The organism is Paenibacillus periandrae, from assembly GCF_022458865.1.
Classification (GTDB): Bacteria; Bacillota; Bacilli; order Paenibacillales; family NBRC-103111; genus Paenibacillus_S; species Paenibacillus_S periandrae.
Genome location: NZ_JAJNMU010000002.1, coordinates 288,357 through 346,027, shown reverse-complemented (window position 1 = coordinate 346,027; position 57,671 = coordinate 288,357). Strand labels below are relative to the sequence as shown.

The 57,671-nt window shown below is 45.7% G+C and carries 49 protein-coding genes (2 of these 49 cut by a window edge); 45 read left to right on the top strand and 4 right to left on the bottom strand.

All coding sequences use genetic code 11. The features are described 5' to 3' along the window. The 36 genes from LRL21_RS04115 to LRL21_RS03930 all read left to right on the top strand — a co-directional run. A protein-coding gene (locus LRL21_RS04115) for a CgeB family protein (protein WP_240414495.1) crosses the window boundary here: on the top strand, positions 1–81 show its 3' portion. It extends 1,113 nt beyond the left edge of the window; only the last 81 of its 1,194 coding nucleotides appear in the window; its start codon lies off the left edge, out of view; the stop codon is at positions 79–81. A gap of 21 nt (positions 82–102) precedes the next feature. Continuing rightward, positions 103–1,308 carry a CgeB family protein gene (locus tag LRL21_RS04110; RefSeq protein WP_240414494.1) on the top strand — a complete coding sequence of 402 codons (1,206 nt, stop codon included), beginning with the start codon at positions 103–105 and terminating at the stop codon, positions 1,306–1,308. Between the two features lie 40 nt (positions 1,309–1,348). After that, entirely contained in the window at positions 1,349–2,497 is a 1,149-nt protein-coding gene (locus tag LRL21_RS04105; protein ID WP_240414492.1) for a GT-D fold domain-containing protein, read from the top strand. 62 nt (positions 2,498–2,559) lie between these two features. Further along, positions 2,560–4,008 carry a glycosyltransferase family 2 protein gene (locus tag LRL21_RS04100; protein WP_240414490.1) on the top strand — a complete coding sequence of 483 codons (1,449 nt, stop codon included), beginning with the start codon at positions 2,560–2,562 and terminating at the stop codon, positions 4,006–4,008. Positions 4,009–4,201: 193 nt separating this feature from the next. After that, a complete protein-coding gene (locus LRL21_RS04095; RefSeq protein ID WP_240414488.1) occupies positions 4,202–4,492 on the top strand; it encodes a hypothetical protein in 291 nt (96 codons plus the stop codon). Positions 4,493–4,541: 49 nt separating this feature from the next. Then, entirely contained in the window at positions 4,542–4,898 is a 357-nt protein-coding gene (locus LRL21_RS04090; protein ID WP_240414487.1) for an alpha-helical endospore appendage domain-containing protein, read from the top strand. Then, positions 4,895–5,257 carry a hypothetical protein gene (locus LRL21_RS04085; protein WP_240414485.1) on the top strand — a complete coding sequence of 121 codons (363 nt, stop codon included), beginning with the start codon at positions 4,895–4,897 and terminating at the stop codon, positions 5,255–5,257. Before LRL21_RS04090 ends, LRL21_RS04085 begins: the two co-directional genes overlap by 4 nt. Positions 5,258–5,308: 51 nt before the next feature. Beyond that, on the top strand, positions 5,309–5,701 hold the full coding sequence (locus LRL21_RS04080; protein WP_240414482.1) for a hypothetical protein: 393 nt from the start codon (positions 5,309–5,311) through the stop codon (positions 5,699–5,701). 211 nt (positions 5,702–5,912) lie between these two features. Next, on the top strand, positions 5,913–7,133 hold the full coding sequence (locus LRL21_RS04075) for an S-layer homology domain-containing protein (protein WP_240414480.1): 1,221 nt from the start codon (positions 5,913–5,915) through the stop codon (positions 7,131–7,133). Continuing rightward, a complete protein-coding gene (locus tag LRL21_RS04070; RefSeq protein ID WP_240414478.1) occupies positions 7,134–9,818 on the top strand; it encodes a CARDB domain-containing protein in 2,685 nt (894 codons plus the stop codon). It begins immediately after the preceding gene. Positions 9,819–9,877: 59 nt separating this feature from the next. After that, entirely contained in the window at positions 9,878–13,867 is a 3,990-nt protein-coding gene (locus tag LRL21_RS04065) for a PKD domain-containing protein (protein WP_240414475.1), read from the top strand. Positions 13,868–13,992: 125 nt separating this feature from the next. Further along, the gene (locus tag LRL21_RS04060; protein ID WP_240414473.1) at positions 13,993–15,957 is read left to right on the top strand and encodes an adenylate/guanylate cyclase domain-containing protein; all 1,965 of its coding nucleotides are present in this window, start codon (positions 13,993–13,995) and stop codon (positions 15,955–15,957) included. Positions 15,958–16,013: 56 nt separating this feature from the next. Continuing rightward, the gene (locus LRL21_RS04055) at positions 16,014–16,853 is read left to right on the top strand and encodes a sensor histidine kinase (RefSeq protein WP_240414472.1); all 840 of its coding nucleotides are present in this window, start codon (positions 16,014–16,016) and stop codon (positions 16,851–16,853) included. Continuing rightward, a complete protein-coding gene (locus tag LRL21_RS04050; protein WP_240414470.1) occupies positions 16,850–17,521 on the top strand; it encodes a response regulator in 672 nt (223 codons plus the stop codon). The genes LRL21_RS04055 and LRL21_RS04050 overlap by 4 nt, the downstream gene beginning before the upstream one ends. Before the next feature lie 82 nt (positions 17,522–17,603). Next, positions 17,604–18,257: a YcnI family copper-binding membrane protein gene (locus tag LRL21_RS04045; protein ID WP_240414655.1), complete on the top strand. Its 654-nt coding sequence runs from the start codon at positions 17,604–17,606 to the stop codon at positions 18,255–18,257. Between the two features lie 193 nt (positions 18,258–18,450). Then, positions 18,451–18,927 (top strand): large-conductance mechanosensitive channel protein MscL, encoded by a 477-nt coding sequence (mscL, locus tag LRL21_RS04040; protein WP_240414654.1) that lies wholly within the window; start codon positions 18,451–18,453, stop codon positions 18,925–18,927. Between the two features lie 65 nt (positions 18,928–18,992). After that, the gene (locus LRL21_RS04035; protein WP_240414467.1) at positions 18,993–19,859 is read left to right on the top strand and encodes an AraC family transcriptional regulator; all 867 of its coding nucleotides are present in this window, start codon (positions 18,993–18,995) and stop codon (positions 19,857–19,859) included. A gap of 191 nt (positions 19,860–20,050) precedes the next feature. Continuing rightward, the gene (locus tag LRL21_RS04030; protein WP_240414466.1) at positions 20,051–21,088 is read left to right on the top strand and encodes a zinc-dependent alcohol dehydrogenase; all 1,038 of its coding nucleotides are present in this window, start codon (positions 20,051–20,053) and stop codon (positions 21,086–21,088) included. A gap of 63 nt (positions 21,089–21,151) precedes the next feature. Beyond that, on the top strand, positions 21,152–22,288 hold the full coding sequence (locus tag LRL21_RS04025) for an alginate lyase family protein (protein WP_240414465.1): 1,137 nt from the start codon (positions 21,152–21,154) through the stop codon (positions 22,286–22,288). A gap of 168 nt (positions 22,289–22,456) precedes the next feature. Next, the gene (locus tag LRL21_RS04020; protein ID WP_240414464.1) at positions 22,457–23,443 is read left to right on the top strand and encodes a polysaccharide deacetylase family protein; all 987 of its coding nucleotides are present in this window, start codon (positions 22,457–22,459) and stop codon (positions 23,441–23,443) included. Between the two features lie 129 nt (positions 23,444–23,572). Beyond that, on the top strand, positions 23,573–24,112 hold the full coding sequence (locus LRL21_RS04015; RefSeq protein ID WP_275900600.1) for an RNA polymerase sigma factor: 540 nt from the start codon (positions 23,573–23,575) through the stop codon (positions 24,110–24,112). Further along, a complete protein-coding gene (locus LRL21_RS04010; protein ID WP_240414463.1) occupies positions 24,109–25,398 on the top strand; it encodes a hypothetical protein in 1,290 nt (429 codons plus the stop codon). Before LRL21_RS04015 ends, LRL21_RS04010 begins: the two co-directional genes overlap by 4 nt. A 355-nt stretch (positions 25,399–25,753) precedes the next feature. Then, complete coding sequence (locus LRL21_RS04005) at positions 25,754–26,791, top strand: LacI family DNA-binding transcriptional regulator (RefSeq protein ID WP_240414462.1); 1,038 nt, start codon at positions 25,754–25,756, stop codon at positions 26,789–26,791. A 44-nt stretch (positions 26,792–26,835) separates the two neighbouring features. Then, positions 26,836–27,717, top strand: a complete 882-nt coding sequence (locus tag LRL21_RS04000) for a carbohydrate ABC transporter permease (RefSeq protein ID WP_240414461.1) — start codon at positions 26,836–26,838, stop codon at positions 27,715–27,717. A 16-nt stretch (positions 27,718–27,733) separates the two neighbouring features. Then, a complete protein-coding gene (locus LRL21_RS03995; protein WP_240414460.1) occupies positions 27,734–28,588 on the top strand; it encodes a carbohydrate ABC transporter permease in 855 nt (284 codons plus the stop codon). Between the two features lie 84 nt (positions 28,589–28,672). Continuing rightward, complete coding sequence (locus LRL21_RS03990) at positions 28,673–30,061, top strand: extracellular solute-binding protein (RefSeq protein ID WP_240414459.1); 1,389 nt, start codon at positions 28,673–28,675, stop codon at positions 30,059–30,061. Between the two features lie 21 nt (positions 30,062–30,082). After that, positions 30,083–30,547, top strand: coding sequence for a hypothetical protein (locus LRL21_RS03985; protein ID WP_240414458.1), 465 nt, complete (start codon positions 30,083–30,085; stop codon positions 30,545–30,547). After that, a complete protein-coding gene (locus LRL21_RS03980; protein WP_240414457.1) occupies positions 30,544–31,572 on the top strand; it encodes a CehA/McbA family metallohydrolase in 1,029 nt (342 codons plus the stop codon). The genes LRL21_RS03985 and LRL21_RS03980 overlap by 4 nt, the downstream gene beginning before the upstream one ends. Before the next feature lie 18 nt (positions 31,573–31,590). Next, positions 31,591–32,331 carry a glycerophosphodiester phosphodiesterase gene (locus LRL21_RS03975; protein ID WP_240414456.1) on the top strand — a complete coding sequence of 247 codons (741 nt, stop codon included), beginning with the start codon at positions 31,591–31,593 and terminating at the stop codon, positions 32,329–32,331. A 360-nt stretch (positions 32,332–32,691) separates the two neighbouring features. After that, a complete protein-coding gene (locus tag LRL21_RS03970) occupies positions 32,692–32,916 on the top strand; it encodes a helix-turn-helix domain-containing protein (protein ID WP_076236846.1) in 225 nt (74 codons plus the stop codon). 443 nt (positions 32,917–33,359) lie between these two features. Continuing rightward, on the top strand, positions 33,360–34,619 hold the full coding sequence (locus tag LRL21_RS03965) for a glycosyltransferase family 2 protein (protein ID WP_240414455.1): 1,260 nt from the start codon (positions 33,360–33,362) through the stop codon (positions 34,617–34,619). Positions 34,620–34,713: 94 nt separating this feature from the next. Beyond that, positions 34,714–36,543, top strand: a complete 1,830-nt coding sequence (locus LRL21_RS03960; RefSeq protein WP_240414454.1) for a glycosyltransferase — start codon at positions 34,714–34,716, stop codon at positions 36,541–36,543. A 327-nt stretch (positions 36,544–36,870) separates the two neighbouring features. Then, entirely contained in the window at positions 36,871–39,261 is a 2,391-nt protein-coding gene (locus tag LRL21_RS45530) for an S-layer homology domain-containing protein (protein ID WP_338044572.1), read from the top strand. A 64-nt stretch (positions 39,262–39,325) separates the two neighbouring features. Further along, a complete protein-coding gene (locus LRL21_RS03940) occupies positions 39,326–40,717 on the top strand; it encodes an RCC1 domain-containing protein (RefSeq protein ID WP_240414453.1) in 1,392 nt (463 codons plus the stop codon). Positions 40,718–40,861: 144 nt separating this feature from the next. Continuing rightward, positions 40,862–42,220, top strand: coding sequence for a tetratricopeptide repeat protein (locus tag LRL21_RS03935; RefSeq protein WP_240414452.1), 1,359 nt, complete (start codon positions 40,862–40,864; stop codon positions 42,218–42,220). A gap of 74 nt (positions 42,221–42,294) precedes the next feature. Beyond that, positions 42,295–42,957 (top strand): class I SAM-dependent methyltransferase, encoded by a 663-nt coding sequence (locus LRL21_RS03930; protein WP_240414451.1) that lies wholly within the window; start codon positions 42,295–42,297, stop codon positions 42,955–42,957. Between the two features lie 75 nt (positions 42,958–43,032). Here LRL21_RS03930 and LRL21_RS03925 read toward each other — a convergent pair whose 3' ends face one another. Further along, on the bottom strand, positions 43,033–45,120 hold the full coding sequence (locus tag LRL21_RS03925; RefSeq protein WP_240414450.1) for a glycosyltransferase: 2,088 nt from the start codon (positions 45,118–45,120) through the stop codon (positions 43,033–43,035). A 168-nt stretch (positions 45,121–45,288) separates the two neighbouring features. Here LRL21_RS03925 and secD point away from each other — a divergent pair, with 168 nt between their 5' ends. Further along, positions 45,289–47,535 (top strand): protein translocase subunit SecD, encoded by a 2,247-nt coding sequence (secD, locus tag LRL21_RS03920; protein ID WP_240414449.1) that lies wholly within the window; start codon positions 45,289–45,291, stop codon positions 47,533–47,535. Positions 47,536–47,861: 326 nt separating this feature from the next. Next, positions 47,862–48,173 (top strand): hypothetical protein, encoded by a 312-nt coding sequence (locus LRL21_RS03915; protein WP_240414448.1) that lies wholly within the window; start codon positions 47,862–47,864, stop codon positions 48,171–48,173. Between the two features lie 460 nt (positions 48,174–48,633). Here LRL21_RS03915 and tatC read toward each other — a convergent pair whose 3' ends face one another. Next, positions 48,634–49,374, bottom strand: a complete 741-nt coding sequence (gene tatC / locus LRL21_RS03910) for a twin-arginine translocase subunit TatC (protein WP_240414447.1) — start codon at positions 49,372–49,374, stop codon at positions 48,634–48,636. Positions 49,375–49,394: 20 nt separating this feature from the next. After that, positions 49,395–49,640: a MerR family transcriptional regulator gene (locus tag LRL21_RS03905; RefSeq protein WP_076236816.1), complete on the bottom strand. Its 246-nt coding sequence runs from the start codon at positions 49,638–49,640 to the stop codon at positions 49,395–49,397. 271 nt (positions 49,641–49,911) lie between these two features. On the opposite strand from LRL21_RS03905, the gene LRL21_RS03900 reads away from it, so the two are divergent. The 4 genes from LRL21_RS03900 (at position 49,912) to LRL21_RS03885 (ending at position 54,023) form a co-directional block, all read left to right on the top strand. Then, positions 49,912–51,519, top strand: a complete 1,608-nt coding sequence (locus LRL21_RS03900) for a flavin monoamine oxidase family protein (RefSeq protein ID WP_240414445.1) — start codon at positions 49,912–49,914, stop codon at positions 51,517–51,519. Between the two features lie 38 nt (positions 51,520–51,557). Continuing rightward, positions 51,558–52,118 (top strand): RidA family protein, encoded by a 561-nt coding sequence (locus LRL21_RS03895; protein ID WP_240414443.1) that lies wholly within the window; start codon positions 51,558–51,560, stop codon positions 52,116–52,118. Positions 52,119–52,147: 29 nt separating this feature from the next. Further along, the gene (locus LRL21_RS03890) at positions 52,148–52,354 is read left to right on the top strand and encodes a twin-arginine translocase TatA/TatE family subunit (RefSeq protein ID WP_076236807.1); all 207 of its coding nucleotides are present in this window, start codon (positions 52,148–52,150) and stop codon (positions 52,352–52,354) included. A gap of 268 nt (positions 52,355–52,622) precedes the next feature. Continuing rightward, on the top strand, positions 52,623–54,023 hold the full coding sequence (locus LRL21_RS03885) for a MerR family transcriptional regulator (protein WP_240414442.1): 1,401 nt from the start codon (positions 52,623–52,625) through the stop codon (positions 54,021–54,023). 45 nt (positions 54,024–54,068) lie between these two features. Here the strand turns inward: LRL21_RS03885 and LRL21_RS03880 are convergent, their stop codons facing one another. Then, complete coding sequence (locus LRL21_RS03880) at positions 54,069–54,509, bottom strand: GNAT family N-acetyltransferase (RefSeq protein WP_240414441.1); 441 nt, start codon at positions 54,507–54,509, stop codon at positions 54,069–54,071. A 410-nt stretch (positions 54,510–54,919) separates the two neighbouring features. On the opposite strand from LRL21_RS03880, the gene LRL21_RS03875 reads away from it, so the two are divergent. The 3 genes in view from LRL21_RS03875 to LRL21_RS03865 are tightly spaced (at most 57 nt apart) and all read left to right on the top strand, a layout consistent with a single transcriptional unit that may run on beyond the window. Continuing rightward, on the top strand, positions 54,920–56,098 hold the full coding sequence (locus tag LRL21_RS03875; RefSeq protein WP_240414440.1) for an ROK family transcriptional regulator: 1,179 nt from the start codon (positions 54,920–54,922) through the stop codon (positions 56,096–56,098). A 23-nt stretch (positions 56,099–56,121) separates the two neighbouring features. Beyond that, entirely contained in the window at positions 56,122–57,234 is a 1,113-nt protein-coding gene (locus tag LRL21_RS03870) for an extracellular solute-binding protein (RefSeq protein ID WP_240414439.1), read from the top strand. A 57-nt stretch (positions 57,235–57,291) separates the two neighbouring features. Then, positions 57,292–57,671, top strand: partial view of an ABC transporter ATP-binding protein gene (locus tag LRL21_RS03865; RefSeq protein WP_240414438.1) — the 5' portion only. 703 nt of this gene lie beyond the right edge of the window; the window shows 380 of its 1,083 coding nt (coding positions 1–380); it begins with the start codon at positions 57,292–57,294; its stop codon lies beyond the right edge, outside the window.

The following is a 57,671-nucleotide window of genomic DNA, read 5'->3' as shown; positions in this document are numbered from 1 at the left end:
CGTGGGCTGCGCCGTACGATGGAGCAGCATACCTACAGCAAAAGGCTGCTGACGATGCTGCAGCTATTATTCCCATCATAGCGATCAAGGGGGGAGATGACGATGAAAGCTGCAGGAAAAGGTAAACATTCATGGAGAGTACGAAGGCGAAAGAGCCTGGGAATTACAAAAGCTGTACGGATTGTTAGGAAACACGTAGAGCGAAGGATGACCGCCGGCTTTCGCCAGGGCTGGAATACAGGCTTTCCGCTTGGTCAATCCGAGGGGTATCACCTGGGAAGCTGTGAGACGGTCATTCGCAGCAATCAGCGGAAGGAACCACTTCCAACCAGACAATGGCGAATACTGTTTGTCGTGTCCGGGCAGGGAGATCCCTATGCCACGATAGAACGAGGGCTGCTGCACAGCTTGCATGAGCTTGTCGCTGAGCTGCGGGTAGCTACACCTTTTGATGATGTGGTCTTAATCGCTCAGACGATGAAGCCGGACCTCGTGCTCGTATTTAACGGTATGGATTATGTACCCGCCGAGACTGTGCAGCTGCTCCGTCAACGAGGTCATCGCACGGCGGTCTGGTTCACGGATGATCCTTACTATGCTGATCTGTCTGGAGCCATTGCTCTGAATTACGATATTGTGTTCACGCAGGAGTTGAGCTGTGTTGAATGGTATCGCGGTCTTGGCTGTCCGAACGTGCACTTTATTCCTTTGGCGGTATCTACACACATTTACAAGCCTCAGCGAGTTGCGGCCGAGTTCCATCATGATATTTGCTTTCTGGGAAGCGGCTATCGTAATCGCATCACCTTAATGGATGCAATCGCTCCACTGCTGGCATCGAAAAAAACATGTATTGCCGGCAGATGGTGGGAACGGCTGGAGCACTATTCGATGCTGCAGCCGTTTATTCGTGGAGATGCCGCTTGGCTGACCAGCGAGGATACAGTCAACTGTTATGCGGGTGCCAAGATCGTCATTAACTGCCACCGCGCCTTTGATGATGATGAAATCAATGCCAATCAGCGGAGGGTCCCAGCACTATCACCCAATCCACGCACGTTTGAAATTAGCGCTGCTGGAACCCTTCAACTGGTTGATGCCAGAGAGGGACTCGCGGCATTTTATATACCGGGTGAAGAGATTGAGACGTTTGCTTCGCCAGAGGAGCTGGCCCATAAAATCGAGTATTACTTGCAGCATGAGCAGCAGCGCAGACGCATAGCGTTGAAGGGGCTGGCACGAACAGTGCGGGAGCATACGTATAGCTCACGGCTTCAAGAGCTGCTGCATGCGGCCTTTCAGTCATGAACAGCTGCACACAATGTGACAATGATGAGGTGTTGAAACGATGAAAATAAAGGTAAAGCGGAAGGGCAGGAAGCAGCCCACTGGGGGTAAAACTTCTTCATACGGCAAGCAGCTCCGAGGCACACATAAGTCGACTTTTAAGCTGAAGAGGAAGCTCGGTGGAAAACGTAGTAAAGATTTAAATAAAACAGGGAGAAGAACCCTGGTCAGAGGAAAAGCGGATAATACCAAACGGTTCCGTCCATCCATAGTCAATCAGATGCTGGATGAATCGCATTCCAAGGGCTATCAGTCCGGATATCAGGACGGCCAGTCCAAGAACTCCAACAGCTTGATCCACGAGCGGATTCACGAGCAGAGCTATAACCAGGGACACCGTGATGGACATAAGGAAGGCTTGTATGCAGGAGGCGACGGAATTGTAGATTCGCTGCTGCCATTCGATGCGATACTACCTGAACTATCCATCCGACATATTATTGAAGCGGGGATCGGGCAGCTGCAATCCCAATTTTTTATTTTGCAAAATGCAGAGCAAGTTACTCATCGTCTGCGGCATGCACTGGATACCAAAACCCCTTTTTCACTTGTGCGTATTGGAGATGGCGAAGTATTGACGATGGCTCAGGATACCGTGCTCACTATTGATCAGGTTAAGGAGGAAGGGAAGTTTCTCAGCTATGCTGGAGTCGATGTGCCGGATCTGGCAGCGAGAGATCAGCTTATTAGCTCCTTGAAGCAGGCAACGGTGGTAGGCATTCCGAAGCTCCGCAATTTCACATATCAGCCTATGGCTTTTCAAGCGCTGCGCGCGAACGGAATCGACTACCATAGCCTGAGTCTGACTCACTCCCTTGTCAACTATTACATTTTTAAGGAAGGGCGACTAGCAGGGCTGCTGCGTGGTAGCCGGATACTGCTTGTAGGCAATATGGCTGAAATGTTAGCTGCTGTTCTGACCGAGCAGGGTATCACGGTTAGCGGTATTGTCACTCCGGTACATGGGGTCAGGGATATTCCCCGTGTGATGGAGGAGGTATCTCGCCGTGAATTTGATCTTGCGCTTATTTCTGCAGGGGTATCAGCAGTCACAATAGCACAGCGAATCGCAACCGAGATGGGTAAGGTCGCCATCGATTTTGGCCATTTGGCAGATGAGCTGGCAACCCGAAAAGAAATCCTGCACTGAAGCAGCAGGCTGTGGAGTTCAACTACACAAGATGATACAGACGGGAAGGAGGTATACTCCGAATGACCAGAAGACGTAAAAAGGCTATAAGCAAGCGGAAAACCGTCCTTAAGAGAAGGAAATCGGGACGTTCCTCGCGCAGGCGGAAGGCTTTATCGATGAGCAGGAAACCGAAGCGTCAATCGAAGGGCGCCAAGGCATCTCGGCGATACAGCTTAGGATATCAAGCCGGTTATCAGGCAGGCTATGATACTGGTTATCCTTCAGGTGTCACTGCAGGTGCCACTTCTTTCACCGTGATGTTCGAGGGCACCAGTATTATTATCCCGAGCTTTAATCAAGGTGAGCTGCTGCGGCAGTGTATCGAAAGCATCAGTCAGTTTACACCTGAGCCTCACGAGATCATCGTGATCGATAACGCTTCAACCGATGGTACAGCAGACTATCTACGGACGATGACAGGTAAACTTCGTTACCGGATCAATCCGGATAATATCGGCTTCGCCGGTGGAGTAAATCAGGGCATGAAAATGGCCAGAGGCTCCAGGCTGCTGCTGCTTAATAATGATACGGTGGTTACACAGGGCTGGTTGACTAATCTGCATCGCTGTCTCGATAGTGATGAACGCTTTGGGCTGGTGGGTCCAATGACCAACTATATTAGCGGAGAGCAGCTGGTTGCCACCTCATATACGTCGTTGGAAGAAATGCATCGTTTTGCTGCAGAATTTAATCGACCCGATCCGCTGCGCTGGAAAAAAACGGCTCGGATCACCGGCTTTTGCCTGCTTTTTCGAAGGGAGTTGTTCGAGCGGCTTGGTTATTTTGATGAAGGCTTCCAGATCGGGAATTGTGAGGATGATGATTTTTGCCTCCGGGTTCGGCTGCTTGGCTTGGATCTTGTAATCGCAGGTGATTCTTTCATTCATCACGTTGGTAGTGTGAGCATGAAGGCGCTTGGCTCGGAGATGGGAGAGGTCTATGGACGCAATCTTGATTATTATGCTAAAAAGTGGGGAAGTGTGGACCAGCTCCTATCTGAAATGGAGGGGATGCCGGCCAATGGAGAACGACGATCGATGATTCATTACTACCCGGATCATGCTGTTGTACAGGGAAACCGGGGTGCTGTCTATGAGCTGCATGCTGGTGTACGTCGCCCTCTAACAGGAACGGACAGCTTACCGGTGTCTCCAACTCGTCTGTCACATGTGGAGCTGAGGGGCTGTCTACGTGGAGTTGAGATACATGCGGATGAGCTTCGTAATCGTACACATGCAACAGTTGATCCAAGCTCAGGCTTGCCGGAAGGAAGGGTGCTTCAAAAACGGGATGGACAATTGTTTCTTCATGAGGGTGGGCGACTGCGAAGGATTGTATCCGAGCTTGCGATATCCGTATGGGGGTTTGATCGTCAGAAACCGGCAGCTGTGAATGAATCCCAGTTAGGCAGCATACCCGTAGGACTGCCAATTATTGCTCCAATTACGCTGAGAGCGGACAATATTTAAGATTTGGGCAGTGGGAACAGTGGCTTTCCTGAACATTGTGGCATAGGCTACAGGAGAAACTGTGCGTTTATGAGAAGTCCATTTTTTAAAAGAATTGCTCAAAGCAGCTTTTGATGATATCCGATTTCCCTGTGGAAATTTTAGTAGTATAACGAAGTCAGCTTCCTACGGAAGCTTTGAGGAGGGGTAAAAGGTGCAAAATCAAATCACGGAGATGATTCATCATATGGCCAACTCGCAGGAGCAAATGGCCAATATCATTGAGGCCAAACGGCATGTGATAGTTCATTTATCCTCGCTTAATCATCAAGTCTCGACAGTAGATCCGAACCTGGGCGAAATTCAATCGTTGATGGAGCACTCTCTGCTTATTACAAAAAGCGTTACCTCCTATTTGAACAGCTTGGCCGATTTAGAGGATGCCTTGGCAGAAAATATGACCTGCGTGATGAAGGAAATGGGAGATCAGGCTGCTGACGAATAGATCGCAGACCTTCTGGTAGTAAACATTGTACAGTTAGGGAGGTAGTGCTTTGAGCAGACCGGAATCGTTTAATCGGATGATGACAGCAGCGGCCAAGTTTCAATTGAATATTGCAATCATTTTAGAAGCGAAGGCGATTGAAGCCGTGAAGTCTCGTCATTGGATATGCAATCGTCTCAACCTTTCTGCCTATGAGGATCATGCGCAGCAGGTGAAGGAAACTATGGATGTTCACGATCAATTAATCGAGCTGATAGACGGACTTACGAAGATGGAAAGTGCAATCGCCAAAAATATCACAATTATTTTAAATCAAAAAGAAGAGGAAGATATGCTGGGCGGTGGCTCAGGTTCAGGCGGCGGTGGTATGGGAGACTTGTTCAATCTGGGTGGGAGCTTCAAATGACGGATCGGCTCAACGACCCAGCATTCATGCATAGGCACCATATTCAAATGCATATGCTGACCTCGCTTGCGAGAAGCCAGCGTGCGCTTACCCAAATGCTTGAAGCTGTTGCAGAACTCACTCAAAAATCTGCAGATGCCCACATAAACGCTGAGATGATCACTACGAACCCAAAAGAAACCGTACAGCGTGTTGTCGATAATATTCAACAGATCAGCAATTACCAGCGGCAGCTTACAGCCAAAATAACAGGAATTGCGATTCATCGCAGAGTACGAGTACGAGGGCATAACGGTAAACCTTGGTTAAACCATGAATATGTAACGGAATTGCGCGAAGGTACACAGGAAAAGAGCTGAGTGAAGATGAGCAGGGAAAATAGTCTTAATTCGAGGGGAGGAACACTGGCAATGGGAATGAGTGCAACTGGGAAGCGTCGGATCGTTCGCAAACCGCTCATAATCAGCAAGCAAGTCCATATCCATGCGAAGAGATCGGTATCCAGCCGAAAAAAAGTGATCGGAAAAAAAGCTGCAGTCGCCAAGAGACTTTTAAAAAGTAAGGCAACCGCCGCAAAAAAACGGGCATCTAGGATTACTGGAAAGCGACTGAGCAAGAGCAAATTCCGCACTTCCAGACGCAAGGTCAATGCCCCTAAAGCCAGTCCCCGTAAAGAGGCAGCGTACAGTGAGGAGTATAACAAAGGCTACAACAGTGGTTATGAGGAAGGATTCAAAGTAGGCCACGCCAAAGGGTCGGAGGATGGCTTGGAGCAGGCTTATGGTACCTTGGATCCCAAGTAACGGAAGGGACTAAATTTTACAGTTGCATAAATAATCCAAATTCCTGTATAATCGAACTAGTGTAGGAAAATATTGGATTATGCCAAATAATTTCATCATATTATGTCGGAAGCACCGCCATTCGAGGTTTTATTACCTTAGGTTTGGGGTGCTATTTTTGTTTGGAATCGCAATATATACATAATCGACACCTAAATGGAGGCAATTTCATATGAAACTATTAAAGTCGCTTACAACCGTTACTTTACTTACTGCATACACAGTCTCGCTACACTCAGCTCCGATGTATGCAACTGCTGCGATTCACTTTAAAGATATCCGTGGACACTGGGCAGAGTCAGATGTCCAAATCGCTGTGCAAAAAGGCTACGTAGACGGGTATGTAGATGAAACCTTCAAACCGGAGCAAAATGTGAGCAGAGCTGAATTCATTAAAATGGCTGTCACAGCTATGAGCTTCAAAACCTCGCCAGCATCGGACAAAAAATGGTACGAGCCCTTTGTCGAGTCGGCTATAACGAATGGAATCCATCGCTACGAGGATTACACCAGCGGCGATATTAACACCCCTATTACCCGCGAGGAAATGGCCAGGATAGCCGTTAGAAGCGCTGGAGAGAAAAACACAGACGCTTTAAAGTGGATGTATTTGGCCACCAGCAAAGGCATTATCAATGGCTTGGATAATCAAGGGACGATCGGTGCGGATCAACCGACAACGAGAGCACAGGCGATCACGGTCATTGAAAGGATGCTGAAGCTTAAAGCTGGAGAAAAGCTGCCGTGGGATAAGTATGCGACTTCGGCGGCAGAAGTTGCCTGGCACAAGACAAATGTGTATACGATGGCACCTGAATACTTTGGATGGGGAGCTCAACAGGGGAATGTGCTGGATTTTAGTAAGCTTCGGTATGAAGACGCTAATGGCTATTTTTCGGAAACGGAAAAATACATAGTCGTGGATATGGGTGATCCAACTGATCCGAATCGTAAGCTAATTCCGGAGAATATGCGATGGACTATAAAGGTTGGTAATGAGCGTACGTATACTCAAGATGTGCCCACCAATGCCTATGCGTTTTTGTCCTTTGATCATTTTTATGTGGAGGTTTCAAAAAGGGAGTTTTTTCAATACTCATATTTGGATGTAGCAAGCATGTATGTAGTAGCCGATAACATCGGACAAGACGGACTTCTCAAAGATGTTACACCATATGCTGAACATGTTCCGGCTGGCTTGCAGTTCGGAAATACAATTTTACAAGCAGGTACACATGATATTAGATTGGTTACCGGACAATTGGTTCCGAAAATGAAGGGTGTAGATGGGAATGGGTTTAGTATTTATAAAAGACCAGCAATGGGGTTAGGGGAATCAGGAAATCCTATCGTTTTTGAATCTATAATTAATAAATCATTGGGAGGAAAGTAGGTGAAAAGACTATTTTATATAATCATAGCCTTTTCCCTCATCTTTTCTGATTTGCTTTTTTTAATAGAACCGAACAAAACTCAAGCTGCAGGAGAGCAGATTGTACAAGTGGTTGATTACAATAGCAGTGATATGCTTTTTACTATGCCAGATGGTAGCTCTTATGGTTCCAAGCTAAAAAGTGTAACACCCAAAGAGGTTGTAATTTCCAATCCTTCAGGTGACCCTATAACCAAGGTTGAACTTAGGGATGCGAACACGCACATGGTTTTACAAGAAATGGTCAGTGCAGGTAGCAATAATTATAAAGTTGCCACCCCCTTACAACAACAAGGCCAAATTATGGTTGGCACAAACAGCTACGTAAAACTTAATCCAGGATCTTTTGAATGGTTTAGAGACCCCAACCAAAAAGTATGGATGTTCGATTATGATGATTCTGCGGCAGATGGGGGACAAACACATCGTTTTTACAGGAATGATGCCAATAAAATTAATCCGACTCCACCGCCAGGTTCGTGCTTACAACACAAGAGGGGAATGCCATATGGAGAAATGCTTCCTGCGTATCCTTCCGGATATGAATCTACAGTGCAGTATTGTGATAGTGCCTACGATTACAGAGAGGGCACTTTGCCCTTAACGCAATTAGATGTAATTGGCGCTAGCCCTATGAAAATTAATGCAACTGATGCAGTCCATCTGGAATTCAATACTACAGATTTTCAACTCGATAATTCCGGTAGCCTAACTGCTTCCAACATAATAGGATTGTCCACTGACTACCTTGACATTCCGACTCTTAAATACCGTTTTAATTTTACTACTCTTTTTTCAACATACCGAGATCAAGAGGTCTCAGACGGAAGCGACGGTAATGGTGTTGTTTTACGATGGTTAAGCAATTGGATGATCAAACTAACTGGTTACGTCTACAAATACCCCAAGCTCGAAGCCGTAGCCTACACAGCAGCACCTACAGCCAAAGTCGATTTAACTGTTCCTACCTTAACTGGACCTTCCTGCATTAAAGCAGGGACAAGCGCTACATTCAAGTATTCCATCACGAACAGCGGCCCAGCCACATCCAGCCCATTTAAGGTCAAGATTTCAGCAGATGGGGTAGAGATCATTACCCATACGTTCAATGGGATCGAAACAACCACGAAGGACGGGACATTTACCTATGAATTCTCAGCTCCAGGAACAAAAGGAATCACAATCTTCGCCAATAGTGACAATTCATTGGACGAGCAAACCACCGACAACAATTCGAAAACCGAGTCCTTTACAGCTGTAGTCAATTGTCCGGGTGATGGTGACGAGGGAACTGGCGGATGCAGTTTAGGCGCAGGCTGCCCCGGAGAATGGAAAGGAATCCTAAAGGTTCATTATCCAACCATCGAATGGAAGAACCCCAATGATTTTAACGTCACGCTGACAGATCCGGCCAATGGCTGCACAGCCGTTACAGGACGGTTTCGAGTCACGCAAGGCAATAACGCTTACGCATACGGCTGGACTCCCATTGTCGGTGGCAAAGATACCATAGGCTTTGCGTGGCAAATGGCGGGGTCTACGACCTATCCCGGTAACATTGGAGCTGGGAATGTTATCGTCATGTATGACGTCGAGGATAGCTGCGGCCGAATATCCTTGATAGGACCAGAAAATTTCGAAATTATCAAAGTCGCAGGTGCCCCTACTGTTCAAGTGGATTGGTACAAAACCAGCACAGGTGCGAAAACATCCACCGTTGTACAGGACGACAATGTTTTCGTAAAGGCAGCAGCCACCGATAGCAAAAACGAGAAAGTAACACTGAGCTGGACTTTCACAGGAAGCACAAGCTGGCTTGCAGGATTACCAGCCTCCATGGGTTGGACCTCGCCACTAAACAAAACGCAGTATTCGAATATAACGACAGCTGTTAAAGGAACCCACCAAGTTTGTGTAACAGGAACCAATGAATCAGGAATAAGCGCTAAAGCTTGCTCATACCTCGATGTCATCGGTCCTGAACCTGTAGCTGTTATCGATGTAGGCGGCTGGCTGAAGGAAGGCCGGAGAATTGAACTATCTGGAGAAAAAAGCAGCAGCCCAAGAGATATGGCGTTGACGTATGCCTGGACGATAGCACCAATAGCTGGACAAACAGCAGGGACACAAGCAGATATTGAGTACATCCAGCCGCTGTCAGGAAAACTCAAAGATTTTAAAACGCCTAAGCTCGGGAATTATCTGGTTACGCTTGTCGTCACAGATACAGAGGGACTTACAGGGACAGCGACCAAAACGGTAGAAGTCAAACCCGATCTGCCTCCTATTGTTGATATTGCAGGTAATAACAAAGCGGGACGTGATATAGCCAATCGTGGTTTGGCAACCTTTACTGTACTTGGAACCGGATTAAGCGTTGACCAGGATATCATCGTTAAGCGATTATGGTCATTTGCCTACGATGGCAACAATGATGGCATTTTTAATGAAGGAGAAACAGCAGAAATCGATGAGGATAGTTTGGTACTAGGGGCTGAGTATCTGTATTCATCTGGTACAGAATCTTTTTATATCGCAAAAACCGGAGTTCATATCGTAGAGCTGAGAGGTCAGCATGTAGGGAAATTTAATATCAAGCTTCGTGTGGTTGAGGCACCGGGACAACCCACGGATCTCGTACATTAATTTTGAAAAAGGTGGGATAGCATTAGCCCACCTATTCAGCATGGATAGGAGGGGCAATATTGACTCGGATACGCACAAACAAATGGATAAACAGCATCATCGTCGTTCTTGTATTCTTCTCAATTTTTATAGATTCATTGCCTATTGAGGCGATTGGAGATAGTGCAACGAAGAATTTTCCGGTAGAGGTGAACAATGACAATCCGGTTGCCACCTTTACAGCTACAGGTATTGCCACTGAGCCCATGCCCATCAATGTAACTCCTTTCCCAGCGTCCGATTTTATGAGCTGGACGAATACCAGCCTAGATAAGTCCTGGATCAACAATGGGTGGTATGCATCTGCCGATGGTCGATTAATAAGCGCTAGAATGGGCAAAGGAAACCATAGTAAATTTTCTTTACCCATTGGGGCCGAAAATGTTGGCTTGGATCGAAAAGAAATTAAATTACCTGCATATGACTCCAGCGCATACTTTTATTTAGGTCAAGGGGAATACTTGAGTGATTCGGGTAACGGTAATGTGAAGAATTATCATATCGTAGGAGACACACACGAGCCTATCCTTTTAGGCAATTTTGCACTTAGCGGAGAGATCCCAACGATGTATGTGCGTAAAGATTTAGGAGAAATCCTGTTCGTGACTAAAGTAGGTCCGAAATTTATATCCGGATGTTCTTGTTATCAATATAACGAAAATTGGTGGAGGTATCGTATTAATGATCTAATTGCGTTGAACACATCATCGGCATCGGGCGCTTATGGGCAGCAACTCAATGGATCTACGCTGAATATTTTTCCGAACAGTAAGAGAGCGACATTCAGTAATGGGGACGAACCAACTCACTATGCTCGTATGCGGTTTAATTCGGATTTCAAAGAAATTAACCTTACGGCCAGGACAATTAAATCCTTTAAACCTGACAATATGGCTACCCCCTATAAGACAGAATCATTTGACAATATCCCGGCTGCACCCAAAATATCTACATATAATCCGACTGTGTGGTACGCCTATGTTGCGTATCTACCCAATGGCTATGATGATTACCTTGGAGTTTCCACAGAAACTAAAGATAGTGTTGATGGCGGCGATATTGGGTATTGGACGCCTGCCGGAGATCCGAAAGGAAACTATTATACAATAGTTAATATATCGAATAAACCCCACTTAATTAGATGGGATGCTGATACTGGATTTCCTTCTATTATTAAACAGATCGTAGCCAATGATAAAATTAACTATCTTCACGGAATATCAGCCGATCAAAAGTACGCCTATATGTCTTATTGTTGGCCTTATGACTCTGAATATGAGACACCTGCTGGTTGTCTATACTACTACGAAAATCTGAGTTCAAGTGCGGTAACGACAACCAAGCCTGCAGATTTCTTTGAATGGGTGGAAGGCACTGCGACCTCTACCGGTTATCCCGATTATACAACGTATAGGAATGGCTATGGAATTTATCCATTATCCGACAGAACTTTAGATCTTACAAGCGGTGTACAAATAAACCAATCACTTCCAAGGAATCAATGGCCAAGAAACAGCAGCAGATATACGGACAGTATTATTACGAAGTCCGGAAGCTACTACGCTGTCACGTATGGCTACAAGCCAAGCACAGGACAATCACCCTACAGCAATGAAGGTATTACATTCGGCCAACTGTTCAATCCATCGTCTCAACAGGTGATCAACGGTACGATTTCATGGACTATGAAGTTCGCCAAGCTGGACGGGCCTGATTATCATGCGGGAATGGGATTCCGAATTCAAAATCACCAAAATATGTATAGAGTCGAAGTATATAAGGACAATGTACAGCTGTTTCGTATCGTGAACGGCAGGAAAACCGCAATTTCTCAACCTGCGAGCCATTACCTGGCGAATGAACAGCAGGTAGCTTTCAAAATCAAAATAACAGGCTCACATATCAAGATCTATGAAAAAAATGGACTTATCATGGATGCGGTAGATAACACGTTTACATCCGGTACGCTTGGTCCGTATTCAACAGCCGATAATACCGAATTTAAAGGCATCAGCTACATGTGGTCCGAGTCGGATATGAGCTACGATACACCGGGCGCTGCGATCGTCAATACACCCATTACGTATGAAACAACCTATGACGATCCGGAAAGGGATGCGATGTACGCACCTGGAACGCAGTGGTACATTGACCACATTGATCCTAATCGGTTCCTACCGTATACATGGGCACCTTATGATGCGGATTTCGGCTTATCTTCGATGCATGGTCAAACCGTTCTCAATCCCGTTCCACAGTTCGATAAGGTTGGGCTATATAAGCTCAAATATCGGGTACCGGATAATCCAAGGCCCGACAATGCCGCTTTTGATTCGTACCGCAAATATTCGGAGGATTACGAGCAGTACTTAATTGTGCATCGGATACCTGAAGCGCCATTCACCCTCCATATCGAATCGGACGGAACAGTTGGATGGACGGACCTGAGCTTTGATCCTGACCGCTGCTATGCACATGGCAATTGTCAAGCAGCCTTTGCAGCCAACAACGGGATTTATGCCAAGAAGTTTTACTATATCACCCCATCTGGTGTGAAGAAGGATAGCAAGCTTGTCAGACCCTTAGAGGGTGGGGAATATACGGTTGCTATGGCTGTTCGAGACGAGAATAAAGCTTGGTCGGATTGGTATATTCAAACTATCGATATCGATCAGCCGGTAGCGCCGAATCATCCACCGACCGTATGGCTTACTTTCCCGAATGGGAGCTACGCTGAGCCTTCACACGTTTCGCTGCAGCCTACCTTGACTTGGAATCAGGCCGATATCGATCCGAACACGATATTTTCTACATTCAATTTATGTGTACGCGATGTATCGAACAATCCGGTAGAGTGCGTCACGAATCGTGATATGAGTACGCCCTTAACAAGCTGGGCATGGACGATGGAAACCGAACTATCGATGGGACAAAAATATTCTGTCCAGGTGCAGGTCAGCGATGGGGAAGCGTGGTCCGACTGGAGCAACATCGGCTGGATGTCAACGAATAGTCCGCCTGTTGCCTATATGACCTTTCCTTATGGAACGCAAGCTGCTCCCAGCATCGTAAACACACTGCGTCCCGAGCTAACCTGGTATCAATCAGACCCGGATATTGGGTACGTCCTGTATTGGTATGAGATCCAGATTACAAACGAAGCCAATGACGTTACGATTTACGACTCAGGGAAAACATGGCAGAATACGACCTCAACAACCGGGAAAATGACAGTTCCCGTTGATCTGCCAACCGGACAAAAGATGAGGGTTAGAGTCAAGGTGTGGGATCAATATGGAGCCGAATCGAACTGGTCCCCGCAAACGTGGATGATGATCAACCGGCCGCCGCACGCAGATTTCGATTGGACACCCAGGCCAGCTTTTGAAGGGGATGCCGTCACACTGATTAACCAATCGACCGATCCTGATGGGGATCCGCTCACTTTTCAATGGCAAATCGAAGGACCTGATTACCATTCCATCCAGGTCACGACGAATGCACTGATCCCAGCTTCTGTTACAGATTATCATCCCGGTGATTATGTGGTGACGCTGACAGCAACAGACCCTTATGGCGCTTCCGATACCGTGACCAAAATAGTGCGGGTCGGCGATTTGACCGTGGAAGGATTTGTTCGTCATACCACGCAGTGGGAGCTGAACCGCAAAGCCTATAACCGGTTGAAATCTGGAGAGGACGAACGCCCGCGGTCGGAGGAGGTATTTTGGTCAGGAGAGGCTTTTGTACTGGAAGTCAGGACGAATGAGAAGGCATCACAGGTTCATGCATCCATGTCCTATACCGAATTGCAAAGCGTTCTGACATCTCCTAATTTAACAGATTGGACAGCACAAATGTACCGCAGTGATTTTGAAAGCTTGCCTGATCAGGAATATACGTTTCAATTTCGGGCGGTTTGGTCCAATGGTCATGTGGAGTCAGCAGCTCGTACAATCAGAGTGAGCAATCCATGGACGGAATTCACCAGCAGTGTGAGGAAGGAATGAAAATAAATACTCGTCAGTAATCCGAATTCCATTTTGACACGTTATGTCTATACAAAGAAGATTCTTAGTTCCCGACTAGTGTATGGTGTATAATGGACAGAGCGCGATCAACGGAGGGTAACCACATGCCACTGTCTGCTCAAAGACATGTATACGAACAAGAATATGCTTTATCACGAGACAAGGTGTGGGAGCTGCTGAGCAACACAGAGCATTTAAACCGGGTCATTGGACTTTTTCCGATTCGATCTACTTCTTTTCATTCTCACAATACCGATTTCTTTCAGGAGCTGTCTGCCAAGGTAGCAGGGGTTGTTCCCATGCGCTGGAGGGAGCATCCTTTTCAATGGGTAAAGCATGTTCGTTACGATGTAGTTCGTGAATATCGCGGCGGGCCACTGAAGCGTTTTTGGGGCGGTATTGAGCTCAAGGATGCGGATACTGTGCTGCCTGATGGCTCCAGGGCTACCAAGGTTAAGCTGTTTGCCGAATTTACACCTGCAAATGTGCTTGGACTTGCAGCTATACCGATTGTTGGAGTCAGCTCGATGCGCAAAACATTAAAATATTTACAAAATTACTTGCTGTTAAAGGAGCAAGAAAAGGATCATTTGCTGCCCCAGCAGGCTGCCAGCTATAAGGTGAATACGGAGGAGCTAGATCGTTTGCTCACTGAGCTTGAGCGTGCAACGGGAGATCCAAGTATGACAAAGCGTCTTCGGGAGCATTTGATGGTTAGCGGAGACGATCAGGTGATAGACATGCGTCCCTACGAGCTGGCGAAGAGCTGGGGGATAGAACGGGAAGCGCTGCTGCGCATGTTTCTTTACGCGACAAAGCTTGGCATTACCAACCTAAGCTGGCACCTGATCTGCCCGAATTGCCGAGTATCCAAAGCTGGCGCAGAAACGATGTCAGGCCTTAAACCTCAGTACCATTGCGACTTTTGTGGAATTAATTATGAGGTTAATTTCGACAAATATGTGGAGCTGTGCTTTTCGGTGCATCCTAATCTGCGTAGAGCGTACAAACAAATATTTTGCGTTGGCGGCCCGTCGATTACGCCTCATATTCATGTACAGCTGGAAATAGCTGCTGGTGAGGACGCTGTGTTCGCTTTTCCTGAGGTACCTGAGCTGTTTAGGCTGCGGGTTTTACGCTCAAATCAAATGGTTTCCATGATTCGTCAGCAAGAACGATTGCAGTCCGGAAAGCAGAGCAACGTTATTGATACGGAGCCTCATGAAATTTGGAAGGGACATCCAGTCAATCTGGCTAGCCTTCAAACTGCAGCTGCTCGTACGGATGATGGACCTGAAACTTCCCCGCAGCTGGAGCTTCTATATGATGGACACGGATGGGCGATTTCGACGATAGAGCAGCCTTTAGCCGGTACCCACATGAAGCTTATAAACCGCAGCAGCGAAAATGTGATCATTGCCTTAGAGAAGGCTGATTGGGAAGACACCACGGTGACGGCATCCAAAGTAACGACCATGCACGAATTCCGCAGTATGTTTTCATCGGAGGTATTGGCTCCAGGACAGCAGGTGAGTATAGAAAATGTAACAATTTTGTTCAGCGACCTGCTGGGCTCGACGGCATTTTACGAGCAGGTTGGGGATGCTCATGCTTATGGTCAGGTTAGAAATCATTTTGATTTTCTGATAAGCTGGGTCAATGAAAACAAGGGAACACTCGTAAAAACGATTGGTGATGCGGTAATGGCCGTGTTTGAGCATCCGGAGAACGCCGTCAAGACGGCACTGGATGTACAGACTCACGTGGATGAGTTTAACAGGAAGCACCATTCGGATACACCAATCATCATCAAAATGGGCTTGTATCAAGGCCCTGCAATTGTTGTGAACTCCAATCAACTTTTGGATTATTTTGGGCGGACAGTCAATCTGGCAGCAAGAACTCAAGGTCTGAGTGTTGGGGGAGATGTTGTCATCAGCAAGGCATGCTCGGAGCGACCAGGCGTACAAGCTTTACTATCGTCCTATCAGGTTCAAATCCAGCATTTCGAGCAAAAACTGAAAGGGATTGAAGAAGTTATCCAGCTCGCGCGCGTGCAAATTACTTAGGCATACATACGTAATACCTGGTCAGAGATAAAAGCGAATAAAGTGAGTTGAATGTGATGTCCTTTGGCAAGCTAAAACTGTTGGCAATTATGGTGCCACCACTCATTATTGGCAGCTTTGAGTATATTCGTCATGATTTTTTATTGTCCGAATTATCGATGGAAGCGGGAAACGTATATATTACTTTCCTGACGCTGCTGTTGTCCTACCTGTTCGCCACATGGATGTTTATCCGGATTGACCGTACCAATGAGCGGCTGGCTGCCGAGCAGTCGCGGCGGGCTGTGTATGAGGAGCGTGAGCGGCTTGCGGAAGAGCTGCATGACAATATTGCACAAATATTGTTTTTTCTGAACGTACAGCTCAAACAAGGCAATGTTCAGGAGGCACGATCTGCCGTTACGGAAATCGATCAGCATTTGCGTCAGGCTATTTATAATCTTCGTACGGCGCCGGAGGAGGGGGCTACCTTCAGTCAGCGATTGGGTACGTGGCTTGAAGAATGGAGTGCGCTGAGCGGTATCCCCGTGGAGCAGCATGTGGATATCCAGGAGCAAAGTGTACCCCCGTCCGCGGAGGTGCAGCTGTTTGCGATCATTCGCGAAGCGTTTACGAATATTCGCAAGCATTCACAGGCTGATCATGTGGCAATTGCTTTGCAATTGATGGGCCGCGGGCAGGGCTGGAAGCTGGAGATCCGTGACAATGGGATCGGGGTCAGCCAGGATTACAGCGATACGGACAGTTTGCGCCATGAACAAAATCGGTATGGAATCAGCCTTATGCGTAAACACGCGGGAGAGCTGAACGCCGAATTGAGCGTAAGAAAGTTGGAGCAGGGAGGAACGGAGCTGCGTGTAACCGGGCCTCGAAAGCATGGGGGTATAGGTGAATGAACTATCGTGTACTGATTGCCGACGATCATCCGTTGGCGCGTAAAGCAGTTCGTCTGCTGCTGGAGCAGGAAGCCGGCTTTGAGATTGTGGCCGAGGCATTGGACGGTGAACAAGCCATCGAGATGTGTAGTGAGCATCAGCCAGATCTTGTTCTGATGGATATTCGAATGCCCGTTATGAGCGGTTTGGAAGCAACCCGTAAAATTAAACAGCTGTATCCCCATACGCGAATTGTGATGCTGTCGGTTTCTGATGATGTGGCAGATCTGTTCACGGCTATCCAGAATGGTGCCCAGGGCTATTTATTGAAAAATATGGACCCGGATGAATGGATGGTATATTTGAAGGGGCTGTTGGATGACAATAGTGAAATTTCACGCGGGATGGCGGATCGGTTATTTCAATTGTTCCGTTCCTCGTCCAGACAGGCGGAATCCTTGGCCAAGCCCAGCGGTCTTTCTCCCCGTGAGGTAGAGATTTTATCCTGCGTATCAAGCGGGCAAAGCAATCGGCAAATCGCCGAGCAGCTTATTATCACTGAAAATACAGTCAAAAATCATATCAAAAATATATTGGCCAAGCTGGAGCTGGACAACCGGGTACAGCTAACGGCTTATGCGATCAGGCACGGATTGACACAGTTTAGCCAAAATAATGATAACAAATAGCCCAGTTGAGTCATACCCAGGATATCTTAGATCGATTACATTGATACTAAGACAAATGATGCCTGAGGGGACGAAACGAATGATGAAAAAATGGAATGTCATGCTATTAACCGGACTGTTGATCTCAATGCTGGGAGGCGGGGTTGCGAACGCTCACGTCACCGTACAACCACCGACGGCCGTACAGGGCAGCTACGAAAAGTTTGCTGTACGGGTACCTTCTGAGGATAAAGAATCGCCAACCACCAAGGTTGAAGTCAGATTTGCAGTAGATGCGGTGTCGATCTCGCGATTTGAGCCCAAGCCTGGCTGGAAGTATGATTTAGCCAAGGATGCATCCGGTAAAATTACAGGTGTAACCTGGACGGCAACAGGTGAGGGATTGTCCCCTACCGAATTCAGTGAGTTTTATATGCAGGGCAAGGTAGCCGACAATGCGACCCAAATTGTGTGGAAAGCGTATCAAACCTACAAAAACGGTACTGTGGTTGAATGGATAGGTGCTGAAGGTGCCGATAAACCGGCTTCGATCACGAAGGTGAGTGCCAAGCCGTCCGGAGCGGCTGCCGATAGCCATGGTAATACAACAGCAGCTCCTGCCGCGAATAACACAGCGGCTCCAGCTGCTGCAAGCCCGGCTGCGAGTGCTTCACAAGCACCGCTGTACTTGTCTATCGCAGCATTGGTGTTTGGACTTGTTGCCTTGATCCTTGCCGTTTCCAAAAGAAAAGCTTAACCTAAAGTATGTAAATAACCTCTCGAATCACTTCATAAGTGGTTTGGGAGGTTATTCTTTTACGGCTGTGGATATTAAGAGAAAGAGTGTCTTTATGGGACCACTCTATCAGAGATTGCTCGACCTTCCATGAAAAATCAGTTATGATAAAGAAAAATGTCGTGGAATGAGGAATACGTGAATGGCATCCAAAATTATTAAAGAGTTTAAAGAATTCGCTTTAAAAGGAAATATGATTGAATTGGCAATCGGGGTCATTATTGGAGGAGCTTTTGGAAAGGTCGTTACGTCCATTGTCAACGATATTGTCATGCCGCCTATAGGACTTTTGCTTGGCAGAGTAAACTTTAGCGATTTGTTTATCAGCTTGAATGGCACTCATTATGAAAACTTGGCCAAGGCGAAGGCAGCGAGTGCGCCTACTTTAAATTATGGACTTTTCATCAATAATGCACTTGATTTTCTGATCGTAGCTGTAGTGATTTTCTTAGCTGTGAAGCAGTTAAATCGTTTCCGTAAAAAACAGGAGAATCAGCCCGCACCGAAGAAGCTGACAAAGGATTGCCCTGAATGCTTATCGGAAATTCCGGAAAAGGCGGTTCGCTGTAAGTATTGTACGGCTAAACAGGAGGTTCCTATGTCTGATAGGAGACCCGAGCTAACCAACTGATCTGCCAAGGATTGGTCATTGCGATCCCCCATTGAACTTCGATACCTACAGGAGGAGCGCACAAAATGATTAGTTTAAGAGATACACAGCTGCAGTTGCTTTGGACGGCAAGAATTGATTATGCCGAGGGCAGCCGGGTTGACGCTCATCAGCATACGGATTTTGAACAGTTGTTTATTGTGCTTTCGGGAGCGGGTGTTGTTCAATCAGGTGCTGAAAGCAGCGCGATCCAGGAGGGCTCGGCCTTTTTGTTCAAGCGGGGTGTTTCGCACAGCTTTCAATTCATGGATGAAACGGTTACTCTCGATTTTAAATTCAGACTGCTGGACCGTGCTATTCAACAAGCCTTCATGAGCGTACAAGCCTCCTGCTTATGCCAGGGGACCCATTTGTCAGAGATTAAACAATGGTACAAACTGTCGCTGCAACGGCTCAAATATCCGGATTCGGTTCTGCCGCTGCGGATCGAAGCGGGCTTTAAGAGCACATTAGTTTCATTATTATTGGGGAATGCTGCGGCGCAGCCTCCAGATTCTACAGTGCTGGCCAATATAGACGATGATGAACCGATAGCTGCTTATTTAAGGTCTAACCTTGCGGAGAAAATAACGCTTGATCAGCTATCACGGCGTTTTGGCTATAATCCTAATTATTTGATACGGATTTTCAATGCAAAAACAGGTCTCACCCCGATCCAATATTTACAGGAAATTCGTTTGCAGAAAGCTACGGAATATTTGGAATTTACTGCGCTGCCGATATCGGAAATCGCCGAGCGGGTAGGCTGGTCATTGCCTTATTTCAGTAAAATGATTAAACAACGCGTAGGGCTTTCACCATCCCAATACCGCAGATCTTTATTAGATGAGGTAGGTAAGGATATCATTCTGGAGCAAAATTTTGAAAATATTTGGCGAGTTGAACATGCATAAGCGACCCTTCTGTCTGCAGACGGAAGGTTTTTTGCTCTCGTCCATGAAGGATGCGTAACCCCGTATATCCTCGACAAAAGTGAGGATTGTTATAAAACTGCTGAGGATTTGCCATATTCGATGCGGATGGACTGCTTTATAATTTGTAAGAGAAGTAGAGGTGAATTTGAAGACAAAAGGAGAATGGGCAGATGGTTAGAAAAATGACAGTTCCACCGATGAAGCTGGTTGATTATGAAGGCGAGGGTACACAGCTGTGTGCGGTCGTGGAAGAAATTGGAAATATTACGCTGAAGCGAGCGTTGATCCCCGAGCCCGCAGAGGGAGAGGTCAGGGTTAAAGTGAAGTGGGTCGGGATTTGCGGCAGCGATGTGGAGGTGTTCCGCGGAGCCCGTGAGCCTGAATTTATATCGTATCCGACTCGTCTTGGGCATGAGGTTGCAGGCGTAATTGATAAGGTAGGCCCAAATGTAATCGGTCTCAAGGTTGGTGACCATGTAGCGCTGCGCTATATTTGGGGTGCGTTTGCAGAATATGTATGCTGCACGCCATTTTCAGTAAAGTCGCTGCCCAAAGAGCTGCCTTTAATCGAAGGCTCGTTGATTGAAGTGCTGCCGGGCATTATTCACGCAGCTGAGCTTGGGGATATATCCCCGCATAAAAACGTATTGATTACAGGTCAAGGCGTCAGCGGCCTGGTGATGACTCAAATCATCAGCTTATACAGTCCTCGTAATTTGGTCGTAACCGATCTGTTTGATGAAAAGCTGGCACTGGCGCGCAAATATGGAGCAACTCACACATACCGAATTCCTACACCGGATACGAATACGATGGATATTGTCGGCAAGGATTTCCCTGATGGCTTTGATGTTGTGATTCCTTGCCTGCTGGAGGGAGATGGCATGGTGGACGCCATTAACGCAGCAGGTCAGAACGGACGTATCGTGATGTATGGCTGTATCGGAACGTGCCACAAGCCGGTCGATTTTTTCAAGGTTCACAAGAAGCGGCTGGACATCCTTTCGACTGAGCCCAAGCGGGATATCGATAACCGGAATTATTTTGACAGAGGGCTTCAATTGGTGCTCGATGGATTGGTGAACACGGAGGAAATGATCACGCATGTCGTGAAGCTGGAACATATAGCGGAAGCTTTCAAGCTGCGCAATGAGCATAAGGGCGATACGATTCATGTAATGATCGATTGTGAAACATCATCGCAATAGCGCTTAATCGGATGGGCACTAGGCTGAGGCCTCTAATTGAACAACCAGGGAGTGATCAAATATATGATGATAAATAAGTTAAACCTTTCGACCGCTGCACGCAGTGAGAGACTATCTCTGTTTGATCTTACGTGGATCACGCGGCATGCTGATCAATCCTTACAGGCTGACCCTATTCATCTTACAGCTGCTGTTGCCGAAAAGAGTGAGGGCAGCATTCATGATTATTATTCGAATGGCGACTATTGGTGGCCAAACCCCGAGACTGCAAATGGCCTCCCTTACATACGCCTTGACGGAGAGAGCAACCCGGATAATTTTGATAAGCATCGGTTGTTCCTGCGCCAAATGAGAACCCATACTGCCAATTTGACTGCCGCCTACGTGGTGACGGGCAACGAGGCATATGCAATGAAGGCTGTTCAATTGTTGAAGGAATTTTTTCTCGATGAAGCCACCCGGATGAACCCGCATCTCTTGTATGCACAGGCAATTCCCGGAATTTGTTCGGGTCGGGGTGTCGGGATTATCGATACCTTGCATATTATCGACATTCCGCCTGCGATCGAAGCTTTGAAAGCTTCACCTGCAATGACGGATTCCATCTACGAGGGACTGAAACAATGGTTCGCGGATTATTTGACCTGGATGACCACACATGAGAACGGCATTCAGGAAATGAATGCAGATAATAACCACGCGGTGTGCTGGTTTGTACAGGCGGCAGCTTTCGCATGGTTTACCCACAATGAAGAAGTGCTGAGCTTTTGCAGACAAAGCTTCAAGGAAACGCTGCTTCCCGATCAAATGGCGTCAGATGGTAGCTTTCCACGCGAATTGGCCAGGACGAAGCCGTATGGATATGCGATTTTTGTGCTGGATAACCTCGTTACCCTGTGCCACATTCTTTCGACATCTGAGGATAACCTGTGGGACTTCAAGCTTTCTGACGGACGTGGAATCAGCAAAGGCTTTTCCTACTTATATCCGTATCTGAATGACAAAGCATCCTGGCCTTATCCACCGGATGTTGAGCATTTTGAAGGCTGGCCAGCCAAAGTTTCTTCACTCTTGTTCGCCGGCCTAGCGCTTCATGAGCCCACATATATTCAGCTGTGGGACCGTCTTGATCCTGACCCGACCGACATGGAGATTCGCCGAAATATTGCCATTCGCCAGCCGCTGCTATGGTTAATATGATCCAAATATGTATGAAAAGCGATCCTTGCAGCCACTTTGGCTCAGGGTTCGCTTTTTTGTGACAAATTTATTATTTATAACAGAAAATATAAACTTTTTTTCGAGTTCATTCGTCATATGTAGGGATCTCATTATGGCCGGTAAACGGTTGAAGGAAGGTTTAGTAAAATGGCAGTGTCGCTTTTTAAGGAACGCAAGCAGCTGTGGATTGTCGGCATTACTTTTTGCAGTATGGTCAGTATGGCTCTTATTAATTTTACCGTAACCGGCAGTGTGCTGCCGATGCCTGAGAAGAACAAAGTGAATCAGGTGGAAGAAGCGTCCGAAGCTCATATGAAGGGGCCGCAGTCGTCATCATCCTACGATCAACCGAAAACGGCTAGTGAACAGCCGGCAGTTATCACAGTTCAACAACCAACACCACTTGTTAGTCAAGCGACATTACCAGCCAGTGATCAGCCATTACGGACAGAATCGAAGAATCCGCTTCCTGACACCCAGCAAAAGCCGCAGTCAGAAATCAAACCAGAGCCTGTCCCGGCAGCAGCCCCCAAGACGGCTCCTGTCACTTCCAAACGGATAGCACTTACTTTTGACGACGGACCTGACGAGCTGTATACGCCGCGAATTCTGGATATTTTGAAGGAGAATCAGGTCAAAGCGACCTTTTTTGTAGTAGGCATTCAAACTGCCAAATATCCGCACATCTTAAAACGAATTCACGAAGAAGGACATGCCATTGGCAATCACTCCTGGGATCATGCAGATTTATCCAAGCTTTCTCTGGATCGTATTCAGCAGGAAATCAAAGATACGGATGTGTTGATCGAAAAGACTATCGGGGTCCAATCGACGATGGTGAGAGCGCCCTATGGTGCCGTATCGGACAAGCTTAAGAAGCTGCTGGCACAATCCAACCGGCCTTTAGTTGGCTGGAGTATCGATCCCAAGGATTGGGCAGGAACGACCCCAGCCCTTATTTTGCAAAATGTAAAATCGCATACGAAGCCAGGTGCGATCGTGTTATTGCACAGCTTCGGCGGCAAAAACGGTAATTTGGATAATACAGTTGAAGCACTTCCCGAGATGATCGCCCAATTGAAGCTGGATGGCTACCAGCTGGTTACAGTACCACAGCTGAACGAGGCTCGTTGAAGAAATCCTTTTCCAATTGCCCACAAAACTGTAAACTGATAATAAGAGTGGACGTCGGGAAGCTTCACTGGGAATTGAACGGTGAGAGCGGATCGTCTAATAATTGAGGTGGCAGTAGTGGATTCCAAAATGAATTTCGAATACTTAAGATATTTGTCCGAAAGCTCGGATAAAAAAGAGATTTTGGAAGAACTGATGACGGCATATGGCAAAGATGTATGGAACTATGCGTTCAGTATGACCCGGCAATGGGACCAGGCAGACGATATTACACAGGAAGTATTTATTAAGGTATATCGTAATTTGTGTACATTTCGCAGTGAGGCATCGGTGAAAACCTGGATACTCACGATTACCCGCAATATGACTTTGGATTTCAGACGATCAGCCTTTTATCGCAGGGTAACCTTAATGGAATTTATTCCATCAAAGGGGGAACAGCCCTCTACGGAACAGATAGTTATCGACAAGCTGGCGACCAGCGATATGTGGAAGCTGGTGCTTAAATTGCCTGTCAAGTACCGTGAAGTGCTGATCCTGTTTGCCCACTATCAGCTTTCGATGAAGGAAATGGCACACATGCTCGGGGTAAGCGAAGGAACGGTAAAGTCAAGATTGTTTCATGCCCGCAATAAAATATCCAAGTTAAAGGAGACTTTAGAGCCATGAATCCGATTGATGACGAGTTGAAAAAAAGCTTGGCTAACGGACCGCTCATCAGGAACGGGTTCTCCGATAAGTTGCAAAAGCGTATTGAGGATCGCTTGGAGCACAAGAGTGGCAACACGAAAAAATCGATGCTCGTATTCGGATGCGTAAGTTCGGTGCTTATTGCGGCTTCTATTTTATTTACGGTGGATGGGGTGCCGTCTGTCGGGCACGATGAAATTGTTGTACATAAGAACGAGATGACGGCCTTTGAAGCAGAAGCGGCGCAGCCGTATTTCAAGGATCAGGCTGAGCATGAAGTCCGGTCAGCGGTTCTGATTGGTCTTCGCGAGGATCATCCCGCAGCAGGGAGCAGTCCTGCCCACAGCACTTATCGTACGCTGCTGCTTGCGCCGGAAGCCGGGGAGCTGAGGACTGCCGCTGAGGGAGATGGAATATTAATGCCCTACAGGACGGGGTTTATGAGAATTGCACCCGTCAGCCCGCTGAGCGTTAATGAGGAATCGCAAATACTTCGGGTCGTGGCTGCTGACGGGGCGATGGCCTTATCGCATCCCTCCTCTTATAATAACAAGTCGCTGAAAGTGGCGGAGAAGCTTCAATTTGTAGGCAATCGTTATGTAGCGTTGTCGCAAACCATCCGTCAGCTGGATCAGAATAAACCTTCTGTCTATGAATATGCGTGGGTTAAAGAAGTGGAGGAATTAGCTTCCTCCTCAATAAATAGTACGGGCATTGCACGTCCTGTGCAAGATCCGCACACGACCTTGAAGCGATTGTATGGGGAGTCGATACAGCCATCATTGAAATCACTCAATACCAAAGTCCCACAGAACCCGGGCTCGCGTCTTTCTTCTGCTGAACCTGTGGATGATAATGGAGAAAGCTGGACGATTGCCCGTAAGAACGGCGAATGGATTCCACAGATCGCTTCATATAGTGAACGTGCAGCAGATAGTAGTTATGGATATCAGCTGAAGGCGCTTCCGTACAAGCTTCCGCAGTCTGTTGTTAGCTACGACGTGCTCCCGCTGAGCTGGGATGAAATCCGCAAGCTGCAGCCAACCGCCAAGGATGCATTCTCTTCACCTAATAGAGAAATCGTAGGTGTGGTGTCGAACGATAACATTGTCGTATTTCCGTTTGATGGCAGATTAATTCCAACACCTCTGTTGAAAATTAAGCTAGCCCCAGAAGAGTCGATCATCATGCTGCAGTGGGCAGTGAATGAGCCTTATATTGAACAGTGGAAGCAAAAAGGCAAGCTGCTGCTTGGAGAAAGCTGAATTTCCTATTTACTAAAATGACAAATAATGCACAGGTGACTTGCTGCCCTTCATACAACTTACCCTGACAGTTCCTACCACCTCGTAAGGAATAGAAACCGGACACGAGGCAGGACGGAGAAGGGCAGTAACTTCACAGGAAAATGTTAACAACAAAAAAGTTGCCAAAAGATCATGTGTACGGTATAATTATTCTCAACAGGTAAGCGCTTAACCCTCAGTTTGTTTAAATGGATTGGATAAGGATTGGAATTTTTTTAGTGTCGATTGGAAAGCGCTTTCTATAATCTGATCTCAAGCTCCGGATTAACAAGAGATAAGGATCCCAACCAATACATAATCAGGAGGTGAGCGAGTGAGCTATACAATCATTGATGTTGCCCAAATCGCCAACGTGTCCAAATCTACCGTTTCACGCGTTATTTCAGGTAAAGGCTATACGAGTCCCGAAACCCGGGAGAAAGTCATGAACGCCATACAGGAATTGAAGTACAAACCGAATGCAGTGGCCAGGGCAATGGTATCGCATCGAACGTTCAATATCGGCGTCATTATTTATCGAAAGGATTTCCCGATTGTATCGCACCCGATCTATGGTAAAATACTCGATGCTATACTGGCAGCCGCGGAAAGCTTGAACTATTCGGTATTCGTCTCGACGGATAAAGAGATGTCGCTCCGTTCTGCTGATTACATGCTGGAGAAGAGAGTTGACGGACTTGTGTTAGTCAGCCGTCTGAGCCAGGAAATGATCGGATACATAGACAGCTTCGATATTCCTTATCTGATGGTCAATGGTACCGCCGAAAACAATCAAGTGATTCAAATCGTCAATGATGATCGAAAAGGCGGAAGGCTTGCTGCGGATCATCTATACAAATTAGGCCATAGACAGATTGGCGTTATTGCCGGGCCACAGGAGCACAGGAGTCATCATCTTAGATATGAAGGTTTTTATCAACGTTTGGTTGAGTTGGGCTGTGAAATTCACGAGGAACATATGTATTTTTCGCCTACATCCTTATTTAATGATGGCTACGTTGGTTGTTTATCTCTATGGGAACGTTCCCATGAAACTAATAACGGTTTCCCTACTGCAATCTTCGCTACGAACGATATGCTGGCTTTGGGTGCTATGCGCGTAATGGTCGAGAAAGGCTTGTCGATACCGCAGGACGTATCTATCATCGGATCCGACAATATTGATTTTGCCAATCTTTCCAATCCACCCTTGACTACAGTCCATACGGAGAAAGAGAAGATGGGTCAAGATGCGGTTTTCATGTTGAACCGATTGATACAAAAATTAGAGTTGAATCCAATGAAGGTGGAGTATGAGCCGAAGCTTATCGTACGCGGGACGACAGGTCCGGTTAGCAGCAGGACGCAATAGTAAACCGAAGGAAGCTTTATATGATAAAAAGGAGATAAGTCATTATGCGAAGTCAAACGTATCGGCATAAAAACAGTTCAATGATTTGGTATTTGTTTCTGCTCCCTACCTTTCTTGGAATTTTGTTATTTATGGTATACCCCGTTTTTGAATCTTTTCGACTAAGTCTTTATGTGTCCAGAGGGGCGATAGAAACATGGGCGGGATCAGAAAATTATACAACCGTATTATCGTCCAATGTGTTCTGGAAAGCGGTATACAACACCTTTTATATGGGATTTTTTCAATTACTTTTGACGATCCCCTTTGGATTCATACTCGCCTCGCTGATCACAGAGCTTAAATGGGGAAAGAACTTGTTTAAGATTCTGCTGTTCATTCCCTACATCACATCCGTTGTAGCGGCCTCCATGCTGTTCTTGTTCGTGCTGCATCCTGAATTTGGACTATTGAATTATTTTCTCTCGATGCTGGGACTTCCTACCTCTGTGTGGCTGGCTGAACCAACCAGTGCGCGGTGGGGGGCTATATTACTCGGTTCGTGGCACTGGTTAGGCTTTGTGGTTATCATATTCCTCGCAAATTTGCAGGCGATCTCGGAGGATATTTATGAGGCAGGAGCCATAGACGGGGCTACCGGCATTCAAAGATGGCTATATATTACAATTCCCAACATGTACGGAACCTTTTCCTTTCTTATCGTAATCGGCTGGATCTCTGGTCTGCAGCGGTTCACCGACGTTTATTTGCTGGGTGGGCTTCAGGGCAGCCCTGCACGCTCTCTGCATACGATTGTCGGGTTTATTTATGAAAGAGGCTTCGGGGGTACCGAGTACGGCATTGCTTCGGCGGCAGCCTACGTATTGTTTGCGATCATTCTGTTCTTTACGATGCTGAATCTTAGAATAACCAAGATGAAAATATAACTGAAAGGAACATGTCATGAAAACATCGAGCATCTTTTCAAGAAAACCAACATTAATTGAAAGCGTTATCTTCGTGTCTCTACTTGTCTTGAGCGGGATTATGATTTCTCCATTCCTATGGATGCTCAGCATCGGCCTCGAGCGCACGGCTAACCTGCAGCCACCTTTTCCGCCAACATTTTTTCCGAAGCAGCCCTCTTTTTTCAACTTTGAGCTTGTTATGGAAAATGCGACTCTGTTTTATTCCTATTTGAATTCGGGATTCGTAGCCGTCTGTGCCGTATGCCTTAGTGTATCCAGCTCGCTTCTGGCGGGTTATGCGTTCTCAAAAGGTCAATTTCGCGGTAAAAAATTATTGTTTATGATCGTGCTGGGGACGATGATGATTCCTATGGAAACCAGACTGATTCCGTTATTCACGATGTTCAATAAATTTGGCTTGATTAACACATATGTTCCGTTAATTGCACCAGCGATCCTGTATGGCTTTGGTATTTTGTTATCCAAACAGTATTTCGACCAGCTGCCAGACAGCTTGCGAGAGGCTGCACAGATTGACGGTTCGAGCGAAAAAAGAACATTTTTCCAAATCTATTTGCCGCTTACCGGACCGATCACGGCGACATTGGCCATCCTGTCCTTTCTTGATAGCTGGAACGCCTTCCTCTGGCCGCTTGTCGTCATTAACGATCATGCACTAAGGACCATTCCGCTATTTCTCGCCAGCTTCTCGTTTGAAAACGGGACGCGTTTGGGCGGTTTAACCATGGCACTAGCGACAGCGAGTATTGTACCGATCGTTGTTGTGTTTCTCTTTTTGCAAAAATATATCATACGAAGCATCGCTTTAAGCGGACTGAAAGGAGAGTGAGCTGGAAAAGCAATTGTAAATAGACGATGGTTATGCAGGGTTCAATCGTTTGACAAAAAAACGTATCCTGAGAGGGTGTCATGTATGGTTAACAAGAGGACGAAAAAAGGTTTGGTGGCAGGTGTACTGCTGTCCGTATTCGCGATGCAGGTATTAGCAGGCTGCAGCAGCAAGGCGGAAACGAAGCCCGTTCAGGCTAATGAATCGACAGCAAAGGTTTCAGATAAGAAATGGTCCGGCACACTGAAAGTACAGCTAATCGGGGATTTCAGCATAGAAGACAAGACAAATCCAATTTCGGGTAAAAAAGTCAAGGGCGTATCGGTACTGAAAAAAGAATTTGAACGGCTCTATCCAGGGGCTACGGTGGAATTCATACTGCTGGGCTGGGATGGCTACGTCCAAAAAACAGATGCGATGCTGAATTCGAAAGGTGCGGATGTGTTTCAGGTACCGGGAATCGCCAATCTGGCCAGTCAGGATTTATTGGAGCCTCTGGCGCCTTATATAGAGAAAGACAAATTCGATCTGGGCATATTTATCAACAATCAGGTTGAAGGCTGGAAGGCCATGGGTCCCAAAGATACGGAGCTGCAAATTTACGGACTTCCTTTTATCGGGGACACCCGAGTTATCGCCTACGACAAAAAGATTTTCAAGGAATGGGGCGTAGAGGAGCTTTCCAAAAATCCGACTCCTGAGGAAATCCTGGAGAAGGCTAAGAAAATGACAGGCACGAATCCAAAGACCGGGAAGCAAAATTATGGTGCGTTTTATGCAGGCGCTGACGCCGCAGATTCGGTTATCAATGCAGCAGAAGCATACGGCGGTTCCTGGGGCAAAGGATTTTTATTCAAGGGCATGGAGGTCAACTTTAATTCTCCACAGATGCTGAAGGGTCTGAAGTGGCTGAATGATTTGAATGCCTATGCTCCCAAAGGAGCGCTGGTCAAACAGGGCGGCGAGAAATGGGGAACGGCCAACAACGATATTGCCATTCATATTCGTGTACAGCCGATTTTTGTTGATACGATATATGCTGCAGGGCTGCAGGATCAATTTGGTGTTGCTCCATTGTTTGTTAATAAAGACAAGAATATGGGTGGAATGTTCGCAGGCAGCCCTTATTCGATTGCCAAAAGCAGCACAAACAAGGAGCTGGCTTGGGAATTTCTGAAATTTAGCGTGAGCGATTTCTTCCAGAAATATATGTGGGATGAGCAAAGCTCCCAGTTCCTCCCTGTTACGAAGTCGGCCATGAAGTGGGAACAAATTCAAAAAAATCCACATGCGATGATTGAACTGGAATCGATGGGCAAGCTATGGGCGCCACGGTATCCGTACCGCTCCGGTCAACCTCGGTATATTTTATCAGAGTCAGTGGAGGAAGGATTGCTTGGGAAATCGACACTTGAAGCCGCATTAGAAAAAGCGCAAAAAGAATCGACAGCCTGGCTTGCAACACAAAAATAAAGCACAAACAAAGGTGGAATTATGAATCTATTACTTGAAGTTGAGGAGAAACTGGCGATTGCCCAGACTCAGACCCATATCACGTATTCATTTGCCGTTTCCGATTCATGCCGCAAGGTGAACATAGATTTTAACTATTCTCCCAAAACGCTGGACAATGAGGCTTTATCCAAGGGGATTATCGAACAGAGCTTGCGGAAATATAATGACGGTAACGATCCGATTATGGAGGACAGCTGGACCCGATTTCTTCCGTTGAAAAATTTAATTACAGTTTCCGTCGACGATCCTAACGGTTTCAGAGGGGCATGTCACAGGCATGATTCAGAACAGCATCTGTTTCTAGCTGCCGGCTCGGCTTCCCCAGGTCTTATGCCGGGACTATTGATTCAAGGGAATTGGTCAATTACACTAAGCTTACACGCGATCGTCACCGAAGTGTGCAGCTTTAAGCTGCGGGTATGGGAAGGGGAGGATGCGTCATGAGACAATGGCTTCCTTATGAGCTGCACACCCATACGTTTCACAGTGATGGCGAGCATTCACTGCGCGAGCTTGCGAACAGCGCCAAGGAGCTTGGTTTGTTCGGAATTGCAATGACCGATCACAACACGATGTCGCCTCTATTGGAGAGGGAGCAGATCCAGACGGAAACGGAGCTGCAAATTATACGCGGCATGGAGTGGACCACGTTCTTCGGACATATGCTGGCGATTGGCATCGTTGACTATGTGGATTGGAGAGATCTCGGCGTTAAGGATATTCATAGAGGCATTGAAAGAGTCCATCGACAAGGCGGAGTCGTCGGGATTGCCCATCCGTATCGGGTTGGAAGTCCGCTATGCACGGGCTGCTACTGGGAATATGAAATATCGGATTGGAAGGACATCGATTATATTGAGGTCTGGTCCTATACGTTCCCTTCGATTATGAACAGTAACCAAAGAGCCTTCCAGCTGTGGACAGACATGTTAAACCAAGGCTATCGGATATCCGGGGTATGTGGACGAGATTGGCATGTATCCTCGAAGAAAGTAACGGAACCGATTGCTGTTACCTATTTGGGCTTGGCAAACAATGGAGCTTTGAATCCAGAACAAACGGATTTGGAAAAGGCAGCTGTCGATGCGCTCAGAAACGGTTCAATCAGCGTAACGATGGGACCCTTGCTGCAATGTACGGTTCAACCAGGCCCAACAGATCCTGTATATGGCATTGGGGAAGAAGTAAGAGTGAACGGGGTTGCGGACACCGCACAGGTGCAGGTTGAGGTAGACTTCACCGTAAGGGAAGAGCATTGGCAGCTAGCCGACCAGGAGCTCAGAGTTGTGCTTATGAGCAATAAAGGGCAGATAGCCGAGCTTAACGTATCACGGAACGCTTCAATAGCTACCTGCAGGGTCGAGGTCAAGGAGCTTATTTGGCTGCGGGCCGAGCTTCATGGAGCTTTTCATAGCTGCATCACGATGATTGCTTTTACGAACCCGATCTATTTTGCTTATCATAAATAAGGGTTGGAGGGAATGAAGATGAAGAAACCATCGTTTCCAAAAATTGCTGCACATACCGGGTGCGGAAATGCGCCGGACAATACCAGGGAGTCCTTTATGGAAGGCATTCAATCGGGTGCGGATATTGTAGAGGTCGATTTGCGAGTTGCAGGAGACGGGACTGTCATTTTGCTTCATGATGATTCTCCTTATCTACGTGATTGTACCTATGAGCAGCTGAATCAATATGAAATCAGAACGAAGCTCAGCTCTGTGTATGAAAATTATGAAATTGTAAAGCTGGCGGATATTCTGCAAATTGCCAAGCAGTATGATGTCCAATTAAATCTGGATATTAAGACAGTGGATACGATTGAGCCTGTCATACATCTGGTGAGGGAATACAACATGGTTGATCGAGTTTATATAACAGGCTGCAGTGAGAATATTACTAACCGTCATCATGATATTCAGGTCGTGTTCAACACGCCAAAGACATTTACTCCCGAAGAGAGTGACAACTACTCGTTATATGCGGCTAAGCAATGCGAGGAGGCCGTGCTCCGTTCTTATTATGGCTTGAATATGGATTATTCAACATGCCGTCAAGAAATCGTGGAGCTTGCTCATGCTTCTGGTCTTGCGGTATGGGTATACACTGTTAACGATTCGGCGGCCATGCAGAGCTTTATCCAGATGGGGGTAGATGCCATTACCACCAGAGAGGTCACCAAGCTGACTGAGCTGCAAAAGCAAGGTGAATCTAAACTAAAGAATTGATTCGCTGCTGCCGTAAGTATGGATTGTGTTAGAGCGGCTGTGGGCTGTAGGAAATAGGTTATGGGTGAAGTATGAGTTATTAGTAACGGTTATGATTCAGGTATACTGAGGACTTATCGGTGATGTCACGCCGAAGGTCCTTTTTTCTTTTATTATGCTTGTTCACGTGGCAAAAAGCCTATAACCGAGATAGCTGCCCATACAATTGATGTGAGCTTCCCGCGATCGTAATGAGGAAGCAATCGGTAAGCCCATTTTTCCGCGCCACTGCACCATTAATTGCTGTACTTCATAAACTAACTTGACTGTATCCCTACACCTTGTAATGATACAAAAACCCAAGCAAGGAGGGGTGACACTTTGAAGGGCAGCGACCACAAAAGTAAGTTTTTGTTAACCAATCGTGAACGCGAAGTTTTCGAACTGTTAGTGCAGGACAAAACAACCAAGGATATCGCGCAGCAGCTGTTTATTAGCGAGAAAACGGTGCGTAATCATATATCCAATGTCATGCAAAAACTAAATGTAAAAGGTCGTTCACAAGCAGTAGTTGAGCTGATCAAGCTTGGGGAAATCACGATTTGATCGGTTTATCGTTTTCGATTCACACTGTCTAATCCTGTAAAGCCTTCTAATGCGCTTTTTCCTTTAGGGGAATAAGCCGGAGAGGGCTCTTTGGTTGTGTATGTGTTCAGAATATGCTCAGAATATGCTCAGAACCGGATGGTATAATATGTAGCAGGATACTGTTTTATTCATTCTTTATCGACATGTAATTGAAATACGCTGGATTTTGGGAGTTATATATATCCGGTTTTTGTTATATTTCTGCTGAGAGTGTCGAGCTATGTAGTTTATAAAATAAATTTAATGAAATTTTTAGTATAATGTATCCTTGCCAATATGTGATAAATGTTATAATTAAACAATCAAATATATGTTATTTTGTTACTATAAATGTAAAAATACGGGATAATTAATCAAATACTAACGAATTACAAAGTAAGACTACTAATTAAGGAGAGCTTATGCAGATCAGTATTATTATATTGGCTCAGCAAGAAGAACTGTTTAAGCAATGTTTGTCCAGAATCCGATTGTTTACGGAAGGGTCTTATGAACTAATTGTAATCAACGATGGAGCCTCTGAGGAGATTACCCGGTGGCTGGGGTTGAGCAATGATATTAAGATCATTACGAATGCACATTATGTTGGGGTAGCCAAGGGCTACAACCAGGGCGCAGCGATAGCAACCGGAGACAGGTTGGTGTTCATCCGTGATCATATGGCCGTTTCGGAGAGATGGTTGGCTAACCTTAATGCATGCTTGGATAAGTATGGTGATAATGCGATTGCAGGTCCTGTGAGCAATGATATCAGCGGTATGCAGAGAGTATCATTTGATTGTGATAATATGGACCAATTGAATAATGCCTCCAAAGGTTTGAGTATCATTAAAAAAGGTCGGTACCAAAATGTAACCAGAATAATAAGCAATCTTTTTATTATAAATAATGAATGCTTTCGTAAACTGGAGGGATTTGACGAACGATTTTTACTTGAAAGCTATGAGGACGATGATTTTTGTTATCGAGCGCTTCAAGCTGGTTGCAGCTTGTATGTGACTGAGGATTGTTTTGTCCGGTATGAGGCACCACCCTCTTTATTTCCGGAAATACCCAACTGGTATTTTTTACAGATGGAACATAACAAAGCCGTTGCAAGGGAGAAATGGGGATTTGACCTTACAGCAGCACTATTAAATTGGAAACAGCCTGTTACGGTTAGCTTATGTATGGTCGTTAAGAATAACGAAGCAACGTTAGAGGAATGCCTGTTAAGTGTTAGTGAATGGGTCGATGAAATTGTTATTGTCGATATAGGGTCTACAGACCGCACCAAAGAGATTGCATTAAGATTTACAGGCTTTGTTGTGGAATATGAAGGGACCCCTGATTTGGTCAATGCAAGAAACTTATGCTTCAGCCTGGCTACTCAGACATACATACTATGGCTGGAAGCAGAAGAAGTTGTTCTTCCAACGGATGCAGATAAATTTAAATATATGTTGTCTCATATGGGGTGGAATACAGATTCCGTAGCGATGTATGACCATTATAGCTTCGGGGAGAACAGTAATACGACGCCGAGCTCACGTACGAATCGTCTTGTTAAGCGTGAGCGAGATTATAAGTGGGTAGACGCAGTAAATCAATATTTGGACGTAAAAGGAAACATAGTGCAAGCTGATATTTGCATTACACATAACAAAAAGCATGGAAATTAAAAGGGAGTCCCTCAGCCAGAACCAGTGATCAAGGTCAAGTTTTGTTGGAAATCGCTTTAATCCAGTACATTTACTTTTCAATATGGAGGCTGCAATGAAGACCAGTATTATATTGTTAGCTCAGCATAGTAGCATGGTTAAACAATGTCTTGCGAGCATTCGGCGATCTACATCTGGAACCTACGAATTAATTGTGATCAATGATGGTGGCTCGAATGAAATTGACAAATTGCTGAGTATGGACAAGAAGGGTATTATAACGCTTACCTCTCAAGAACGAATCGGTGTTGCTGCGGGTTATAACCTTGGAGCAGCCCAGGCCAAAGGCGATTTGCTTGTTTTTCTGCGCGATCATATGACCCTGTCCAAGGGCTGGTTGAAGTCATTGACTAGTTGTTTAAAACAGTACCCTGATGCGGCAATGGTTGGACCCATGAGTAATGGCGTCAGTGGAGCCCAGCATGTATCGATTCCCGTGCCTATCAACAGCATCGAGCAGTTAAGTGTTGTTGCTCGTGCATTCATTGCGGAGCATGCAGGCCAGACCCAGAGAGTGACACGGCTTCTTAGCCAAATGCTTGCTGTCCGTAAGAGTGCATACGACAAACTAGGCGGATTTGATGAACGGTTCGGCTTGGAATCATTCGAGGATGATGATTATTGTTATCGTGCCATGCAGGCTGGTTATAGTTTGTATATACCCAAGGATTGTTTTGTCCGCTATCAACAGCCTCCAGATTTGTTTCCGGATGATCCTTACTGGTACGGTAAGCTTCTTCATGAGAATAAAGTGAAGGCAGCTCAAAAATGGGGCTTGGATATTTCACAGGCTTTGCTTAAATGGAAGAATAAGATAACGGTAAGCCTTTGTATGATTGTCAAAAATGAAGAGCAAACCCTTGATCGATGTTTGTCCAGTGTCAGTGATTTGGTTGATGAAATTATTATCGTCGATACGGGCTCGGAGGACCAAACGAAGCAGATTGCACGAAAATACACAGACCGCGTATTTGAATTTGTCTGGGTTAACGATTTTTCCAAAGCACGAAATTATGCCTTCAGCCAAGCCACACAGGAATATATATTATGGCTGGACGCAGATGATGTGATTTTGCCTGCGGATGCTGAGAAATTTAAAGAGCTTCTTGCCGGACTTGAATGGACTGTCGATTCCGTATCCATGAACTATATTCTCGCTCGTGATGAATATGGAAATGTGATGACTAGCCTGCGTAGAAATCGTTTGGTCAAGCGTGAGAAGCGTTTTCAATGGATCGGGTTTGTCCACGAATATTTACAGGTAGCGGGAAACATACATTATGCAGATATTAATGTTACCCATGACAGGATGCACGGCAACTCCGATCGCAATTTGCATATTTATGAGAACCACGAAGCAACGGGTGAATCGTTCACATCGCGTGATCTGTTCTATTACGGGAATGAGCTTGCTGATCACGGACTGTGGGAACGTGCGTTGGACAAATATGATCAGTTCTTGCAGCGTCCTGACGGCTGGGTGGAGGACCGGATAAGAGCCTGCGGCCGTGCAGCAGATTGTGCAGCAGAGCTGGGGTCCATAAATGAAGCGAAAGCCAAGGCACTGCAATCGTTTGTGTACGCGTTACCGCGTGCGGAAATCTGTTGTCGGCTTGGATATCTTCATATAAAAGAAGAAAAATTTGAAGACGCCATATTTTGGTACGAGCTGGCGACGGAGCTTAAGAAACCTACGGATAGCTTTGCGATTTTGCAGCATTCCAACTGGACTTGGGTGCCACATTTACAGCTTTGTGTTTGCTACGACAGGCTGGGGCAGCGAGAACTGGCATACCGGCATAATGAAATTGCGGCTGGATTTGTTCCAAATGAGCCGAGCGTGGTCGGGAACCGTGCCTATTTCAAAGGCTTGGGTTTAGCATAGGAAGATTTCATATTGGGGAGGGTGATTTGAGTTTTCTCTGATAATAGTAGGCACCAAGTGGACGGATATTTCGCTGCTACGGCTGGGAAGTTGGTCGAGTTATTGTAAAAAGTAGGACAGTTTAAATGGTCCGGGAAACCTTTATCCCATTTGAACTAATTATTATTTAGAGGCTATTAACCATATTGGAGGATGAGAAATGAGTAATCACAAGGATGTTGAAAAATCAATACGTAAAGCGATGAAGCAATACAAAAGGAAAATAGGGACAAAAGCTTAAAACACAAAGTCATACAGGTTTCGACAGTAGCTCTTGCAGGCAATCTGGTGGCAGGTGCTATTACGGATGTTCAGCTTATTGCAACGGGTATTGCTCATGCAGCTACCGCGGGTACGTCTTTTAATGATGTGGATACAAGCTCTTGGGCTTACAAGTATATTACGAAGGTTGCCGCTTTGGGATTTACAGTAGGTGATGATATCGGGAAATTTAATCCGGATAGCCCAGTGAGCCATCAAGAGGCTGTGTCAATGGCAATCCGTTTTCTGGGTATTGAGAACCCTTCAGTCCAGGCCGGGAACTTGACACTAACCACAGATGCATGGGCACGCGATTGGGTGCTGCTGGCTATCGATAAAGGTTTAATTATACCTGGTGAAGAGAGTGCAACGCCTAACGGATCATGGGGGGCAGCAACTGCAACGCGCGAGTGGGTCACCAAGCTGCTTGTCCGTACATTAGGAAAACAATTTGATGCAACAGCCCTATCCACTACCAAATCGATATTCGCAGATAATGCTAACATTTCGCCGGCTGTGCTTGGATATGTAAATGCTGGTGTAAAGCTGAACATTATTAATGGTTTTCCTGATAATACCTTCAAACCGAAGGACACACTTACTCGTGCCCAGGTAGCCACGATCCTGGCCAAGATGGAAATGCTTCTAGGGGACAAAACAGATCGTATCATGAAGGGGAATGTGGTCAGCTTATCCAGCAGCAGCATTAGCCTTGTAAACAAAAGTGGCGTGACCCAGCAGCTTACTTTGGATCCTAAAGCTGTAGTATTTGGCTCAAGTGGACCGGGTTCAACCATTAAGGCAGGGCAGGACGTTACGGTCGTATACAGTGGAACTACCGCTTATTTTGTTGAAGTGACGGAAGCTCCGACTCCTCCAGGCACAGCAGTTGTAACAGACCCGCCTAAAAATGGAGAACCAGGTCTTAAAGGCGACAAAGGCGATAAAGGTGATCCAGGCGAAAAGGGTGAAAAAGGCGAAAAGGGTGATACAGGGGCTTCTGGATCTTCAGGTTCAAGAGGAAGCGACGGAGCTGTTGGTCCTACTGGGGCAACGGGAGCTGGCCTTGGAGGAATTGTAGCTTATGATGAAACAGCGGCTCCAGGGTATGCAGTAGGCCAAACCGTGTTTTATAATGGCAGCACCTATATTGTAAAAGCAGCAAATCCGACTGGCACACCTACCATTGATACGGCAAGTTACACCTTGGTAGCGTCGGCTGGGGCACAGGGAGACGCTGGAGCTACAGGAGCTACAGGAGCTACAGGAGCTACAGGTGCGACAGGAGCAATGGGTGCAACGGGCCCAGGAGTGGGCGCAACAGGAGCAACCGGCGTAACGGGAGCTACAGGAGCAACCGGCGTTGGAGTGACCGGGGCGACAGGAGCAGTGGGTGCAACGGGCCCAGGAGTGGGTGCAACAGGAGCCACAGGCGTGACGGGAGCTACAGGAGCAGTGGGCGCAATCGGAGCTGTAGGAGCAGATGGCGTAACGGGAGCTACAGGAGCAACCGGCGCAGGTGTAACGGGGGCCACAGGCGTGACAGGAGCAACCGGAGCATTTGGCGTAACCGGAGCCACAGGAGCAGATGGCGTGACCGGAGCTACAGGAGCAACCGGCGCAGGTGTAACGGGAGCTACCGGCGTGACCGGAGCCACAGGAGCATTTGGAGTAACTGGAGCGACAGGAGCAGCGGGAGTAACGGGAGCGACAGGAGCAGCGGGAGTAACGGGAGCGACAGGAGCAGCGGGTGTGACTGGAGTGACAGGAGCAGCGGGAGTAACGGGAGCTACAGGAGCAGCGGGAGTAACGGGAGCTACAGGAGCAGCGGGAGTAACGGGAGCTACAGGAGCAGCGGGAGTAACTGGAGCTACAGGAGCAGCGGGAGTAACTGGAGCCACAGGAGTAACTGGAGCTACTGGCATGGGTGTAACAGGAGCCACAGGCTTTGCAGGAGTAACTGGAGCTACAGGAGCAGCAGGCGTAACCGGGGCTACAGGAGCAGCAGGAACGGGAATAAGCTCATATGGTTATTCTTATAATTTTGCTACAATAATAGATAAAGATGTTTTTGGAGGAGCAGACGTACCATTTTCCAATAATGGACCTTTTCTAGGGACTATCCATACTATTGGCACTACTGGAATCACTGTGCCTACAAGTGGGGTCTATGAAATAAAATACTGGGCGAGCACAACTGCTGGAATAGGAGCGGCGATTGCCATAGCTGTTAATGGAACTGTGAATACGAGTACGACTATTCCGATTCTTAATAATGCAGATCAGACTGAAGGGAACGTATTATTGAGTTTGGCTGCTGGAGATGTAATTACTCTACGCAATAATTCAGCGGTTACTATGACCTTGGCGCTAGCTCCGTCAGTAGGTGCAGCAATATTAATCAAAAAGCTTAATTGACCTATGCAAAGGCATTTGTTCTTTATTGAAGCAAGTCATACTGTCAGCATAGGAGATGATGTCATTGTTAATAAAACGAGCCGCCACTAAGAGATGGGCGTTGGTTGCTTGCTTGCTTGTGTTCGCTGTCAACGCTGATGCATATGGTGCATCCAGTCAAGTGGCAGGCATTCCGGTTCCTGGTCAAGGACCAACTGAAATAGCTGCAGCAGCAGGGGTAACTGTCAGCAATGCTGTTTATGATACCCCTGTATATAAAACTACAATTACTGGCGTTGTGTACGGCCAGACGGGAGTAATGCCTGAAATCAAGCCCAATATCCCGGTTACGGGCCAGGGAGTTACCGGAGTCACCTATTCCGTATATTCCGAAATACTACCTGTTGTTAAATTGGCAGTATCGCCTCAAATCAGTGTTGGATTTTCCCGAAGCCTGGCATTAGATGATAATGGAGTCTTATGGCAATGGGGCAGCCCTGATGGGAAAGCTGTCGATGGCAAGTCGAATATGACTCCACAACGTGTGCCCGGCTTGGGCCGTGTCGTGGCCGTTGCCGCTTTAAGCCACGTTATCGCGCTACAGGACGATGGGACTGTATGGGCTTGGGGAGATAACCGTATGGGGCAATTGGGGGATGGAACTACAACAGCGCGTCAACAGCCTGTACAGGTAGCTGGCTTAAGCGGGATTGTAGCCGTAGCTGCCGGTGCGACGCACAGCCTGGCATTAAAGGACGACGGGACAGTCTGGAGCTGGGGCTCAAATACATTCGGTGAGCTTGGAGATGGTACGAACAAGAAGAGAGTTACTCCGGCTAAGGTGCCCGGACTTCAAGGCATTAAGAGCTTATCAACGGGAGGATCTCATAATCTGGCTCTGGCCGGGGATGGAATCGTATGGTCGTGGGGAGCCAATGCTCAGGGTCAGTTGGGCGACGGGACATTGGTTAACCGTACCAAGCCATTACAGGTTGAAGGGTTATTCGATGTAAAAGCTATATCCGCCGGTTATCAGCATTCCTTGGTGCTTACTGAGGGTGGCCGAGTATTAGCCTGGGGGAATAATGATTATGGCCAGTTGGGAGATCAAACCAATACACTGAGAAAGAACCCTGTGCAGGTTAAAGAGCTTAAGGATGTTACAGCTATTTCTGCCGGAGCTTTGCATAGTGTAGCCTTAGATAAAAACGGCAGTGTCCTGGCCTGGGGTGCTAATCAGTACGGGCAATTAGGCAATGGTGCGTTTGAGCACGAGAATAGTCCCGTAACGGTATATGGGGGTATTCGGGCCAGTCGTATCTCGGCAGGGTTCTACACGACCGGTATACTGGGAACTAATCATACTTATTTTGCATGGGGCTCCAATGTATTCGGGCAATTGGGTACCGGGTCGAAGCAGCCTCAATCCAAGCCAGCTGCTATACCAGGCTTAAGCGCTAATTCCGATTCACAATAATAATTGGCCGCTGTGGCAACATGGAATGGCCGCAAGCTGCTTCCAGGCAGCTTGCGGCTATTTCTTTTAGACTTTGTAAGGAACACAGTAAGAAAACCATCAAGCTTGGAAAATACCAGAGATCTGGGGAGGAGGCGTCGCTTGGTGAAAAGAGTTCTAATGGGCAGTCCTATTAGGCAGACTCCTGCTATTTTAGAGCAATTTCTGTTATCGCTAACGGAATTGACTCAAAGCTCAACTATGGTTGATTATATATTTGTTGATGATAATGTAGAAACACTGTCATCCCAGATGCTTAGCGATTTTTGCGAGACGACAGGAAGGGGCGTTATAATACGGCCTGCTATACAAACCAATGAGGAATACCAACGCAACGAGTTCACACACTACTGGAAAGAAAGCCAGATTTGGAAAGTCGCTGCTATGAAGGATGACATTATAGAACGAGCACGTAATGCCGAATATGATGGTTTATTTCTAGTCGATTCCGATCTCGTTCTGCATCCGCAAACCTTGGAGCAACTGATTCAAGCCGATAAACCGATTGTTTCCTGCATTTTCTGGACGAGCTGGCAGCCAGATACGCTTGAAATGCCACAGGTTTGGTTACAGGATGAATATACGCAATACCGCAGGGATCGCAGAGAAGAGGTGGAGGGACAGGAGCAATTCCTGCGGATGAAGCGTTTTTTTGCCCAATTGCGGGTGCCAGGCTTGTATGAGGTTGGGGGGCTTGGTGCTTGTACATGGATAAGTAAACAAGCACTTCAGGCAGGGGTAAGCTTTGCGGAAATTAAAAGTATTTCCTTTTGGGGTGAGGATCGGCATTTCTGTATTCGTGCGGATGCATTGGGTCTTGGGATGTTCGTGGAAACAACATATCCTGCTTATCATATTTATCGTGAATCCGATTTAGCAGGTGTAGCGGCCTATAAGCAGCTTTGTCTGAAACCGGACCACTCATCGCTTTTTGCTGGTTCAATAAAGGAACTAAACGCTGAGCAGTTGTTTCACAATGCTGCATGCATGCGTAATTATCTTTATGAGGAAGCAGCTCTTGAGTATTATTTGGGCTTTTTAGAAACTGGCGAGGGCGAGCAAGAGCAGCGTGTGGAGGCTATTGTGTATGCAGCAGACTGCTACAATTTATTGGGAAAGCCGATACAGTCGAAAAATATTTTGGAAACTTATGTAAACCGGATTCCTTCTGCCGAAATATACTGCAAGCTGGCATTCATGATTATGAATTTGGAGCAATGGGAGGAAGCCATTCTTTTATATAAGCAAGCGATCAAATTGGCAAGGCCAGCCGACCTGAGTGCATCCCCCGATCCGAGCGCTTGGACATGGCAGCCGCATTTGCAGCTTTGCGTTTGCTATGACCGTCTTGGCCAACATTTACGCGCAATGGAGCATAATGAGATTGGTTTGTCGTATGATCCCCATCATCCCAGCATGTTGCTGAATAAGCAATATTTGACTGGGGTCCTTAATCAGTCGTAAGCAACGGGATTTATGCATGAGCAGAAGTCACAGTGGCTATAACCATATTTAAATAAGAGAAATGGGGAAAAACTTTGATCAATGCTGTTGACTACACTTCCAGATTTATTACGTATGAGGATGCTAAGGAAACACATATTGTCTACGATTTGCCTGAAGCATGGTGGAGTCGGCATTATGAATATGTTTGGGCGGGCAGGTTCGCGACAAGCTCGGACGTTGTCCTTGATGTTGCGTGCGGTGTTTGCCATCCTTTTAAATTTTATCTCGGTACAATAGCCAAGGAGGTTTATGCCTGCGATAGCGACCCGCGAATCGTTTCAAAAAATGGAATTATTCAAGATATTAAAGATTCGATTGGCGAGAAGGTTTACACGGAATTCGATGATTCCTTATTCGATAATGTTCAACTGGCATTATGCGATATGACCCGGATGCCCTATGCCGACAATAAGTTTGACAAAGTGTACTGCATATCTGTGCTGGAACATGTGGACGAGCTTGTGCAATTAAAAGCTTTATTGGAATTTTCAAGGGTGCTTAAGGATGACGGGTTAATTGTGCTCACTGTGGATTACCCCAATGTACATATGGATAGTCTGATGGAGCTGATGAAGAAAGCCAATCTGAAGTTCTATGGAGACTATGATTTCTCGGTACCTGACAATGCCATTTCGACGACAATGTGGGGACCGGAGTTGAAATGTATCCGACTACTGCTATGTAAAATGGTTTAAAGATAGCTTGACAAAGCAATCTGGAGCCATCAGCAGCTCTTATCCAAATATCTGTAGATGGCTCCTCTTGGCTTCTCAATCTACCCATTCAATCAAATGCGGATTGCTATCGATGATAGATAGATATTGCTCCTTCAATCCGTAAACTGCATCCGGATCGAGCAGCATATATCGATTGAATTTTTGCCAACGATCTGCAACATTTGCCCAGCCAAAATGCTTCAGCCGCAAATTGGAAAGTTCATTGGGCTGCTGGAAAATATTTTCCGGAAATCTCCCGCAATGCTGTGGTGTTTCCTTCCACACATAGGGGAAATCGGGATTGTAGCGGAGCAGGAACGGTCGGTAAAATAGATGCGCTTGCCAGTTGTGATCCTCCCTGTAGGCCGAATTCGTCCAAAAATCATACAAACGGAAGCTGATAACATGGGTGTGCGATTGATCGAGAAGCTGGCGTATCTCTGTGGTGAATCGATCCTCGAACCATTCGTCGGCATCAAGATTAAGAATCCATTGCGGATTGACGCTTAATGTTTCTTCCCATTGCTGCTTGCGCAGCGTTATTTCGTTGCTGAACTTCGATGCTTCATTTTTGATTAATTTAACGGGTATCCCAGCCAGAGTCTGCAAGCAAATGTCTATGGTATCGTCCGTGCTCCCGTCATCAATAATAACCGCATCGTCGATATACAGGCGATGCCGCTCCAGTGCCTGTTTTAAATAACGTCCGCTTTCGTTTTTTACTATCATTGACAACGTTATCCTGGTTTTCTGCGTAACTGGTGATTGGTTAGGAATTTGTTGCCCGGCGACAGTCTGTGCCAGTGTAAGTGTATTCGTATTTGAAGAGGCTGGCTCCAAGTGACTGGCCAAATACGCTCGGTTTGCCCGTATCCTGTGGTGATTTGGTATAAAAGCAGCTGCAATTTCATTGTATCGGTATGCTAGCTGGTACTGGCCAAGTCGAATATAACAAGCGCATAACTGCAAGTAGGGTAGCCAGTCCCAGCATTCCTGCCTTACAATAGCTTTAGGGTCCACGGGCTTAGTCTGCTCAGTAGCCATCTTGTACCACCAGGCAGCGCTTGTAAAGTCATGTTCTTTCATATAAAGCATACCAAGTCGGCAGCAGTTTTCAGCGCGCGGCAGCGCGTAAGAAAACGTCTGCAAAACTTTGCTTTTCGCATCATGCATCCGGTTCAGATGGGAGTAGCAATCGGCCAAACGTCCGTAAATGGCAATACGATTCTCAATGTCGCCTTCTTCATGTCCCAGGAAACGCTCATAGTATTCAGCAGCCCGTTCCCATTGCCACTCATCGGCCAATTCATTGGCAAAACGGTAGAGATCGCGTAGAGTGAGATTTTCACCTGACTCCACCATATATTCAAACATAAGCAAGCTTGGCGTTTTTATGGCATGCTGTGCTTCAGCCAAATCAAATCCCCATTTATTTAATGCCTTCAATCGGTTCATTGTGATCTGCCGCTGATACCAGTCGGGATCATCAGGGAACAGCTGAGGCGGATAGGTATAATGGACGAAGCAATCACAGGCAATATGCAGGGTGTAGCCTGCTTGAAGGGCACGGTAGCACAGGTCATCGTCCTCGTAGGCTTCCAGAGCAAACTGCTCATCGAAGCCGCCCAAGCTGTCGAAGATATCCCTGCGCATCAGCAGAAGAAAACTAAGCAGTCGAGTAGCTCGGCGTGCCGAGCTGTAGCCAAAGGATAATAGATCTTGTGCTGAAGCAGTATCCTTCGATAAGGTCTCGCAGCTGGGGATAGGAGCATTTTGCAAGCCGCTGACGTTATTGCTAAGCGGTCCTACCATGGCAGCCTTGGGATTGGCTTGCATGCAATCAGTAAGGGCTTCAAGCCAATGCTTAGTAACTGTAACATGATCCCGAATGAAGACGATGCTTTCGCCTCGCGAATGAGAGGCCCCAAGATTGTAGCCGGCTGCAACGCCAAGCCGTTGTGCAGGGGACAGCAAGATCGCATCCGGGGCGTGCTGCTCCAGCCATTCGCTAATTTCCGGTGCGCCTCCATCATTAATGACGATCAACTCATAAGATTCTGCTGTATGGAGCTGTATACTGGCTAGGCATTGCTTAAAAAGCTGAATATGCTGGGAAAGTAGAACAATGCTGATTGTCGTCATAACTTGTCTCCTATGTGTTAGTCAAATTGAGCACTGCAGTGCATGATGTTCATATAGCTTGACGACTGGAGATATCATCTTTATCATCGCAGTATATGTCATATTTTCGTGAAGACGAGTCCATATTCCTGCAAGTACGCGGGAGTATTTGTCGGGAGGAGACTTTGTTTGCTTAACTATACAAGAATGGCTGCCTTTCTATTAACTATTACCATTACCTTAAGTATTATAGGATTTACCATCCCGAACGTACTCTCCAACGTGAAGCTTGGTCTCGATTTGAAGGGCGGCTTTGAAGTGTTATATGAAGCATCGTCTTTTGAGGATAATGGAGCCGTTACGCTGGATTCCTTAAGGCAAACGGCAAAAAGTTTAGAAAAACGCATTAATGCTTTAGGCACTACGGAACCGGAAATTTGGACGGAGGGATCCAATCGAATCCGGGTTCGGCTGGCAGGGGTAGCGGATGAGCAGAAGGTCAGAGAAATTCTCAAAAAGCCAGCTCAACTGACTGTCCGAGGCCCAGACGGTGCGATCGAATTAAACGGCAGCGACTTTCTGGAGGGTGCGTCGAGCATCGTGTACGGGGAATTGCAAAAACCACTTATACGTGTTCAGGTCAAGGATAAACAGAAGCTGTTAGAGCTTTCAACCAGGCTGCTGCATCAAAAGATAACGTTTCAACTGGATGAAACGGTTCTGGTGGAGCCTGTCATACTAGTCGTTCTTACCGAGGGGATTTCAACCTTAACTGGTAATTACACTTACGACCAAGCCAAGGAAATTGTGGATACTATCAATCTCGGCGCGATTCCGCTAAAGCTTACAGAAAAATACGCACAATCTGTCGGAGCTTCATTGGGCCAGCTTTCACTTGAGCAAACTGTAATGGCGGGGGCTTATGCCTCCATTATTATTTTGTTATTTATGCTTGTTCTGTACCGTATCCCAGGATTTATTGCCAGCTTTACGCTAATTACGTATTCATGGCTGCTGCTTGGGATCATGAATTGGCTGGGAGCGACGCTGACCTTGCCGGGAATTGCCGCATTTGTGCTCGGTATTGGAATGGCTGTAGATGCCAATGTCATTACCTATGAACGACTTAAGGATGAAATGCGTACGGGCCTCAGCTTACTGTCGGCACTTCGCAAAGGTTATAAGAATTCTTTCCGTACGATTATGGATTCACATGTTACAACGATAATTGCCGCTGTTGTCTTATTTTATGTCGGAACAGGCGCGATTAAAGGCTTTGCGCTGACACTCGTGCTTAGCATCGGACTAAGTATTCTGACCAATGTTTACTTCTCTCAATGGCTGCTGAGAATGTTGGCCAAAACAGATATTTTCAACAATCTGCTGTTTTTTGGGGTTTCGCGAAAACAGGTAGTTGCCATTGACAAGAATGAACCGATGCCACTTGTGCACAGGGCTTTTGACTTTGTTAAACATAGAAAACTATATTTCTTCATTTCCATTCTAGTTACTGTCATTGGAATTGGCAGCTTGCTGGTGCATGGTTTAAACTACGGCGTAGATTTTAAGGCGGGTACAACCATAGACATTGCTCTTGGGAAACCAATTGAAAAAAATAAAGCGGAAGAAATCGTTCGGAAAGCCGGATTTGATCCATCTGTCGTTACTGTAGGCGGAGGCCAGCAGGATCGGGTGACCGTGCGGTTTGATCGGGTGCTGAACGCGGATATTGGTGAATCCGACCGCATCCTGTCAGCTTTTGCTGTTGAATATGGAAACGGCATCGGTAAGGAGGAAAACACGGTTGACCCGGGCATCGCCAAGGAGTTGGCCTTTCAGGCTATCGTCGCTGTAGCTGTTGCCAGCATTGGCATTATGCTGTATGTCACCATACGGTTCGAATGGGGCTTTGCTGTCGCAGCCATCATCGCCCTGGTGCACGATGTTTTTTTCGTGATCAGCGTATTTTCCATCCTAAAGTTGGAGGTCAATCTGCCATTTATTGCCGCGATTCTGACGATTGTGGGCTACTCCATTAATGACACCGTCGTTATCTTTGACCGGATACGTGAAAATCTCCGATTTGCCCGGGCCAAAACCTGGGGGGATTTAACAAGCCTTGTGAATCTAAGCATCAATCAAACGCTGGTACGTTCCATTAATACAGCTGTAACCGTCCTGATTGCTTCAATTGCTTTGTTGGTTTGGGGCAGTGATTCCATTAATTTGTTTTCCTTGGCTATGACGGTAGGTTTGGTTGTCGGAATGTATTCCTCGATTTACATCGCCAGCCAGATATGGCTGAGCTTGAAATTCAAATCGATACAGCGTATGGAGAGGCGTGCCCTTTATTTGAAGAACAATCCGCCGCCGCCCCCAACTCCATTGCCTCCTGAAGAGATATTTGAAAGCTACGAGCATACGTATGAAAAATAAAGAAGAGTCATAGGAAAGCGCATTTGTGTGCCGCCTGTCATTGTATCAAACCGTCAGATGGATAATTCCCGCTGGCGGTTTTTTGTTGTTTTTTAGGTAATTTCAACATTTTATCGGTTTAAGTTTCTATTATTTTACAAATTTTTCATATATAATTTATAATATGAAAAATGGAGTCTGTTCGTTGTATACAAAATCGTTATCAGGTTATAACCTTATTTATATTCCGGGTATGGTTTTTCCAGTAGGGTTAAAATTCGCCTTGTCGGTCGCGTGGAACGAAGTGTTTAAGTGTCTGTTTTTTTCGTTCATTTGGGGGGATGAAGTTGAACAATAATCAGCCATTAAGAAAAAAAAGACGAGTTCGTTTGACAATTGCATATATCTATTTACTAACTTGGGTTATAGGTACCCTTCTATTTACTACTTTACTTGGGCATCCTTTTCTTTTACTTCCTTGGCTAGTAATTTATCCGCCACTTGGAATAATTCCATGGGTTGTTTTACTTATTCCTTCGATCCGGAACATGTATACAGAGGAGAAATTAGCAGCTATTATGGTTTTGTGCCCATTATTGTTTGTTATTGGAGTCTTCACATGGATATATTATATTACAAATTCTGCAGCAGGAGCTTGAGTTGATATATTTTAATGAATAAAACTGGGGGAGATTTATGAAAATATCTGACAATCAACCGATAAGAAAGAAACGTAGACTTAGATTGATAATCTCTTATATTTTTCTTACAGTATGGATCACGGGGATTTTATTTTTATACCATAACTCATTCATATTATGGTGGATAGTATGTTCTGGATTTGTAGCTATATTATTAATAGTTTCTTTACTTATACCATCATTCGCTAAAATGTTTTTGGAAGAAAAAGTGGTCATATTTTTCTTGCTTTCGCCCATTATACTTGTTATTTTAATTGGTATTCTTACTATAGTACTTGGTCAGATAGGTAAAATGCAAAATGCTTTCTGAGGTCATATCATTGATCGAAATTCAGTCCACAACCACCAAGGTAGCTACATGAGTAGCTGCCTTGTAGTCGTTCTCCAGACCTACGCGTATTCCTTCCACTCACTAATTTCACCCACTGGCAAAAACTTTTTGATGCTTACGACGGTAGACGACACCAGAGAGCACGATACTGATCTCATACAATAAAACAAGTGGAACAAAGACCATAAGATGAGAAATAATTTCCGGAGGTGAAATCAAGCTGGCCGTAATGACCAGAATCAGATAAGCATGACGGCGTAAAGCATTCAGCCGTTTAGGATTCAACACTCCCAGCTTGGTCAGAAACATCACGATGATGGGAAGCTCAAACGCAAGGGAAACAGGCAAAATGATATTAAACATAAAAGAAAAGTATTGATAAACACCGTAGGTTTCAGAGAACCCCAGGTTTTTGGTAATGCTTGTGGTGAAGGCAAGGCTCATCGGAAACACAATAAAATACGAAAAGCTAAGCCCAATAATAAAAGAGATAAATGCGAAAGGTATGTATAAAAATGCCGCATCCTGCTCAACGGGTCTCAAACCCTTTTTGACGAAAGCCCAAATTTGATAAAGGATATAAGGCAATGAAACGACAATGGAGAAAGCCAGTGCTACGCTCATATAAATTTTTGCGCTATCCCACGGAGAGAACACATTCCAGACCATGTCGGAGGCGGGAGGCATGCTTTTTAAATAATGCAAAATTTGCGGAGCTATAAATAAGCCGGCTATCATCGCTATAACGACTACAGCTACAACAAGAAGGATTCGTTTGCGCAGTTCTCCTACATGACCAAGGAATGTCATTGCGTTAGGCTCGTTCATCAGATATCTCCCTTTCTTATTCAGCTGTATTTGAGTTTCAACCGGCCTTTTGCAGCCAACTGTCTGATTTCGAAAGTATTGAAGCCTTCCATCATCTTCTGCTGTATTTCTTTAATCCTCTCCACATCCTCGAACGAGTATTTGCGCGTACGTCCCTGAGTTCGATCAGGACTAATCAGCTGCCTTTCCTCATAATACCGAATTTGCCGTTCGGAAAGTCCTGTTAATTCACATACCACTCCAATTCCCATCACTTTTTCCTTCATACTAACAACCTCCATAAAATGTAATATTTACGTCACATTAAATCCTTTTTTTGCATGAAGTAATCAATGAAAAGGGTTGTATTGTCACTAAACTTACATCATTTCCAATATGATATCAATTGTAAATTCTTTTTTCATGGTAAAAACTACCTAATTTTGATAGTGAGTCAAAAAACTGTGTTAGATTTACTTACACAAACTAATGCACATGTTTTAAAATTTGGTATGGTTATTTTCAGATTCAATGATAGCTGAACAGGAGAGTGTTAAGATGGAAAACAAAGGGCCAAATGAGATTACACGGAGACAGTTCTTGACTACTGTCGGTAAAATCGGAGGATCAGCTGCTTTATTCAGTGTAATGGGAACGATGGGATTATTTTCTCCTGAAACAATGAAAGCAGCAGAGTATACGCCGCCGAGTAGAAACGATTTATCCTTAACGAATCGTAACGGCAAGCGGGTCATCATTCTTGGTGGTGGAATTGCCGGGATGACAGCAGCTTATGAGCTGGAGGAGGCAGGGTACGATTGTACGATTCTTGAAGCGCGTTCTCGCTCCGGGGGAAGAATCTGGTCTGTAAGGAAAGGTACAACGGTTACAGAGATTGGCGGTGTGAAGCAGGTTGCACGCTTTGATAGCGGAGAGCACATGTACCTGAATGCAGGGCCTATGCGTATCCCACAGTTCCATGTAACGATGGAGTACATACGTAAATTCGGCATTCCCATAGAACCATTTAACAATGTGAACGATCATGGTTATTACTATAGCGAAAATGTTGGTGCATTATCCGGGCAGAAATTCAGAAAGCGTGCAGTGAAAGCAGACGTTAGAGGTTATGTCTCTGAAATGCTGGCCAAAGCAGTCAATCAGAATGCACTTGATTTGCCGTTGAATGCTGAGGAAAAAGAGAAACTTGTTGCGTATTTGAAGCGCGAGGGCGACCTCAATGCTGACTTGTTCTACAAAGGCTCCTCCCGGGGAGGTTATCAATCAGAGCCGGGCGGCAAGCTCGATGCCGGAGTCATCCGTGACCCGTTCGATGTGAACGCGATCATTAGCTCTGGATTTGGCAACTTCTTCTCCAGTGAGTATGGCTATGACCAACAAATGATGATGTTCCATCCGGTTGGCGGCATGGACAAAATCCCGCAAGCATTCGAGAAACGCGTCGGTCATAACATGGTATTCCACGCTGAGGTTAGTGAAATTCGTCAGGACGACAGCGGAGTCCGGGTTGTTTACAAGAACAGAGATACCGGGGCAATAAAAGAAATCACTGGTGATTTTTGTATTTGTACGATTCCATTGCCAGTGCTTCGCAATATTCCGGCAGACTTCTCACCGGAAATGCAGAAAGCGATCTCCAGCATCAATTATGCCTCTGCAGGTAAGATGGGCATCCAGTTCAAACGTCGCTTCTGGGAAACAGATGAGCAGCTATATGGAGGTACTACGGTAACCAATACCGATGTGGCCTCGATCTACTATCCTCCAACCGGATACAACGCTCAGAAGGGAATTTTGCTTGCCTACTATGCAAACGGAGCTGCTGCAGACCGATTAGGTGCATTGACTCTTGCGCAGCGTGAGCAATATGCACTAAGTACAGGCGCCAAAATTCACCCGCAATATTATAAAGAGTTTGAAACCTCGTTCTCCATCCATTGGAAAAATATTAAGTACAACCAGGGTGGATGGGCTGCTTATACGGAAGATGACCGGAAAACCCATTATCAGACACTGTGCAAGCCAGACGGGAGGATTTATCTGGCCGGGGAGCACATGAGCTACATTACAGCTTGGATGGCTGGCGGAATTGAGTCGGCGCGAAAAGTTGTTACCGAGCTCCACCAGCGTGTATTGAAGGCTTAGTGAATCATTATCGAACAGAAAAGGAGATCAGTGAACTTATGCTAAAGAAAAATATGAGATCTATGCTGCTGCTTGCTGTTATGTCGGGTGTGATTAGTATCACGGCTTTTGCAGCAGACGAGCCGGACAAGCCAAATAAAATAAATGCGGAGCCGATTTATGAGTCTGAATTTTATGGAAGTGCAACGTCGGCCATTTCCAGTGGAGTTTCCGTCCCTGCCGGAGCTGCTTACCTGTATACCAGCGGCACCGTTCCTCCTTTATTAAATAAAGATGGAGCAACCGTATATGAGCGTTATGGCGATACGAAGACACAAGCTATTGGGGTATTCAAAAATTTTGAGAAGCAGCTCGCGGAGAAAGGCTTGACCATGAACGATGTTATATACCTTCGGGCATATTTAACGGCTGATAAGAGCAAAGATAACAAATTTGATTATGCGGGCTGGAATGAAGCCTATGCCGAGTTTTTCAATAAACCGGACAATCCGGTAAAAACGGCACGCTCAACGGTCGGTGTTGCGAGCCTTGTTAATGAGGATTGGTTAATTGAAGTTGAAGCAGTCGCTGTATATCCTAAAAAACATAATCAAAATTAATCTATCTATGATATAAGGAGTGATGTCATATGCTGCAAAATATTGGTATTCCAGGACTTATCATGATTCTTGTCGTCATACTCATTTTATTCGGACCTTCCAAATTGCCGGAGCTGGGTCGGGCCGTCGGCCGTACGCTTCATGAATTTAAAGCATCAGCCAGAGAGCTAGTATCCGAAACTAAAGAAGAACCAGAGCCAAAAGCAGAGAAGGATTTGTCCGCTAAGCCGCTTTAATCTAATTATCGAGCTGATCCAGCTTGGGGAAATCACGATTTGAACGTGAATTCATTTTAACGCAAACGATCTGATCCTATAAGCCTTCTTATGTGCCTTTCCTCCAGAGGAATGATACATAAGAGGGCTCTTTGGTTTGTGATAAATATACGAGGTGTTATTTTCCTCATTCATTGTCATTTAGATAGTGTCCTGAATAAAATGAAACAGCTATAGCCTAATGGACCGACAAAAATGATTTAAAGAAGAAAGGACGAAGAAGCATACAATGAAAAAAACTTATAAGCTTTCTGAGATCGCCAATAAACTTGGGAAAACACGTACTGCTGTTACTGGCTGGTCAAATCAATATCGTGAATATTTTCCGACTGTAGTTATGAATGGTTCTCTCAGATACACAGAAGAAGCTCTAAATATTTTCGAGATCATTTCCAAGATGAGGGATGCCAATAAATCAATTAAGCATATAAAAGAACATCTACAGGAAATGCGCCAACAGGCTGTTACTGAGATTAATGAAAGCGATACGCCTGAAACTGCTGAAACGCCAAATATTCCCAACCTCGACACGCAGTTGAGTAAGGAAACGACGGAACTACGGAATGTTGTCGAGATACTTAAACAAAAATTAGAAGCTAACAGACAACCCAGGGATGTTAAAGATCATTTACAGGATTTGGTTCAAAAGGTTACTATAGCGTCTAAGGAGTACGGCACGTTGTTGTCGCCAATTATTGATAACTCAAACGTTCAGTTAAATAAAGAAGTCATAGAGCTGCGTAGTATAATCCAACTACTCACAGGGAAAATAAATGAAATTTTACAAAAAGACGTTACGAATGAAATTACATCCAAAATTGAATCGCTGAATACACGCTATGATGGAGTGACAGAAGAAGTTGCCGAACTTCGCAACGTGATACAGACTCTTACCGAAAACGTAACCGAAATTGTTGAACAAGATATCAAAAGCGAATTAATTTCCATTGCAGAATCTCAGGATGCGCGATATGACAGTGTATCTGTTCATATAACAGCACTGGGTAATGTTATGCAGACTCTTACCGCGCGGTACGAGCGTGTTTCTGAGGATTTCACGGAACTGCGCAGCGAGATAAAGGCCCTCATAGAAAATGTAACCAAAAATGTAGAACGGGATATCAAAAATGAATTAACAGCCACAACAGAATCGCTGAATACACGGTACGACGGTATGGCTGAGGATGTTACGGAACTGCGCGGCGAGATAAAGACACTCACAGAAAATGTAACTGAAATTGTAGAGCAGGATATCAAAAATGAATTATTGACCACAGCAGAATCGCTAAACACACGGTATGACGATATGTCTGAAGAAGTTACAGAACTGCGCAGCGAGATAAAGACACTTATAGAAAATGTAACCGAAATTGTAGAGCAGGATATCAAAAATGAATTAATAGCCACAACAGAATCACTGAATAAACGGTACGACGGTATGTCTGAGGAAGTAGCGGAACTGCGTCGCGAGGTACAGTCACTTACTGAAAAAGTAACGGATATTGTAGAGCAGGACATCAAAAATGAAGAAGTAAGCAACAAACGATATGACGAAATTCACCAAATGATGATTTCACAGCAGGAACTGGTTGGCAAAATCGCAAAATTATTAGGATTCCCTACTCAATAATGCTTCATAGCCTTTCTGTGCACTAACAGAAAAAAGATTGGACGATTATCCAATCTTTTTTTGCATACGGACGTGCATGATACCAGCGTCTTCAAAGGGTTGCTTCGAAACCGTGCTATATCCAAGCTGGGAGTAAAACGACTCGGCATGACACTGACTGTCCAATACAGACCATGCATACCCTGCCGAGCTCGCATGCTTTTCCAGTCCTTGAAGCAATACTTTGCCAAGTCCCTTGCCACGAAACTCGGGTAATACAGCGACGCGTTGGATTTTGGCTGTCTGTTGGTTATAGACTATCCAACGTCCTGTTCCTGCCGGGACTCCGTTATACGTCAATAGTATATGGTCACAAGCATCTGGTGATGCATCGTACTCATCGTTTTCCAGCTCCTGTGGAACCTTCTGTTCCTCGACAAAAACCTGATTTCGAATCTCAAGACACTGGGCTAATTGTACAACAGAAACGACCTTTATGATTTCCACCAATAATGCCTCCTAATACGGCCTTGGCGCAGCCGGACTATCTGTTATTGTATCATTGGTGCTGGGTAAAATCTTGCTTTTTCTTATGCAATATTGGAGCTGCACCGTGAATGAGGAGAGTGTATATAAGCGATAAACACAGAAGAAATTCAAAACGAAATAACACAAACATAACATTTATATAACACAAAATCGAGGAACCCAAACTCAAAACTTAACATTATATTATTGATTTATTCATTTTATAAATAAAAACCCCCTTATTTTACCATTTTAATGTTAAATAAAATAACATAAATATAACTCAAAACATACTAAAAACCTATTGACAAAATGTAACCGTTCACATTATAATCCAGTTAAGATACTTTGTTAATCATTTTAACTAATTAAGGAGGTGAACTATTCAATTGATTGGTCGCGGTCAAACGGGTAACACCAAGTTGGTTAAACAAATCAATCGCGAAGGCATTCTTCATCAGTTAAAAGAAGGAACACGGATGTCGCGGGCTGACTTGGCCAAGCTGACGGAGTTAAGTCGGCCTTGTGTTTCTGCATTGGTTGATGAAATGATTCAAGAAAAATTAATTCGTGAAGTTGGGGTCGGGGAGTCTAAAGGCGGCAGGAAGCCAATTTTGTTGGAATACAATTTTCAGGCTTACGGTGTAGTAGGTGCTGTGTTTGAAGGCAGTATCCTCCATTTAGCGATTGCTGATTTAAAAGGGGAGTTGTTATTTCAATACACAGCGCGGTTATCTCAACCCAAGGATGGGGAAGGAGCCATTCAAAGCGTTGAGAGAGGGCTTGCGACCGTACTGGCCCAAAGTGGATTTGATAAAAGCAGGCTACTGGGTATCGGTTTGGGTTTGCCGGGGATTACAAAGCGTAGAGAAGGTACGGTTAGCTATTCACCAAGCACAGGGTGGATGGGCTTGCCTGTACAGAAGGAAATCGAAGCCAGGCTGGGCTTGCCTGTTATTATAGATAACGATGTTAACTTAATGACCATGGGCGAGTTCCATAAAGGTGTAGGTAAAGGTGTTTCCGATCTGGTTTATATGTATGTGGGTACGGGTATTGGTGCCGGAATCGTCATTGATGGACAATTGTTCCGAGGTACCCGAGAAGCAAGCGGTGAAATTGGCTTTATGCTAATTGGTCCTGTTGGCAATCGGTGTCATGAGGAATACGGGGTATTTGAGAACAACTATTCAGTACCTGCTATTCGTGAAAAGGCCAGAACCATCCTCCCGTCTATTGAAGAAGGCGCAAGTATTATCAAGCAGATTGTGGATCAAGCGAATACGGGAGATGTTGAGGCGGGGTTGCTTCTAGATGACATTTATAAACATTGGGCCTATGGAATTGCCAATATAGCAAGTGTGATGGATCCGGAACTATTGATTCTTAGTGGGGAAATGATACATATCGGCGACAATGGGGTACAGAGAATTCTACAAATGTTAACCGATTGGGTGCCTTATGTTCCACGACTTGAACTAGCTTCTTTAGGAGATCAAGCAGGGATCATAGGGGCGATCCACAGTGTACTGGAAGCTTTCCCATCCACACTTAAGTCCAGAGGGTAAAATTAAAGAGGAGGAATTCAAACATGAAAAATTCAACAAAAAAAGGCTCGACATGGTTGACAGGATTGGTACTTAGTGTCTCAATGCTGGCGGTATCAGCTTGTAGTACGACAGCACCAGCGGGTACGGCGAAACCGGCAGATCCGGTTAAGCCGGCGGCAGAAGCACCAAAACCTGCACAGAAGCAAAAGCTTGTCATTTATACGGCCAGAGATAAAAATGTGGTAGATGAAATTATGCCTAAGTTTAAGGAAAAGAACCCGGAAGTTGAAGTAGAGGTTCTAACGATGGGTGCCCAGCAGGTATTGGAGCGTGTACGTGGGGAAAAAGCGAACCCGCAAGCCGATTTTTGGTGGGGCGGTACGCAATCAGGGCTTATGACAGCAGCGAATGAAGGACTTTTGGAATCGGTAAAACCAAGCTTTGCCGATAAAGTACCTGCCTTGTACAAAGATGCACAGGACCGTTGGTATGGCGAAATGCTGCTGCCGGAAGTTATCATGTACAATTCCAAAGCGTTGAAGAAGGAAGATGCGCCTAAGGATTGGGACGAATTATTGGATGCTAAATATAAAAATAAAATTATTATCCGTGGTGTATTGGCTTCCGGTACGATGAGAACGATCTATTCCGCAATGATTTATCGTCAAGACGCTGCAGATCCGAAAAAAGGCTACGATTGGCTGAAGAAGCTTGATGCCAACACGAAGGAGTACGCGCAAGATCCGACGAACCTGTATCTGAAGTTAGCTCGTGAAGAAGGTACATTATCCCTATGGAATTTACAGGATATCATGATCCAGAAGGAACTGCAGAAACAACCATTTGACTTTATTTATCCGACAAGCGGCGCTCCGATTCTCGTAGATGGCGTAGGGGTAGTTAAAGGCGCGAAGAACATGGATGCTGCCAAAAAGTTTTATGAATTCCTCTTTGATTCCAAGCTGAGAGTGGAATTAGCGGAGAAATTGTACCAAATTCCAACTCGTACGGATATTAGCAAAGATTCTCTTCCTGCTTGGTTGAAAGGAATCGAATTGAAGCCGTTGAATCTGGATTGGACTGTAATGGCGAATAAAGAAAAAGATTGGATGCAGTACTGGGATGAAAGTATCAAAGGAAAAGGCTCGAAATAATTTCATCCGGGCGGAGATGTTTCTTCGTCCGGAATTCCATCGAAGGGGGAACCGAGTTTGATTGATGTAACCTTGGATCATGTAAGCAAACAGTTTGGAAATGTAAAGGGAGTTGCTGACGTCCATATTGAGATTAAACCAGGAGAGTTTTTTACTTTTTTGGGGCCGAGCGGGTGCGGCAAAACAACAACACTGCGCATGATAGCCGGATTTTATTTTCCGAGTGCCGGACGTATACTTTTTGGCAATCAGGATGTAACAAACCTGCCTCCGAATAAACGAAATACCGGGATGGTTTTTCAGAACTATGCGTTATTTCCCCATATGACCGTTTTTGAGAATATTGCTTTTGGTCTCCAGGTCAGGAAAACTTCCAAATCGGAAATTGTTCAAAGAGTGGAGCGCGCACAAAAACAAGTCCATTTGGACGGGTACGG

Excerpts from the sequence above, each read along its gene's own strand:
- LRL21_RS04110 (WP_240414494.1), top strand. The coding sequence starts at position 103 with ATGAAAGCTGCAGGAAAAGGTAAACATTCATGGAGAGTACGAAGGCGA.
- LRL21_RS04105 (WP_240414492.1), top strand. The coding sequence starts at position 1,349 with ATGAAAATAAAGGTAAAGCGGAAGGGCAGGAAGCAGCCCACTGGGGGT.
- LRL21_RS04100 (WP_240414490.1), top strand. The coding sequence starts at position 2,560 with ATGACCAGAAGACGTAAAAAGGCTATAAGCAAGCGGAAAACCGTCCTT.
- LRL21_RS04085 (WP_240414485.1), top strand. The coding sequence starts at position 4,895 with ATGACGGATCGGCTCAACGACCCAGCATTCATGCATAGGCACCATATT.
- LRL21_RS04080 (WP_240414482.1), top strand. The coding sequence starts at position 5,309 with ATGGGAATGAGTGCAACTGGGAAGCGTCGGATCGTTCGCAAACCGCTC.
- LRL21_RS04075 (WP_240414480.1), top strand. The coding sequence starts at position 5,913 with ATGAAACTATTAAAGTCGCTTACAACCGTTACTTTACTTACTGCATAC.
- LRL21_RS04060 (WP_240414473.1), top strand. The coding sequence starts at position 13,993 with ATGCCACTGTCTGCTCAAAGACATGTATACGAACAAGAATATGCTTTA.
- LRL21_RS04055 (WP_240414472.1), top strand. The coding sequence starts at position 16,014 with ATGTCCTTTGGCAAGCTAAAACTGTTGGCAATTATGGTGCCACCACTC.
- LRL21_RS04050 (WP_240414470.1), top strand. The coding sequence starts at position 16,850 with ATGAACTATCGTGTACTGATTGCCGACGATCATCCGTTGGCGCGTAAA.
- LRL21_RS04045 (WP_240414655.1), top strand. The coding sequence starts at position 17,604 with ATGAAAAAATGGAATGTCATGCTATTAACCGGACTGTTGATCTCAATG.
- LRL21_RS04035 (WP_240414467.1), top strand. The coding sequence starts at position 18,993 with ATGATTAGTTTAAGAGATACACAGCTGCAGTTGCTTTGGACGGCAAGA.
- LRL21_RS04030 (WP_240414466.1), top strand. The coding sequence starts at position 20,051 with ATGGTTAGAAAAATGACAGTTCCACCGATGAAGCTGGTTGATTATGAA.
- LRL21_RS04025 (WP_240414465.1), top strand. The coding sequence starts at position 21,152 with ATGATGATAAATAAGTTAAACCTTTCGACCGCTGCACGCAGTGAGAGA.
- LRL21_RS04020 (WP_240414464.1), top strand. The coding sequence starts at position 22,457 with ATGGCAGTGTCGCTTTTTAAGGAACGCAAGCAGCTGTGGATTGTCGGC.
- LRL21_RS04015 (WP_275900600.1), top strand. The coding sequence starts at position 23,573 with ATGAATTTCGAATACTTAAGATATTTGTCCGAAAGCTCGGATAAAAAA.
- LRL21_RS04010 (WP_240414463.1), top strand. The coding sequence starts at position 24,109 with ATGAATCCGATTGATGACGAGTTGAAAAAAAGCTTGGCTAACGGACCG.
- LRL21_RS04000 (WP_240414461.1), top strand. The coding sequence starts at position 26,836 with ATGCGAAGTCAAACGTATCGGCATAAAAACAGTTCAATGATTTGGTAT.
- LRL21_RS03995 (WP_240414460.1), top strand. The coding sequence starts at position 27,734 with ATGAAAACATCGAGCATCTTTTCAAGAAAACCAACATTAATTGAAAGC.
- LRL21_RS03990 (WP_240414459.1), top strand. The coding sequence starts at position 28,673 with ATGGTTAACAAGAGGACGAAAAAAGGTTTGGTGGCAGGTGTACTGCTG.
- LRL21_RS03985 (WP_240414458.1), top strand. The coding sequence starts at position 30,083 with ATGAATCTATTACTTGAAGTTGAGGAGAAACTGGCGATTGCCCAGACT.
- LRL21_RS03980 (WP_240414457.1), top strand. The coding sequence starts at position 30,544 with ATGAGACAATGGCTTCCTTATGAGCTGCACACCCATACGTTTCACAGT.
- LRL21_RS03975 (WP_240414456.1), top strand. The coding sequence starts at position 31,591 with ATGAAGAAACCATCGTTTCCAAAAATTGCTGCACATACCGGGTGCGGA.
- LRL21_RS03965 (WP_240414455.1), top strand. The coding sequence starts at position 33,360 with ATGCAGATCAGTATTATTATATTGGCTCAGCAAGAAGAACTGTTTAAG.
- LRL21_RS03960 (WP_240414454.1), top strand. The coding sequence starts at position 34,714 with ATGAAGACCAGTATTATATTGTTAGCTCAGCATAGTAGCATGGTTAAA.
- LRL21_RS03925 (WP_240414450.1), bottom strand. The coding sequence starts at position 45,120 with ATGACGACAATCAGCATTGTTCTACTTTCCCAGCATATTCAGCTTTTT.
- tatC (WP_240414447.1), bottom strand. The coding sequence starts at position 49,374 with ATGAACGAGCCTAACGCAATGACATTCCTTGGTCATGTAGGAGAACTG.
- LRL21_RS03905 (WP_076236816.1), bottom strand. The coding sequence starts at position 49,640 with ATGAAGGAAAAAGTGATGGGAATTGGAGTGGTATGTGAATTAACAGGA.
- LRL21_RS03900 (WP_240414445.1), top strand. The coding sequence starts at position 49,912 with ATGGAAAACAAAGGGCCAAATGAGATTACACGGAGACAGTTCTTGACT.
- LRL21_RS03895 (WP_240414443.1), top strand. The coding sequence starts at position 51,558 with ATGCTAAAGAAAAATATGAGATCTATGCTGCTGCTTGCTGTTATGTCG.
- LRL21_RS03890 (WP_076236807.1), top strand. The coding sequence starts at position 52,148 with ATGCTGCAAAATATTGGTATTCCAGGACTTATCATGATTCTTGTCGTC.
- LRL21_RS03885 (WP_240414442.1), top strand. The coding sequence starts at position 52,623 with ATGAAAAAAACTTATAAGCTTTCTGAGATCGCCAATAAACTTGGGAAA.
- LRL21_RS03870 (WP_240414439.1), top strand. The coding sequence starts at position 56,122 with ATGAAAAATTCAACAAAAAAAGGCTCGACATGGTTGACAGGATTGGTA.